At 39.7% G+C, this 57,671-nt stretch carries 55 protein-coding genes and 1 CRISPR repeat array (1 of these 56 only partly in view); of the genes, 16 read left to right on the top strand and 39 right to left on the bottom strand.

What is annotated here, in order from left to right; genetic code table 11:
* Positions 1-514: 514 nt before the first annotated feature.
* Positions 515-878: direct repeats of the CRISPR family, unit length 32 nt; unit sequence ATTTCAATCCACGCACTCATGTAGAGTGCGAC.
* Positions 879-2,173: 1,295 nt separating this feature from the next.
* Positions 2,174-2,395 carry a sigma-O factor regulator RsoA gene (rsoA, locus tag AKG37_RS17685; RefSeq protein WP_039177285.1) on the bottom strand — a complete coding sequence of 74 codons (222 nt, stop codon included), beginning with the start codon at positions 2,393-2,395 and terminating at the stop codon, positions 2,174-2,176.
* A complete protein-coding gene (locus AKG37_RS17680; protein WP_060700022.1) occupies positions 2,343-2,945 on the bottom strand; it encodes a sigma-70 family RNA polymerase sigma factor in 603 nt (200 codons plus the stop codon). The genes rsoA and AKG37_RS17680 overlap by 53 nt, the downstream gene beginning before the upstream one ends.
* Positions 2,946-3,111: 166 nt before the next feature.
* Here AKG37_RS17680 and AKG37_RS18695 point away from each other — a divergent pair, with 166 nt between their 5' ends.
* The 3 genes from AKG37_RS18695 (at position 3,112) to AKG37_RS17670 (ending at position 5,023) form a co-directional block, all read left to right on the top strand.
* Positions 3,112-3,276: a YvrJ family protein gene (locus AKG37_RS18695; protein ID WP_077233742.1), complete on the top strand. Its 165-nt coding sequence runs from the start codon at positions 3,112-3,114 to the stop codon at positions 3,274-3,276.
* A gap of 94 nt (positions 3,277-3,370) precedes the next feature.
* On the top strand, positions 3,371-4,534 hold the full coding sequence (locus AKG37_RS17675) for an oxalate decarboxylase family bicupin (protein WP_060700021.1): 1,164 nt from the start codon (positions 3,371-3,373) through the stop codon (positions 4,532-4,534).
* 69 nt (positions 4,535-4,603) lie between these two features.
* On the top strand, positions 4,604-5,023 hold the full coding sequence (locus AKG37_RS17670) for a regulatory YrvL family protein (RefSeq protein ID WP_060700020.1): 420 nt from the start codon (positions 4,604-4,606) through the stop codon (positions 5,021-5,023).
* A gap of 62 nt (positions 5,024-5,085) precedes the next feature.
* Here AKG37_RS17670 and AKG37_RS17665 read toward each other — a convergent pair whose 3' ends face one another.
* From AKG37_RS17665 to AKG37_RS17655, 3 genes are all read right to left on the bottom strand, one after another.
* Positions 5,086-7,680, bottom strand: a complete 2,595-nt coding sequence (locus AKG37_RS17665; protein ID WP_060700019.1) for a YfhO family protein — start codon at positions 7,678-7,680, stop codon at positions 5,086-5,088.
* A gap of 87 nt (positions 7,681-7,767) precedes the next feature.
* Positions 7,768-8,751: a glycosyltransferase family 2 protein gene (locus AKG37_RS17660; RefSeq protein ID WP_060700018.1), complete on the bottom strand. Its 984-nt coding sequence runs from the start codon at positions 8,749-8,751 to the stop codon at positions 7,768-7,770.
* 301 nt (positions 8,752-9,052) lie between these two features.
* Positions 9,053-9,325 carry a YfhJ family protein gene (locus AKG37_RS17655; RefSeq protein WP_060700048.1) on the bottom strand — a complete coding sequence of 91 codons (273 nt, stop codon included), beginning with the start codon at positions 9,323-9,325 and terminating at the stop codon, positions 9,053-9,055.
* A gap of 116 nt (positions 9,326-9,441) precedes the next feature.
* On the opposite strand from AKG37_RS17655, the gene AKG37_RS17650 reads away from it, so the two are divergent.
* Complete coding sequence (locus AKG37_RS17650; RefSeq protein ID WP_003217849.1) at positions 9,442-9,591, top strand: small, acid-soluble spore protein K; 150 nt, start codon at positions 9,442-9,444, stop codon at positions 9,589-9,591.
* A 25-nt stretch (positions 9,592-9,616) separates the two neighbouring features.
* The gene (locus tag AKG37_RS18690; protein WP_008360604.1) at positions 9,617-9,790 is read left to right on the top strand and encodes a YpzG family protein; all 174 of its coding nucleotides are present in this window, start codon (positions 9,617-9,619) and stop codon (positions 9,788-9,790) included.
* A gap of 105 nt (positions 9,791-9,895) precedes the next feature.
* On the opposite strand, the gene AKG37_RS17645 is transcribed toward AKG37_RS18690, so the two are convergent.
* Positions 9,896-10,210 (bottom strand): YfhH family protein, encoded by a 315-nt coding sequence (locus AKG37_RS17645; RefSeq protein WP_060700017.1) that lies wholly within the window; start codon positions 10,208-10,210, stop codon positions 9,896-9,898.
* 3 nt (positions 10,211-10,213) lie between these two features.
* Positions 10,214-11,005 (bottom strand): recombination regulator RecX, encoded by a 792-nt coding sequence (gene recX / locus AKG37_RS17640; RefSeq protein WP_060700016.1) that lies wholly within the window; start codon positions 11,003-11,005, stop codon positions 10,214-10,216.
* 94 nt (positions 11,006-11,099) lie between these two features.
* Between recX and AKG37_RS17635 the strand changes: the two genes are divergently transcribed.
* From AKG37_RS17635 to AKG37_RS17630, 3 genes are all read left to right on the top strand, one after another.
* A complete protein-coding gene (locus AKG37_RS17635) occupies positions 11,100-11,996 on the top strand; it encodes a TIGR01777 family oxidoreductase (protein ID WP_060700015.1) in 897 nt (298 codons plus the stop codon).
* Between the two features lie 52 nt (positions 11,997-12,048).
* Positions 12,049-12,159 carry a YfhE family protein gene (locus AKG37_RS18685; RefSeq protein WP_017358836.1) on the top strand — a complete coding sequence of 37 codons (111 nt, stop codon included), beginning with the start codon at positions 12,049-12,051 and terminating at the stop codon, positions 12,157-12,159.
* A 61-nt stretch (positions 12,160-12,220) separates the two neighbouring features.
* Complete coding sequence (locus AKG37_RS17630; protein WP_060700014.1) at positions 12,221-12,376, top strand: YfhD family protein; 156 nt, start codon at positions 12,221-12,223, stop codon at positions 12,374-12,376.
* 38 nt (positions 12,377-12,414) lie between these two features.
* On the opposite strand, the gene AKG37_RS17625 is transcribed toward AKG37_RS17630, so the two are convergent.
* A complete protein-coding gene (locus tag AKG37_RS17625; RefSeq protein WP_060700013.1) occupies positions 12,415-13,002 on the bottom strand; it encodes a nitroreductase family protein in 588 nt (195 codons plus the stop codon).
* A gap of 272 nt (positions 13,003-13,274) precedes the next feature.
* On the opposite strand from AKG37_RS17625, the gene AKG37_RS17620 reads away from it, so the two are divergent.
* Positions 13,275-14,531 (top strand): helix-turn-helix domain-containing protein, encoded by a 1,257-nt coding sequence (locus AKG37_RS17620; protein ID WP_060700012.1) that lies wholly within the window; start codon positions 13,275-13,277, stop codon positions 14,529-14,531.
* 36 nt (positions 14,532-14,567) lie between these two features.
* Here the strand turns inward: AKG37_RS17620 and AKG37_RS17615 are convergent, their stop codons facing one another.
* From AKG37_RS17615 to mprF, 3 genes are all read right to left on the bottom strand, one after another.
* Positions 14,568-15,035: a thiol-disulfide oxidoreductase DCC family protein gene (locus AKG37_RS17615; RefSeq protein ID WP_060700011.1), complete on the bottom strand. Its 468-nt coding sequence runs from the start codon at positions 15,033-15,035 to the stop codon at positions 14,568-14,570.
* Positions 15,036-15,372: 337 nt separating this feature from the next.
* Positions 15,373-15,921, bottom strand: a complete 549-nt coding sequence (locus tag AKG37_RS17610) for a thioredoxin family protein (RefSeq protein WP_060700010.1) — start codon at positions 15,919-15,921, stop codon at positions 15,373-15,375.
* 91 nt (positions 15,922-16,012) lie between these two features.
* Positions 16,013-18,583: a bifunctional lysylphosphatidylglycerol flippase/synthetase MprF gene (mprF, locus tag AKG37_RS17605; protein WP_060700009.1), complete on the bottom strand. Its 2,571-nt coding sequence runs from the start codon at positions 18,581-18,583 to the stop codon at positions 16,013-16,015.
* 168 nt (positions 18,584-18,751) lie between these two features.
* Here mprF and AKG37_RS17600 point away from each other — a divergent pair, with 168 nt between their 5' ends.
* Positions 18,752-19,231, top strand: coding sequence for a MarR family transcriptional regulator (locus AKG37_RS17600; RefSeq protein ID WP_008341672.1), 480 nt, complete (start codon positions 18,752-18,754; stop codon positions 19,229-19,231).
* Between the two features lie 22 nt (positions 19,232-19,253).
* Here AKG37_RS17600 and AKG37_RS17595 read toward each other — a convergent pair whose 3' ends face one another.
* From AKG37_RS17595 to AKG37_RS17570, 6 genes are all read right to left on the bottom strand, one after another.
* Complete coding sequence (locus tag AKG37_RS17595; RefSeq protein WP_060700008.1) at positions 19,254-19,541, bottom strand: hypothetical protein; 288 nt, start codon at positions 19,539-19,541, stop codon at positions 19,254-19,256.
* Positions 19,542-19,553: 12 nt separating this feature from the next.
* Positions 19,554-20,081: a YfiT family bacillithiol transferase gene (locus tag AKG37_RS17590; RefSeq protein WP_060700007.1), complete on the bottom strand. Its 528-nt coding sequence runs from the start codon at positions 20,079-20,081 to the stop codon at positions 19,554-19,556.
* Positions 20,078-21,103, bottom strand: a complete 1,026-nt coding sequence (locus tag AKG37_RS17585) for a zinc-binding alcohol dehydrogenase family protein (RefSeq protein WP_060700006.1) — start codon at positions 21,101-21,103, stop codon at positions 20,078-20,080. The genes AKG37_RS17590 and AKG37_RS17585 overlap by 4 nt, the downstream gene beginning before the upstream one ends.
* Positions 21,104-21,192: 89 nt before the next feature.
* Positions 21,193-21,696 (bottom strand): hypothetical protein, encoded by a 504-nt coding sequence (locus tag AKG37_RS17580; protein ID WP_060700005.1) that lies wholly within the window; start codon positions 21,694-21,696, stop codon positions 21,193-21,195.
* A 99-nt stretch (positions 21,697-21,795) separates the two neighbouring features.
* Positions 21,796-22,542, bottom strand: coding sequence for an anti-sigma factor (locus tag AKG37_RS17575; protein ID WP_060700004.1), 747 nt, complete (start codon positions 22,540-22,542; stop codon positions 21,796-21,798).
* Complete coding sequence (locus tag AKG37_RS17570; protein WP_060700003.1) at positions 22,539-23,105, bottom strand: RNA polymerase sigma factor; 567 nt, start codon at positions 23,103-23,105, stop codon at positions 22,539-22,541. The genes AKG37_RS17575 and AKG37_RS17570 overlap by 4 nt, the downstream gene beginning before the upstream one ends.
* 355 nt (positions 23,106-23,460) lie before the next feature.
* Between AKG37_RS17570 and AKG37_RS17565 the strand changes: the two genes are divergently transcribed.
* Positions 23,461-23,787 (top strand): YnfA family protein, encoded by a 327-nt coding sequence (locus tag AKG37_RS17565; RefSeq protein ID WP_060700002.1) that lies wholly within the window; start codon positions 23,461-23,463, stop codon positions 23,785-23,787.
* Between the two features lie 68 nt (positions 23,788-23,855).
* Here AKG37_RS17565 and AKG37_RS17560 read toward each other — a convergent pair whose 3' ends face one another.
* The 7 genes from AKG37_RS17560 to AKG37_RS17530 form a co-directional block, all read right to left on the bottom strand.
* Positions 23,856-25,571, bottom strand: coding sequence for an ABC transporter ATP-binding protein (locus tag AKG37_RS17560; RefSeq protein ID WP_060700001.1), 1,716 nt, complete (start codon positions 25,569-25,571; stop codon positions 23,856-23,858).
* A gap of 12 nt (positions 25,572-25,583) precedes the next feature.
* Entirely contained in the window at positions 25,584-26,510 is a 927-nt protein-coding gene (locus AKG37_RS17555) for an ABC transporter substrate-binding protein (protein WP_060700000.1), read from the bottom strand.
* 110 nt (positions 26,511-26,620) lie between these two features.
* Complete coding sequence (locus tag AKG37_RS17550) at positions 26,621-28,225, bottom strand: helix-turn-helix domain-containing protein (RefSeq protein ID WP_060699999.1); 1,605 nt, start codon at positions 28,223-28,225, stop codon at positions 26,621-26,623.
* 75 nt (positions 28,226-28,300) lie between these two features.
* On the bottom strand, positions 28,301-29,341 hold the full coding sequence (locus AKG37_RS17545; protein WP_060699998.1) for an NAD(P)/FAD-dependent oxidoreductase: 1,041 nt from the start codon (positions 29,339-29,341) through the stop codon (positions 28,301-28,303).
* A 153-nt stretch (positions 29,342-29,494) separates the two neighbouring features.
* Positions 29,495-30,124, bottom strand: a complete 630-nt coding sequence (locus tag AKG37_RS17540) for a rhamnogalacturonan acetylesterase (protein WP_060699997.1) — start codon at positions 30,122-30,124, stop codon at positions 29,495-29,497.
* A 151-nt stretch (positions 30,125-30,275) separates the two neighbouring features.
* A complete protein-coding gene (locus tag AKG37_RS17535; protein WP_060699996.1) occupies positions 30,276-30,740 on the bottom strand; it encodes a DUF6884 domain-containing protein in 465 nt (154 codons plus the stop codon).
* Positions 30,741-31,286, bottom strand: coding sequence for a VanZ family protein (locus AKG37_RS17530; RefSeq protein ID WP_060699995.1), 546 nt, complete (start codon positions 31,284-31,286; stop codon positions 30,741-30,743).
* A 173-nt stretch (positions 31,287-31,459) separates the two neighbouring features.
* Here AKG37_RS17530 and AKG37_RS17525 point away from each other — a divergent pair, with 173 nt between their 5' ends.
* The 3 genes from AKG37_RS17525 (at position 31,460) to AKG37_RS17515 (ending at position 32,771) form a co-directional block, all read left to right on the top strand.
* Positions 31,460-32,038, top strand: coding sequence for a TetR/AcrR family transcriptional regulator (locus AKG37_RS17525; protein ID WP_060700047.1), 579 nt, complete (start codon positions 31,460-31,462; stop codon positions 32,036-32,038).
* A gap of 72 nt (positions 32,039-32,110) precedes the next feature.
* Positions 32,111-32,455 (top strand): DMT family transporter, encoded by a 345-nt coding sequence (locus AKG37_RS17520; protein WP_060699994.1) that lies wholly within the window; start codon positions 32,111-32,113, stop codon positions 32,453-32,455.
* A gap of 1 nt (position 32,456) precedes the next feature.
* Positions 32,457-32,771, top strand: coding sequence for a DMT family transporter (locus AKG37_RS17515; protein WP_060699993.1), 315 nt, complete (start codon positions 32,457-32,459; stop codon positions 32,769-32,771).
* A gap of 54 nt (positions 32,772-32,825) precedes the next feature.
* On the opposite strand, the gene AKG37_RS17510 is transcribed toward AKG37_RS17515, so the two are convergent.
* From AKG37_RS17510 to AKG37_RS17480, 7 genes are all read right to left on the bottom strand, one after another.
* A complete protein-coding gene (locus AKG37_RS17510; RefSeq protein WP_060699992.1) occupies positions 32,826-33,113 on the bottom strand; it encodes a hypothetical protein in 288 nt (95 codons plus the stop codon).
* Between the two features lie 7 nt (positions 33,114-33,120).
* A complete protein-coding gene (locus AKG37_RS17505; RefSeq protein ID WP_160316328.1) occupies positions 33,121-33,840 on the bottom strand; it encodes a class A sortase in 720 nt (239 codons plus the stop codon).
* Between the two features lie 78 nt (positions 33,841-33,918).
* Complete coding sequence (locus AKG37_RS17500) at positions 33,919-34,977, bottom strand: WxLIP family cell surface protein (RefSeq protein WP_060699990.1); 1,059 nt, start codon at positions 34,975-34,977, stop codon at positions 33,919-33,921.
* A 46-nt stretch (positions 34,978-35,023) separates the two neighbouring features.
* Complete coding sequence (locus AKG37_RS17495; RefSeq protein ID WP_060699989.1) at positions 35,024-35,779, bottom strand: WxL domain-containing protein; 756 nt, start codon at positions 35,777-35,779, stop codon at positions 35,024-35,026.
* 6 nt (positions 35,780-35,785) lie between these two features.
* Positions 35,786-36,547 carry a WxL domain-containing protein gene (locus tag AKG37_RS17490; RefSeq protein ID WP_060699988.1) on the bottom strand — a complete coding sequence of 254 codons (762 nt, stop codon included), beginning with the start codon at positions 36,545-36,547 and terminating at the stop codon, positions 35,786-35,788.
* On the bottom strand, positions 36,528-36,947 hold the full coding sequence (locus tag AKG37_RS17485; protein WP_060699987.1) for a hypothetical protein: 420 nt from the start codon (positions 36,945-36,947) through the stop codon (positions 36,528-36,530). The genes AKG37_RS17490 and AKG37_RS17485 overlap by 20 nt, the downstream gene beginning before the upstream one ends.
* Entirely contained in the window at positions 36,940-40,704 is a 3,765-nt protein-coding gene (locus tag AKG37_RS17480) for a pectate lyase-like adhesive domain-containing protein (protein ID WP_060699986.1), read from the bottom strand. The genes AKG37_RS17485 and AKG37_RS17480 overlap by 8 nt, the downstream gene beginning before the upstream one ends.
* A gap of 350 nt (positions 40,705-41,054) precedes the next feature.
* Here AKG37_RS17480 and AKG37_RS17475 point away from each other — a divergent pair, with 350 nt between their 5' ends.
* Positions 41,055-42,557: an AcpB/EbpR/MafR family transcriptional regulator gene (locus AKG37_RS17475; protein WP_060699985.1), complete on the top strand. Its 1,503-nt coding sequence runs from the start codon at positions 41,055-41,057 to the stop codon at positions 42,555-42,557.
* A 146-nt stretch (positions 42,558-42,703) separates the two neighbouring features.
* Here the strand turns inward: AKG37_RS17475 and AKG37_RS17470 are convergent, their stop codons facing one another.
* The 4 genes from AKG37_RS17470 to AKG37_RS17450 form a co-directional block, all read right to left on the bottom strand.
* Complete coding sequence (locus AKG37_RS17470; RefSeq protein ID WP_060699984.1) at positions 42,704-43,516, bottom strand: leucine-rich repeat domain-containing protein; 813 nt, start codon at positions 43,514-43,516, stop codon at positions 42,704-42,706.
* Positions 43,517-43,922: 406 nt separating this feature from the next.
* Positions 43,923-44,249 carry a hypothetical protein gene (locus AKG37_RS17460; RefSeq protein WP_078061043.1) on the bottom strand — a complete coding sequence of 109 codons (327 nt, stop codon included), beginning with the start codon at positions 44,247-44,249 and terminating at the stop codon, positions 43,923-43,925.
* Positions 44,242-44,844 carry a class D sortase gene (locus AKG37_RS17455; protein WP_060700045.1) on the bottom strand — a complete coding sequence of 201 codons (603 nt, stop codon included), beginning with the start codon at positions 44,842-44,844 and terminating at the stop codon, positions 44,242-44,244. The genes AKG37_RS17460 and AKG37_RS17455 overlap by 8 nt, the downstream gene beginning before the upstream one ends.
* A gap of 21 nt (positions 44,845-44,865) precedes the next feature.
* A complete protein-coding gene (locus AKG37_RS17450) occupies positions 44,866-51,000 on the bottom strand; it encodes a SpaA isopeptide-forming pilin-related protein (RefSeq protein ID WP_237697845.1) in 6,135 nt (2,044 codons plus the stop codon).
* A gap of 730 nt (positions 51,001-51,730) precedes the next feature.
* Between AKG37_RS17450 and AKG37_RS17445 the strand changes: the two genes are divergently transcribed.
* Positions 51,731-53,239, top strand: coding sequence for an AcpB/EbpR/MafR family transcriptional regulator (locus tag AKG37_RS17445; RefSeq protein WP_060699981.1), 1,509 nt, complete (start codon positions 51,731-51,733; stop codon positions 53,237-53,239).
* 62 nt (positions 53,240-53,301) lie between these two features.
* Here AKG37_RS17445 and AKG37_RS17440 read toward each other — a convergent pair whose 3' ends face one another.
* From AKG37_RS17440 to thrS, 4 genes are all read right to left on the bottom strand, one after another.
* On the bottom strand, positions 53,302-53,583 hold the full coding sequence (locus tag AKG37_RS17440; protein ID WP_024425245.1) for a hypothetical protein: 282 nt from the start codon (positions 53,581-53,583) through the stop codon (positions 53,302-53,304).
* Between the two features lie 383 nt (positions 53,584-53,966).
* Positions 53,967-55,247 carry a hypothetical protein gene (locus AKG37_RS17435; RefSeq protein WP_060699980.1) on the bottom strand — a complete coding sequence of 427 codons (1,281 nt, stop codon included), beginning with the start codon at positions 55,245-55,247 and terminating at the stop codon, positions 53,967-53,969.
* Positions 55,248-55,274: 27 nt separating this feature from the next.
* The gene (locus tag AKG37_RS17430) at positions 55,275-55,844 is read right to left on the bottom strand and encodes a hypothetical protein (protein ID WP_060699979.1); all 570 of its coding nucleotides are present in this window, start codon (positions 55,842-55,844) and stop codon (positions 55,275-55,277) included.
* A 152-nt stretch (positions 55,845-55,996) separates the two neighbouring features.
* Positions 55,997-57,671, bottom strand: the 3' portion of a protein-coding gene (gene thrS, locus AKG37_RS17425) for a threonine--tRNA ligase (RefSeq protein ID WP_078061046.1). It continues 254 nt past the right edge of the window; only the last 1,675 of its 1,929 coding nucleotides appear in the window; the start codon falls outside the window, past its right edge; the stop codon is at positions 55,997-55,999.

Genomic DNA, 57,671 nt, shown 5'->3' with positions numbered 1-57,671 from the left:
GTAGAGTGCGACCTGTGTTCAACTTTCCGAACGCTCAAGCAAAACAATTTCAATCCACGCACTCATATAGAGTGCGACACCGACCGTTGTTGATATTGACGAAAACTTTAATATTTCAATCCACGCACTCATATAGAATGCGACTGCGATTTTCGCCCTAATTGTAACATTTTTTAGGAAATGATAGGCAAAATCCTCAAATTTCAATAAGAATTTTGTTTTCCCCTTCATAAAATATACATTTTTTCTCATTTTTGTCGAATAAAAAGGTGCGAATGTCCCGGGGGTTTTATGTTCACCTCACATTCGCACCGAATTTTTCTTAATCCTACTTAAATAAAAACTATTGCTCTTGAAAACATACTTATTTCACTGTTTCATCAACAGGTTTGAATTCATTTAAAAACATGTCTACTGAGCCAGAGTCATGTTTTTCACCCCTAAATCAAGCTTAATCCATACACTAATGTAAATTGCGACACATAGAAGCACCTGAGCATGGTCACACAATCATTATTTAAATTCACGCACTCATATAGAGTGCGACGTGTGGGATTACATTTCTAACCCTACAAAGCTCATATTTCAATCCACACACTCATGTAGAGTGCGACCGAAAGTATTGATGAGAAATTGCGTTCTATGACAATTTCAATCTACGCACTCATGTAGAGTGCGACGGATTTGGAAGAATACGGACAACCTTTTCGATAGATTTCAATCCACGCACTCATGTAGAGTGCGACCAGCACAAACAATATTCCTAAGTGGATTCAATTATTTCAATCCACGCACTCATGTAGAGTGCGACATACGCTATTTGTAGACTCAAACGCAAATAGTTGGATTTCAATCCACGCACTCATGTAGAGTGCGACTGCGATTTCTGCTCTAATTGTAACATTTTTTAGGAAATGATAGGCAAAATCCACAACTTTCAATAAAGAATTTTGTTTTCCCTTTCATAAAATATACATTTTTTCTCATTTTTGTCGAATGAAAAGGTGCGAATGCCCCAAGGATTTTATGTTCACCTCACATTCGCACCGAATCTTTCTTAATCCTATTTAATTAAAAACTATTACTGATGGTAATCATACTTATTTCGCTGTTTCATCAACAGCTTTGAATTCAGTTATGTTTTTCACACCTATATCAAGCGCAATGTCAATATATCTTTCAAGCTACCTTCTGACAAGAATTTTATTCCTCACACTCATATAGAGCGCGACTAAATCAGACGCAAGCTGAACTAATTTTAGATAATTTCAATCCACACACCCATATAGAGTGCGACCTTGAAACAGGCAAGAGTGACTGCGAGGTACTGCGAATTTCAATCCACATACCCATATAGAGTGCGACTGCGATTTCCGCCCTAATTGTAATATTATTTAGGGAATGATTGTAAAAATCCACAAATTCCAATATAGAATTTTGTTTTCTCCTTAGTGAAATATACATTTTTCCTTAATTTCGTCGAATAAAAAGGTGCGAATGTCCTGGGGATTTTATGTTCACCTCACATTCGCACCAAGTTTTTATTAATCCTATTTAATTAAATACTATTGCTCTAAAGGTACTTATTTCATTATTTCATCAACAACTTTGAATTCATTTAAAAACATGACTACTGAGCTAGAGTCATGTTTTTCACCCCTAAATCAAGCGCTACTGTCAACATTTCTTTCAAGCTACCTCAATCCATACACTCATGTAAAGTGCGACGTTGGTAATTAACGATAGAGAGAGACGTAAATATTTCAATTCACGCACTCTTGTAGAGTGCGACTATTTCCTGAGAAGGATATTAAATCATGGATTACATTTCAATCCACGCACTCACATAGAGTGCGACAGTCCGGGAAGTTTTTAAATCTATCGCGGCAAATGATTTCAATCCACGCACTCATATAGAGTGCGACACCTTTAATTTTTCTTATGGCCTATTAAATGAGCGATTTCAATCCACGTACTCATATAGAGTGCGACTGCGATTTCCGACATAATTATAACATTTTTTAGGGGATAATAATCAAAATCCACAAATTTCAATATAGAATTTTGTTTTCCCCTTCATAAAATATACATTTTTTCTCAATTTTGTCGAATAAAAAGGTGCGAATGTCCCGGGGATTTTATGTTCACCTGACATTCGCACCATCAGCTTCTCTTACAACTTCGTCATATATTCCACAATAAACTCCCAAAATCCAGGTCCTTCTTGGTAAATCAGCCGGTCTACTTTTTCGATGAGTTTGATATAGAGTTCTTGTTCGAGGTCTTCTCTTTCTTGATATGCCGTGTTTTGTAGTTTCTTTTTGATCATGGGTGTGAAGGTTTCAATGAGTTCTTCCATTTCTCCATTGGTCATTTTGTCTTCGTGCACGGACATCTCCCCCTGTTTCTTCTTTTAGTTTGTTGAGTGCTTTTTTGTGAATGTTTGAGATGTTTTGTCTTGTTTCGCCTAACTGATCGGCTATTTCCTTCATTGTTTGACCTTCGACATAGATTTGGGTTAGAACCATTTTTTGTTTTTCTGTGAGCTGCTGGTAGGCCTTGTACAATGTTTGATCTTGCAGATGTTCTCCTAAGTCTTGCTGGTTGAAGAGTACGACTTCATACGTATCTGTTTGTACAGGGTCTTTCACTTCTTGCGTATCAGGATGATCGAGTATGAGCGGAAAACGCTGCTGCTTCTTTTTTACTCGTTTGTCAAAGTCGACTGAAAAGATGCGTATCATTGTGGAGATATACTTGATGATGCGGATTTTCTGATAGAACTGTTTGAACTCGGAATCTAGTTTTTTGGCATTTTCCTCGTTTGGCTCTTCCATGACTTGCCGGAGCAGCTGCTCGTTTTTCGGGTTGCTTAAAAACTGCTGAATGAGCGGGTGATCAATGATTTCTTTCCATTTTGCTTTCAATAACAGCCGATAATCCATGTGCATCCTCCCCTTTGTTCCCTCTACTAGCATTAAGTGGACAAAAGTTAAAAAAAGTAAACTTCATGAAACGGGTCTAATGGTTCATTTTATCCCCCTCTGCTTTCCTTTTTCTACTTTCATACCACTTATATAGAAGACGAGCATCCGCTGGGAGGTGAGACAAATGGAGACCTTTTTTTCAGAGGAATGGCTGAAGCAGCTCGGTCAGGCTGGCTTCCCTACCATTTTGACGGTTTACTTGCTGACACGCTTTGAACGAAAGTTTGATGAATTAAGCAAGCTCATCCAACGATTAGTCGCTGCTCAAAAAAATGATGAATCAGATTGACATCTGCTTGATTCGTTTCACCTTATGAAAACGAGGGCGAAATGAAAGGCCTTTTGTCACCTCACACCATACGATGTTGAAAGGGGATTTTATCATGAGTGAAAAGCCAAATGGAATACCACAGCCGATTCGAGTAGAAAAAGGAGCAACGGTCAAAATTCCACGTAATCTCGAGCGGGACAGACAAAATCCAGATATGCTCACGCCGCCAGAAACCGATCATGGAACGGTCTCCAACCTGAAATATTCTTTTTCTGATACACACAATCGTTTAGAAAAAGGCGGCTACGCCCGTGAAGTTACGGTCCGTGAACTGCCGATCTCTAAAAGTCTTGCATCTGTTAATATGCGGCTAAAGCCTGGTGCGATTCGTGAGCTGCACTGGCATAAGGAAGCGGAATGGGCGTACATGATTTATGGGGAAGCCCGGATTACATCGGTTGATGCAGAGGGGCGCAATTTTACAGAGGATGTGACTGAGGGTGATTTGTGGTACTTCCCTTCTGGCCTGCCGCACTCTATCCAAGCACTTGAATCGGGAGCTGAATTCTTGCTTGTGTTTGATGATGGGTCATTCTCAGAAAATAGTACGTTCCAAGTAACCGATTGGCTTGCCCATACGCCAGAGGAAGTCGTGCTCAAGAACTTCGGTATGACAAAGGAGCAGTTTGACAAGCTTCCGGAGAAAGAAAAGTATATTTTCCAAAAAGGAATTCCTGGTTCCCTTGAATGTGACAAGGTAAAAACAGAGCAAGGAGAAGTCCCGAATTCCTTTAAATATGAGCTGTTAAAACAGGAGCCGATTACGTCAAGCGGCGGACAAGTGTGGATTGCGGACTCTACCAATTTCAAAGCGTCTAAAACGATTGCATCCGCTCTTGTGAAAGTTGATCCAGGTGCCATTCGCGAGCTGCACTGGCATCCAAATACGGATGAATGGCAATATTTCATTTCTGGAAAGGCACGAATGACCGTGTTTGCTTCTGATGGACATGCAAGAACCTTCAACTATCAGGCGGGAGACGTTGGATATGTCCCATTTGCGATGGGGCATTATGTAGAAAATACAGGCGACGAACCGCTTTATTTCTTAGAAATCTTTAAGAGCGATCATTATGCAGATATCTCACTTAATCAGTGGCTTGCGGTCACACCGAAACAGCTTGTTCTTGATCATTTAGATCAAGGCGAAGATTTCTTAAAACTGCTTGATACTGAAAAACATCCTGTGATCGCTGCACCTAAAAAAGAGGATTAACGTATGACTTCCTGCAAAAAGGCTGTCCTTTTTGCAGGTATCTTCATGTAAGGGAGTGTTTGTTCAACTATGCAGCAATCTGTTCACGCTTTATGGCAAGGGCTGAAATGGTTCATGGCGGCGTCGGCTGTCTGTTACATATTTTTGTTGTTTTGTGTACTGTTCTTTCATTTAACTGGTGCTTTTTATCAATCGATTTTATCGATGCTTTTATTTATGGGCATCTATGTGGTACTTGGGATATCCTTTGAGCATGTGGAGCATGTGCTTATGAGGGTTGTTAGAAAGTGCCGTTCCAAAAAACGCTCCATCGTTTTCTATGCCATTTCAATGCATCTTTTGTTTATTTGGGGTGCTGTCTATTTATCAGATGAATTGGTGGGCGGCATTTTACTGTCTACTTCTGAGGAAATTCTCTTTGCCCTAAGCCTTTGGTTGTTTCATTTTTTGTTTGATTATGCGACGTTTTCGTTTGAGAAAGAAGCTTAATGATTTGCTTCATATGATGGATATCATACTCAATCAGCCCTTGGAAGATAAAAAAACACCACTTATGATGAAAAGTGGTGTTTCTTGTGTTTTCTTCGTGCATATAGAATCGCACCGATCAAACTGACAAGTGAAATCAACGCGAGAATTCTGATATAAGGCGGATAGTAGGTTAGCACAATCTCGTTTTTGCCTTTTTCTATTGGAAAACCAATAAAGGCGTAATTGGCTTGTTCAATATCGGTTTGCTGTCCGTTTACTGTGAGCTCCCAGCCTTTTTCATATGGTACTGGCAGAACCATATAATCATCGCCGCGCTTGTTATCATATGAAATCGTAAAGCGGTTGTTTTCAAGCTTCACTTGCTGACTGCCATCATCCTGTTTTTCTTTTTCATATGCTTTCTCTAGGATGCGGTAAGGCTCTTGATACAGCTTCAATTGATCGAGCTCATACGTCCCTTTTGGTACTCGAATGGAAAGGATTTTTTCCGCAGGGACTCGAATCGTTACTTCATTAACGCCTGTTTTATAGATGGATGTATTGCTTTTTCGTGAGGTGACGTAGTTGTCAACGGATAACTGAAATCCTTCGTTCCGGTCTGTCCGCTTCACATAAAAGCTCACATACACATCCCCAGCACGGGCCATATCATCTGGCAGCGTGATATTCAGGCCGCCCGTTTCTCCATATACATCAAGCACGCCATGTTCGTATAAGGCTTGTTCCGTATGAATATTTGTATTTTTGACCCGATCAGGCGTGCGCTCAATTTCAGCGTTTCCTTTTTTGTTTAAAATCACACCTTGCAGCATTGCATGCTCTCTATCAAGTGCTGAGGCATTTTTTAAGGATTCTTCTGAATAAATCATGCTTGTTGTTCTTGCAAATGGCAGTGGCCGTGTATTTTCATACACTTTATAATGCTCGCTTTCCAATATTGGCTTAAAATAAGCTGGCGGTGAGTAAGGCATCGTATTGTCTCTCATATAATACTTTCCGTAGGTCAGGCTGTATAAATTCGCCCTGTCCCCCATTGTTGCATAACGACTGACACTTTCCCGTCCCATATCGATTTGCAGGTCATTCCAGTAGAAATTGAGCAAATGCTTATTTAATATACTTGAATACACGCTCATGCCTTGGAAGCCTTCAAATAACGGGGTATTGTTGCGCACGCCATTCATCCAATCAATCCGGGCGAGCGGATCTTTTGAGGAGCGGCTTTGAATCTGCTGAATGAGCTTCATTTGCTCATGTCCAGCATATGCCTCACTATTCAGATACGTATCTGATACGCTCTTAATATTGCTTCTTTCAGATAAGTAGCCCTGCTGATACACGCCTGCTGTCAGTAAGCTGACAACGATAAGCACACCTGAAAAGAGACGAAGGTGCTGGCGTTTTTCCGCGTGGATCAAAAGGAAAAACAAGCTGATCACAAGCAGTCCGATGCCTGTAAATACAACAACATCCATATTTCCCTTTGCTCGTTCTGATAAGATGACTGCGAGAAGAAACACGATCCAAGCGCCTAAGACCGCACGTTTTTTCCACTTCCACTCGATTTGTGAGAAATGTTTGATGGTGATGGCTACGACCGCTCCAACTGTAAAGGCAAGGATGTACTCAAATCTGTACTGCGGTGCAGAAAAACCATTAAATACGCTCGCCATCTTTGGGCTGTAGTGAAAAATGATGAGCAAAACGCTGAGCGATGTAAACATGAAAAACCACCTGTTCCGATAAAGCGGAACGAGGAACATACAAATGAGAAAAATCACAGGTAATAAATACACCCTGCTTGTAAACAGCAAATGATCATGCAGATCAAACCATGGTATGGATTGATCATATGGCGGTCTTATATTATTGAGAAAACCATAGACAGACGGGATAAAAAAGGCAGCACTGATCCCAAAGGATAACAGCGTAGAGATCGCAAGCGTCCAAAACACCTTCCACCCGTGCTCCTCACTTCGAAGCTTGATGATATATCTGAAGACAAGATACATTGCTAAAAAGATAAAATGAATATAAGCAAAGTAAAAGTTGTTGATTAGCATCAAGCTGCACGCCACAATAAACCAAGCCGGCTTACCCGTTTTGAAAATTCGTTCAACCCCAAGCACAAGCAGCGGGAGCCACATCATGCTGTCGGTGAAAAACTCCCAAAATGTTTCATGTCGAAAATACACAATAGACAATCCGTAGATTGCGGCTCCTGTCAATGCACTCAGCCTATGCTGAACCATTGAAAGAAGCACACGGTAAGCGATGAACAGAATAAGCGTCAGCTTCATCACACTCAGCCAAATGACAGCATTTGCCCAGAAATGAATGTCCGTTGACTGAATAAGATGAAGCGCATTCATCAACCAGACGACAGCAACTGTGACCATAAAAACAGTCGAGGTTGTAAAATAATACCCTAATTGCGTATATGTACCGCCGCCTAGACCGAATTGATAGGAATAAAAGAAATTCCCTTTAACGTATTCGTCGTAAAGCAGCTTTTTAAACGGTAGCATTTGTGAGATGCCGTCCCCATCTCCTGTCATGTACCGCCCTTGCATATATTCATATAAGAAAAAGGAGTGTCCCAATAAAGCGAGAATGAGGCACATTCCAATGATTATCCATCTACGTTTCATCATCTAAATCCTTTCCACAAAAGATCCACTGTTCTTTGAAACAAAACAACCCAGCAAGCGATTCGTGCTTGCCGGTTATTTGACTCCACGTTATTTAAATAACTGCGTTAACACTCGGTCTTGTTCCTTTGAGCTTGTCTCTTGTTCCATGACATTTGATTCTTGGATTAAATAATGCGGCCTCTTTTTCGTTTCATAATAAATACGGCCAATATATTCTCCAATCACGCCAAGACTAAGCAGCTGGACGCCCCCAAGGAAAAGGACAGCCGATATTAAAGTAAAATAACCCGGTACCATAATGCCCGTTCTGACAATTTGAATAAAGGTGGCTACGATGTAAATCAATGAGAGAAATAAGATCAGTATGCCAGTATAAAAACAAATTCTCAGCGGACGGTTATTAAAAGAAATGACGCCATCTATGCCGTAGTTAAATAATTTCTTCAGTGACCATTTTGTATCACCATGCTGTCTTTCTACATTTTCATAATAAATGACCTTTTCTTCAAACCCAATCCAGCAAAAAAGCCCTTTTGAAAAACGATTTCCCTCTTTCAGCTGAAGCAATGCATCAATTGCTTGGCGTGAAATTAAACGAAAATCCCCAACGCCATCACGCAAGTCCACTTCTACTACCTTGTTCATCACCTTATAATACATGGATGATAAGTAAGAACGAAGCTTGCTGTCCCCTTTACGGTTCCGTTTGGCAATGACTTGATGATAGCCTTCCTCATACCCTCTAACAAAGTCTTGAATTAAATACGTCGGGTGCTGAAGATCGGCGTCCATAATGATCGCAGCTTCCCCCTTCGCATGTTCAAGTCCTGCCAGAATAGCGGCTTCTTTCCCAAAGTTACGCGAAAAGGAAATATATTTGACCTTTGCACTTTTGCGAGAGAGCTCTCTCATGTATTGAAGTGTGTTGTCTTTGCTTCCATCATTCACAAAGATGATTTCAAAGTCATAATGAAAATCGCGAAACTCTTCCTCGAGTGCCTCAAAGATTCGTCTGATGTTTTCACCTTCATTGTAAGAAGGAATTATCACAGAGAGCAATTCCCGTTCCATATCGCACCTTCTCTTCACTTTTTTCACATAGTCTGATATGTTCATTATTCCTTTTTTGTCAGAAAACGAAACCCTTTTTTATTATCCATAAATTACATGTCTCTTTAATCGTTTTATTATATCAGAGTTTTGTTTCCAGTGATTTTCGGTAAGATGAATTTAATGTAATTTTAAGTTTAACCATTGTAAAAAGCCTGTAATTCTTATCACAGACTAGGTCATGTTTCATAAAATTGTTTGTTCATTTATATATTTTCCTATTTCTTGAAAAAGATGAGTGAAAGTGAAAAGGGCACCTTTTTTAGTGAAGTAGCCCTTTGCTCTGCCCTTGCAGATGCTCGTTTGCCTTCGATTGTTTATTTTGAAATAAATGCAGCTGCGCACCATAGCTGTCAATCCACTCTTGGACAATTCGTTCCGTCGTTTCCTGTCCCTTATACTTGTGGCCAGCCTTTGCATAGGTCGTTTCGAAATCACTCCAAAGCAGCTCTACCCATGTACGTGCTTCATCATATGTCAGCATATTGTTTTTTTCCATAAGTTGTTCTGTTAGTCGCTCAAAGTATTGTTCCATGCCTGTTCCTCCTTCATCTAGCAGAAAGTGCCTTTTTAAAAAAACTTCTTTTTTCATATACTACCCTTACGTCTTCAAAAGACGCAAATGATTTGTATTGTTTGGAGGGAATCAATATGCGTAATAAAGCAAAAGGCTTTCCAAATCAGGTAAATCACAAGTTTGAAGGCGAACCAGGCGCTACAGATGCTTATGCGTCTAAACGGCCGAATGGTGAGACGAATACACGTCCACAGGAACGTATGAGGGCATCAGGGAAACGCTAATTTTTCCAAAGGGAGTGCTTGAGATATGAGTTCAAATGGGAAATCGTATATGGCAGACTTTGTTCAATTAAGGACAACCGCTTACCCTCAACCATGGGCGAATGCAAAGCATTCTGCCTCTCAGGTCAACGGAGAAACGCAGCAAACGCAGCACGACATCGTACTTCAGAACAACGTCCGTAAACAGCGTTCGAAGTAAAGAAAAGGACTGATCTCTTAGGATCAGTCCTTTGTCTTCTTTTCAGCTTGATAGAAAACCTTTGCAGTCCTGACACCGAATGCGAGGGTTTGCTTACATGCTGAATCATTCCTTTTGCGTAAGCATTGAAATCGGCAGAGCATCTTCCTTTTTTGGAGCCGATACTCTGTATCCCCAAGCAAAAACGCCATTTAGATATTCCACGTAAAACTCTTCGTCTGTGTCTTTGATTTGATAAGTCGTTTTGGTTTGAATCAGGGCTGGATCTAATAAATAGGCTTTAGCCATATCTATTTTCCGTTCTAAAACGGCATATTCGTTTACAATGCCAAGCTGCTCAGCCTTTCGTGCTTTTTCCGAAAGGGCAGCAATCTCCTGCTTCAATTCGTATTCTGTCATCTCACTATAGCGTTTTTCCATCTGTCATTCCCCTTTGTCTAAAACGTGATCAATTGTATCGAGATCAAAGCCTTTTCTAAATAAAAATTGCTTCACTTTCATCTTCTTTTCAAACGATCCGTCATATCCTACCTTACGTTTTGCCTTCTCCAGCATATAAAGGAGCGCTTCTTCTTCCTTTTCCTCTTCTTGTCCATCATAGGCTTCTTGAAGGGCTTTATCAATGATCTCAAAGGAAAAGCCCTTTCGCTGAAGCTGCAGCTTGATGCGCTGCTCGATCTCTTTTGCAGAACGATTTTTTTCTTTTTTGACAAGCTTGAGAACCTGCTTCACAGCTTCGTCCAGCTGCAAGTCATCAGGGTATTGAGATAGCGCCTGTTCTATGATGTCATCGTCTATCCCTTTGAGCTTCAATTCTTTTTTTAGGACAGACGGCCCTTTGCTGTTCGTTTTTCGATGGGTGCTCACATATGCTTCTGCAAATTCAAGATCATTTACATACCTATAATTCTTTAATTTGTGTATAATTTCACTAATAGCAGGTGCTGGGATTTCTTTTTTCGCCAAATGATCGGTGACTTCTTTCACTGATCTCATTCGGTAGGATAAGTAATCGACGGCCTGTTGGAATCCTTTTTTTACTGAATCACCGAATTGAATCTCGATGATATCTGCTTCGTCCAGCTCTTTTCCTTTTTTCAAATCGTGCTGGACGAGCACATCTAAATCAACGCTAAAGGCGTACTTTTCATCAAGAAAAATGTTCACCCGCTCTGTATTGTTTTTCTGAGCAGAAATTTTTGTAATATAGGGCATCCTGTGATCACTCCTTTTTTCAAACAGTCAGGATGTTTCTTCTGAATCAAAATTGTGAAAGATATAGGTATGTATTTGAGAGGAGAGATGTCAATTGAATATCGCCATCACCGGGGGAACCGGTTTTATCGGCCAGCACATCACAAAAGAGCTCGCTGCTGAAGGACATCATCTATATATTTTAACAAGAAATCCAAAGGAATCCGAACAAAATCATTTACATTACGTGCAGTGGCTGACAGAAGGAGCTGCGCCAGAGGAAGAATTGCCTGCCATCGATGTTTGGATTAACCTTGCCGGAAAATCCATTTTCACACGCTGGACAGATAAGGCAAAAGAAGGCATCCTCTCCAGCCGTCTTCAATCCACACAGGAGGTCAGACGCATTATAGAGACGCAGGAATCAAAACCTTCTGTGCTGATTCAAGCAAGTGCTGTCGGAATTTATGGCACGTCTCCAACAGGAGATTTTACGGAGGAATCACCTCCTGCGGATACTGATTTCTTAAGCTATACATCCAAGCTTTGGGAAGCTGAGGGGCAAAAGATTGAAGCGCTCGGCATTCGTACGGTCTACACCCGATTTGGCGTCGTGTTAGGAGAAAAAGGGACACTGCCACTGATGGCACTGCCATATAAGCTATTTGTCGGCGGGACTATGGGCTCTGGCACACAATGGGTTTCATGGGTTCATGTCGAGGATGTGGCACATCTCATTCATTATGCCATTCAAAACGACGACATTTCAGGACCACTAAATGTCACGTCTCCGAATCCCGTTCAAATGAAGCAGCTTGGACAAACCATTGCCTCTGTCCTTCACCGTCCTCATTGGCTGAAGGTCCCATCTTTTGCGATGAAAACGGTACTTGGCGAAATGTCATTACTTGTTTTAGAAGGCCAGCGTGCTCTTCCTAAAAAGGCACTTCTATCTTCTTATGGCTTTTTGCATCCTGAACTAAAAGAAGCGATTTTGCATTCCAAGGAATAAAATTTGTCAAAAACACCCACCCTATTAGAAATGATATAAAGGGGCGATTTTGATGAAGAAAAAAGAACACCAGCCAACTTCGAAGCTGAAAAAAACCCAGGAAGTCCTGTATCAGCAGGAATTCAAAAAAGCGGAAAGAGCAGCAGAAAAAAGAAACAAATAAAATGGATATTCCACTCCAACAAGCACATAACTAAAATGATCTTGTAAAGGAGGGAAAGGCTTTGAAAAAAGACCAACACCAAAAATCCAACCATGAGCTCGCGGCACAAGAGACGGATGGCGAATATGTTGAATTTTCCAAAGAACTTGCAGATCCGAATGACATAAAAGCAATGGCACGTATGAAAGCAGCCGATCAGCGCGCCAAAAAACAATAAGTAAAAAAGCAGACCTAATTTAGCGGTCTGCTTTTCTTTTATTTGATTTCAGTAAGAAGACTTGATGCTTTCTGACGTGATTTTTCCTCAGGTACCTCTTCTGGATAACCAATATGAAGGATCGCAGCAAAACGCTCGTTTTCCTTTAACCCCATGTCTTGTTGAAAGACTTTATCGTATAAAATCCGGCCGCTCTTCCATACCATACCGATCCCTTGATCCCAAGCAAGCAGCTGCAAATTTTGAATGAGCGCACTCACAGCGGCAAAATCATCATTTCTCACCACAGGGTTTTCGTCTTCTTTTAGTACGACAAGTAAAAGCGCTGGGACTTTTGAAAAATAGTCTCTGTAATAATTGAGCTTATCTTCTTTTACATCTGGATTGTTACGCTGAAAGAAAGCAATGAAGCGCTCTACAAAAGCCGCTTTTGCTTCATCCGTCACCGCATAAAGAAAGCGCCATGGCTCAGTGATTTTGTGATTCGGTGCATAGACCGCATCCTCTAATAGCGGTTGGAGCTGCTCGATGGTCACCGGCGTTTCTTTGAATTTTCGAATCGTTCGTCTATATCTGATAGCGTCTCGAACCGATAACGCTTCTGTTTGTTGTTTGATTTCTGGCATATATGTCATCCTTTCAATCAATCTTAATTGAAATTGATTCTCATTCACATTATAAACATCATTGCGTTCAGTTGCAAATCGAGTATCCCTCCTCCCGTCTGCTAAATAGTTGTTTGACTTTTTGAAGTAATGTTACAATCATATTACGATTTAAACAAATTTTGAGAAAACAACCAAGATGATGAAATGATTTCAAGTATTACCATTTCGTCAAAGTCGGTTATTTTGTCAAAGGCTTTCAACCATGATTGGAAGGGAGGCTTCTGGATGGAATGAAAATCAATATTGGACAAATCATTAAGCTCTATCGTTATAAACAAAATATGACCCAATCTGAATTGGCAGAAGGAATTTGTTCTGTCTCTCATCTAAGTAAAATTGAAAATGGCTCAAAGGAGGCCAATCAAGATACGATCAATCTGCTGCTCGAACGGCTCGGCATCAGTCAAGAAACGCTGTCACAAAAGGCGCGGCACCTGCTGTCACTATTGGATGAATTTCAAATGAATATGTATTTCTATGCGCTTGATATGGCTGAGCAAAATGCGGAAATGATCATTCAGCATGAGGAACAGTTCTTTTCGCTAGACTTAGGCATTCAGTATCATTTGTCCTTATTTCAATTTTATTTATTAACGGACAAGCAGCCGCTTGCCTTAAAAACACACCGCGTGCTCAAAAAATTCGAAAAAACCTTTATTGAAACGGAAAAAGAAATTTTTGAATATCTAGACGGCATTCATCAGATCAAAAATGGTCAGCTTGAAGAAGGGTTAAAAAAGTTTGAAAGCTGCTTTTCCTATGCGTCAGTTGAACAGAGTGACCTGTATTATCACTATGCAAAAGCACTTGGGAACATGGGACATCTAGGTGATGCGCTTGAAGCAACACATCAAGCAATGGACTTATATAGACAAAAGAACAATTTCAAGCGGATTATTCACTGTACACTCATTCATGGCGTGATCTCACTTGAACTAAAAGCCTTTCAAACGGCGAAGAAATATTTAAAGGAAGTCATTTTGCACACGTCTCTTCATCCTGATAATTATATTAAAATGACAGCTTATTTTTATTACGGGGTGCTCTTAAAACGTAAAGGAGATTTCTCTTCAGCTGTGCCTTATTTACTAGATTCACTCAATTACTTTAATCAAGAGCAGATCGAAGACCGTTACTGTGAAACGCTGTATGAAATTGCGACATTATATGCTGAATATGACCGCAAAAAAGCACTCCCCTACATACATGAGCTGTTAAAACAGCCCCGTATTCAGCCTAACTGTTTATATATGATCAAAATCTATAAATTGATGATTGAGGAAAATCCTCTTGATTTGAAAACCTATCTGATTGAAGCAGCCCTTCCCTATTTTCAACACAGTGAGCTGCACAGTGAATATTTGTTTGCTCTTAGAACCTTGCTTGACTATTCGGGTTCTGAGCTTGATGAGCAGGCTTATAAATTCTACACAGAGAAGCTGCTTCATCATTTAGCAGCCTATCTTCCTTATTACAAAAAAGCATGACCTTCTGCCGATCGAAGGTCATGCTTTTTCTATTGTTTAAATGGTCTCTTGCTGATCTGTATCAGGATGATTCACCTGGTCGACAGAATGAATGTACCGTCTTCTTGCAAATAAATCGTACGCATGCTGTCCAAAGCCCAGCCAAATGCTGAGCACGATGAATGGGACCGTTCCCCATAAAGCAGGGATATTGCAAGCAATACGCAGCCAAGTATAGATCCCTGAATTTTTTTGATTTTTGGCTAAGGAAATAGACACGATTCGTTTTTCTGCCTTCTCTTCACTTATTTTATTCAACCTGAGGAGCTGCGAGTGCCTAAACGATTCAAAATGAATACGATTCTTCCAATCAAGTGATTTTAGCAAGTCAATCGCTTTAGCACATGAAGGACTTTGTCCGTCATAAAACACAAGCAGCCTAAGTGATTTGATGGAACGCTGTTCTCTTTTTTTCGACTCAGCAAGCTTCTTTTTTTCTTGATCGAGATAAATGATTTTTTTCATAAATTGATCGCCTGTCCTTTTCCGTCATTTGTTTTTTTAGTTCGTTCAAAGGAGATTACAACTAGATTACTATAGTTGCTGGGCCTCTTGTATTGGGAAAAAGCCAACCATCGTGCGTTATATGAGCCTTTAGATAAGGGCAAAATCAATGATTTCATGGCATATATGAGGTTTTTCAACTAAAAGTGGTTGGGAAAATCGTGGTGCTTTGCGGTTTTCTGCGGTATTTGGTAGAATTCTGCGGTTTTTCTACATCTTTATGCGGTGTTTTGTAGGTAAAACGCAAAAACAAGATAAAAAAAGACTACTTCCCATTGCGGCGAAGTAGTCTTTTGGTTTATATTTTTTCCAAAACTTCTACAATTTCTTTCTCAATATCTTTCCATAAGTATCGGTCTGTCGTATAGTGATGTGCGGCTTCTTTCGCAAATATTTGAAAAGCTTCTTCATAATCAGGTACATCTTTGTCCGGTTTTTTCTCGTCAACAAAGCGCTGAGCTTCTGCTGAGCGGGGTCCCCATTTCCCCACTTCATTCCCGTCCTGATCAATGATGACGATAATCGGAATCGATCTTGCGGTCCCGTTCGTTAAATACTGATCCATCAGGTCTAGATTCTCATCCCGAATGAAATAGCGCACATCAATGAGTGCTTCATTTGCAATACGCATGAAAATTGGTACATTGACCATCGCATCTCCGCACCAATCTGCTGTGATGACAAGCGCTCTGAGCTTTTTCTTTTGCAGCTTTTGAAGCAGCTCTTTTTCTTTTTGATGAATTGAGTATTGGTTGTACACCGTGAGTAGATTTTCTCGGTTTTTCTCCATGTTGTGTACATATGTACGTTCAGCTAATCCCTTTGTAAACCATTCATTTAATGTCATATGAACATCCCCCTTATCCCTCGATTTTACCACCATTGCTATTCCTTTGTCTAAAAAAACCTTCACCTAGTGAAAGGTGAAGGTCTTTGATTTATGGACGACTGTTTCGATTTGGGTCCATCCCGATCAGCTTGGTGACAAGCACCATTGTGACAGGCAGTGACGTATTCTTTTTATACGCTAAGTATTTCCCGCGCCATTCAGGTTTATATTTCTGCTTAAACGACCGTAACCCGCTGAAGCTGTACATATATCGGACATTGTTGAAAATGACACTCGCCAAACGCTCCGTGAGAAAGGACTGATGGAAGGTTCCCACATTCGATAAAGGTGCCATCCCCATGTTAAAGGATTTGTAGCCTTTTTCTTTCGCCCATTGAAACAGGTGGATAAACAGTGCATCCATCATTCCGTTTGGTGCGTCATGCATATGACGCATTAAATCGATGGATATCTCTCCTTCTTGATACATCGGCATCAATGATACAAAGGAAATGATCTGCCCTTGGTCATCCTTTAGAATTGCGATCGGTGCTTTTTGAAGATAGTCTTCTTGAAAGTAACCGAGCGAAAACCCTTTTTCTTTTTTCTTTCCAAGCCAGCTGTTAGAAATCTGTTTTAAGGTTGAGATCAATTCGTCTGAAAAAGGCGGTTCCAGCATGTCAAAGGTGTAGCCTTCTCGCTCAAACTTATTGGCCACAGCTCGTAAATTCGACTTTTTCTTACCGGACAGAGAAAACGTTTCTAAATCGACCATGGCTTCTTCCCCAAGCTTGAAAAAGTGAAAGCCTAAGTCATGATAGAGAGCCATCCCTTCGCGTTCGACTTGATAAAAGGCGACGCGGTAGCCTGCTTTTTCTGTCTGCTGTAAAAACTCCTCGAGTACAAGCGGATAAGACGACTTACGCCCGGATGGATCGCCAAGCACAATGACGCAGCGGCCAATTCGTCCGAACTGAAGCATCGCTTCTCCATCACTGGAGAAAAATAGTTTTTTATCGCCTAAAAAGCCAAGGTGACTGAGGGCATTTCCTCCCTTTTCCTCTAAAAACGATTTTAGTTTTTCCTCATCTGCTTCTTCTCCAATCGGAAATGCTTTTTTATTAAAAATCAATTTGCTAATGAAGAAGAACAGCGGTACACCGATGAGAGCAATTATGCTTGTCATCGTGATATGCCGTTCATTGTGAACGAGATAATCCTTACTCAAGAAATGCCCGATTTTTGTCCAAATATAGTTGCCAATGACATTATAGTTAAAGAGTACGAATAAATATCCAGCGGCAGCCGCCACAAACTGGTTCAAAGAATAAGGTGCCTGCTGCTTCACAAATTGACTTCGAAGAGAGAAAAACACAGCCATGATGACTGGCAGAATAAAGATCAAGCTCAGGTTAAACCCTTTTAACAAAGTAAAGACAAAACCACCTGCTAAAGAGATCATTGTCAGTGCGTATGATCTTTTCGTTCTTTTATACACTTCAATGGACAAGATCATTAGAATGATTCCGAACATTAAAGAAAGACCATTAAATCCTGATAACAGAAAGTGTGGAATGCTGGTAATCACACCTAATCGATCGACTGGAAGCACAACAGACGCCATAATGAGAAGGCCGCTTCCAAAGGTTAAAATCGATAGAGATCCGTACAATAAACGGATTAATAAAGCACGGTGCAAAACAATTAAGACGTTCGTTGTTTCAATGGCAGGTGCCATTCTCGGATTGCCTTCAAGACGTCTGAGCGTGGTCCCCGTTAAATCGTAAGCAGCTATACAAAGCCCTAGGATAAACGGGAAAATCGAGTACACGAAACGGTACAAGACGAGTGCCGTCAGTACCATCTCTTTATCGAACCCGATGTACTGCATGCTGAGTAAAAAGATGAGGTCAAATGAACCAAATCCACCCGGAACCATACTGATTAAACCACCGATTGACGCAATCGCAAACACGCCTAGTACAATCCGGACATCGACGTTCATTCCCATAGAAACGACAGCCATATACATGACAAGACCAGCTGCCAGCCATTCTAAAAATGATGCACCGATATAAGCATAAATCGGATGCTTCAGCCCATTTTCACCGCTCTCGATTGAGCTTTTTCGAATTGATGCCAAGACGATGTATATCGGTACTATACAGGCAAAGATAATGACAAAAGCCCATAGCCACGGCTCCTGGCTGATGATACTTTCAACAGGCAGCACCCTGACCAAGATCAAATCACTGAAAATAGATAAGCCCAAAAGGACAGAGGAAGTCAAAAGGGCAATGCCTTTTAGCAGTTTTTTCGTATCTGTTATGTATTCCTTGTAAAGAAGCGTTCTAAGCCCTGCTCCTGATAAACCGCCGAATCCAAGGACACTGTTAAAGGAATTCGCAATCCAAGAAATGCGAATCGTTTTCCAGCCGCTGATGGGCATATCAAGGCTTCTTCGCAAAATAAAATCATATAAGGACATCGATAAAACCGCGACAAGTCCAAGAAAGACAAGAATAAACAAGTCCATTCGATTCAAGCTGTCAATAATATAAAATGTTTTTTTAATGGAAAGGCCGCTCAGCTCCTGCTTGGCGACAAAAATTAGGACCAGGATAATGACAATCGGAAAAAGCATTTTTAAGATCGTCATACCCGTTTTTTTGTTCCACATGTTTTTCCCAACTTTCTAGGTTGCTTCATTTATTTCAACTGAACATTATTATACAACAAATACCACTTGATTCATGCAGTTTAACTTTCAAAAGCTTGACGAACCTTTCAATTCGAAGTAAAAATCAGTAATATAAAGAAAAGAGCCGCTTAAAGGAAGTGAACAAGCGTGGAATATAATATTCATGACACCACCGTATTAAAAGAAGAGATTCTATCTCCAGAGGAGAAAAAGACTTGGGTTCTTTATATGAAAGTGCTCACAGCTGCAGGCCTTGGAGATGTTTCTGAATGGATGAAGCTTGATATGAGTATGCCTCAAATGAAGGTACTCATGCTACTCAATAACCATGGCTCTCTCAAAGTATCCGAAATTGCTGAAAAAATGGGCGCTTCTTTGTCCAATATGACAGGTCTGCTAGACCGGTTAGAGCAGTCTAACTTTGTTGAACGGAAGCATTCAGAGCGTGACCGGAGAATCATTGTCGTAGAGCTGACAGAGGAAGCCAAAAATATTTTCAGAAGTATTTATCAAAAAGGGCACGAAAAAATCAAAAATTCCCTGCAACGGCTCAATGACGAAGAAAAAGAAAAAGTCAATGAAGGCCTTGCTATCTTAGAAAAAGCACTGCGTCCTGAACGCGGCTAACAAAGAAAAGGAAAAAAGACGGTCACTTGAGATCCGTCTTTTTTGTTTCTTCTACTTGTCGATCTGGGGTAAAAAGATATTTGCGGATGACTTCCCTGTCATCCCATAAAAGATAGGCTAAGCCGATGAGGAGAAAAAAGATGCTGATCCACGTACCGCCAGGAAGCACTTCTTCAAGAAGCTGAAATTTATTTACCTCATCATCAAAGCTCATATTAAAATAATGAATCTCAAAAAGCACGTATTTCGCTAAATAAAACAATGCCGCCAGACAGATAAACATGGCTCCGACAATTCTTCTACCAGTCATGCGTTTACTCCTTTAACTCCACTGATTTCTTTTGATTAATTCTGTGATATGGGCAAGGTGATGCTTTGAATGCCAGACGTACATTCCTGTTGCATCATATAAGGACACCGTTTGTTGATCGGCCGGGTGATAATAAGACGCGTTGAAATCTTCCTCCGACATGCCCCGCAGTAAAGTGACCCATCTGCGATGAAGGCTGCTGATCAAAGGCAGTGATAAACTGATAGATGCCTTGCTGTCAGGAAGTGAAGCAAACCCATCCTGATCATATGGACGTATGTCTGGTGTATCTTCTGTTAGTGCAAGCTTGAATCGTAAGTATGCATTTAGATGACTGTCTGCTACGTGATGAACGAGCTGACGAACGGTCCATCCTCCTTCACGATAGGGTGTATCCAGCTGAGTATCTGTCAACTGCGTAGTCACCGCTTCATACTGTTCGGGTATTGCTGCCAACTCATCCATCCATGCCTCAAGCTGTGCTTTCGTTTTTGTTTCAGCCGGTTCATATAAGCCAATCGGATATTGTAATGATGTCATACGTTCTCTCCTCTCTCAAACCCTTCCAGTACAAATTTCCCAATCATCTTCCCTTGCTCAACCGTTTGGTGTGCCTGCTTTAAATGAGCAGCATTGATCGGGCTGAGAACCTTTGTTAATGTATGCGTGATTTTTCCCTGTTCAAATAACTCGCTCGCCTCTGTCAAAAGCTCATGCTGTTTGATCATGTCTTCTGTTTCGTACATAGGACGTGTAAACATGAATTCCCATACAAACGCAGCACTTTTGTTTTTAAGCAATTGAATGTCTAGGTTGTGCTGGTTTTCGACAATGGTACAGATCGTGCCTTGCGGTTTGATAGCTTCTGCCATGCCTTTGAAATGGCCGTCTGTATCATTTAAACATAAAATGAAATCCACTTCGCCTATTCCTTTTTCCTGGAGCTGCTCAAGAAGCGGCTGATGATGATCAATGATATGATCCGCACCTAATGACTTGCACCACTCTTTTGTCTCAGATCTTGATGCAGTAGCGATCACAGTTGCCTTCGCTAATTTGGCTAGTTGAATAGCGATAGAACCAACTCCGCCTGCACCACCAATGATCAGCAAGGTTGAGCCTTCAGCATTCCGCTTCATATGCATCCGGTCAAATAAAGCCTCATAGGCCGTAATCGTTGTAAGGGGCATCGCGGCTGCTTCTGCAAAGGAGAGATTGGCAGGCTTTTTCGCTACAATACGTTCATCCACAAGCTGGTATTCACTATTTGAGCCTTGACGCGTGATATCTCCCGCATAGTACACGTGATCACCTGGCTCAAATAATGTACACGCTTCGCCCACTTCAACAACTGTACCGCTCGCATCGTAACCAAGGATTTTCAATTCTTCTTCCTTCTGATCCTTAGGTGATCTCACCTTTGTATCAACTGGATTCACTGACACAGCCTCTACCTTCACAAGTACATCCCTGCCAGACGCTTTAGGCTTTGCAACCTCCTGATCAATCAGGCTTTGCTCATGCTCGATCGGCAAATACTCCAATAGTCCAACTGCTTTCACTTGCTCGCACTCCCTTTCTCCAAGTTTCTTTCCACATTTTATCATAATTTTCTGATGTTTATGGCTGGATCAAAAGAGAGATGGCACATTTATGACCTCTTCAGAGCCTTTCGCTCCCTCGCCATGTAAGAAGGACGTGCCTTTTGCAATGAAGGAACATAAGTGAACCAGCTTTTGGATTTAAAAAACAGCTGAACGTAGTAAAACTGAATGTGCTGTAGGAAAAAGATCATCATTAGAAAAATAGCTAGAGAAAGAGTGGAAAGATCATCCCCTCCCTGAACCCATTCATTGACAAAGAAAACAACAAAACCGATCATAACCAGCTGTTCTAACCTTTGCACAATCTGGACAAAGACGTGCCCGCCTTTTGATAGGTCGCCTGACTGGTGCTTCCTCAACTTTCTCGATTTATAGAACCAAATGATACTTTCTGTTAGATAATGAATCATAAAAAGAGTGATAAGAGCGATGAATAAAGGTGATGGGGTATAAAGGACTTGCGCAACGAACGGAAACACTAAAAAATAACAGAAAACCAATCCGTGTCTGACGGATAATAGAAATAGTTCTTTTTCTATAGATGTTTTCATCTGTTTCACCTCCATTTGTACTACGTTTCATTTGCCGAAAAGTTTCCCACATCTATCAAAAAAGGATGCCCCTAAAAAGGCATCCTTCATGAATCAAACTTAAAATGCAGCACTTAAGACAACAGGACCTTGCGGAAGCTTGTTATCCTTTTTTGGTTCGAGGGTAACAGCCACGGTATCCCATGATTCGCTTGCTTCTTTTTCAGATAACGCATAGGTGACGGTTCCTTCCCCGTTGTTATCTGTTTTAAAGGCACCGGCTGGCACCGGCTGATCTCCTTTAATGAGCCACACTTGATAAACAGCAGATGAATCAAGCTGCTCCTTTAAGCCGTCAGCACTCACAACAAGCTCTTTTTTACCGTTATGCTCTATTACTGAAAAAGCACCTGTTGTTTTTGGTGATGCGGCTGATGCCAGTGATTTTGTGGCAACAACTCTGACAGGTTCTTCCGCCTGCTGTTTTCCATTCGTTAAGAAATACACATTTCCAGCTGCTGAAATGAGAAGCAGTGCAGCAACGAGCGGCAAGAGCCACTGGTTTCGTTTCTTTTGCAGCGGTTTGATTTCGTTTGGCTCAGGTGTAGCCTTAAGCTCTTTTCTATGACTATTCTTTTCTTCGACTGTCTCTTCTTCAAACACCTGAGATAAAATACGATCTTTCATCCCTGCCGGAGGTGTTTGGTCATCGGCTAGAAACGGAATGTCAGACATGAGCGATGTCAATTCTTCAAGCTCTTCTTTGCAAGCTGAGCATTGCTTAATATGCTCTTCAAATTGTGCTTTTTCTTCTCCTTGTATATGCCCGTTGAAATAATCAATTACTTGATGTTTACACTGAGTCATGCCTCTTCCTCCTTTCCTTCGCGAGACAGTTTCGATCGCAAATGCTTCAATGACAATCGAACCCTTCCCTTCACCGTTCCAATGGGGATGCCTAGCTTTTCTGCAATGCTCTTTTGTGTCATTCCTTTAAAATAGACATCTTCTATGATGGTTTGCTGTTCTTTTGACAATGTAGATACTGCTTCACGTATGTTTTGTTTTTCCTCGTTCCATTCCACTTCTTTTGATACATCTTCTTGATGATCAGCTAAATATTCAATATGCTCATCTTCCAGTGCCGTCTCGTTCCGATGCTTTCTTAGGAGATCAATGGCCGTGTTTCGTGACATCATGAATAACCATGAGGAGAATTTCCCTTTATCCGTATGGTATTCTCCTATGCCGCGCCAGAGTTTGATAAAGACTTCTTGAAGCACTTCCTCCGCAAGCTCACGGTTTCCAGTCATTTTATAAATAAACGAATATAACACACGTTCATAGCGATCATACAGCACTTCAAGCGAGGGCTTGTGACGATCATGTTTGATCTTGTGATACAGCTCAAAATCTTTCAGTGTGTCCATAGTCATCTCCTTCCTTTTTCATGAGAAAGAGCATGCGCATTCATCATGAAATCCTTCACGTATTGCTTATCACACGACTTGCTGAAATAAGCCTACCTTGTACTTTACTCTTTTTTTAAAGAGAAAAAAAGAGCAGTGAAAAAGGAAGTGTGCTCCTCATGAGAATGTACTTACTTTACGACATAAAAGACCATTTGGATCACTCATGTCACAAAAGTCAAGATTCCATGTGTGACCACTCTCTGTTCAATTGATTTTAGCAAAACCTCTTCCCTCTCTCCATTCAATTGAGGTAGAACGTATCCTTTCATCATGTCATAATAGGGTGTAAATTGGAGAACTGGAGTGTCCGTAGATGGTTGTGACGATTGTTCTTTTTTTATTAGCAGGATTGGCGGAAATTGGCGGAGGCTATCTCGTGTGGCTTTGGCTGCGTGAAACAAAGCCTGTCAGCTTCGGAATCGCTGGAAGCCTCATCTTGGTTGCATATGGCGTGATCCCTACCTTCCAGCAGTTCCCGACTTTCGGACGGGTTTATGCTGCCTATGGCGGTGTTTTTGTCATTCTTGCTGTGTTTTGGGGCTGGTGGGTCGATCGAAAAACACCTGATCTCTATGACTGGATGGGTGCTTTAATCTGTTTGGCTGGGGTCAGTGTGATGTTATTTGCACCCCGTAGTTAATTTCCTTATTTTCTACACATTAAAAAGGGCTAAAATGATTTTTAGCCCTTTGTCTTCTTTTTGAACCTTTACATTCTAAATTGTGTTTCGTATAAACGGCGGTACAGACCATCCATTTTGAGTAATTCTTCATGTTTTCCTTGCTCTTTTACGCCTTCTTTTGTAAGAACGATAATGCGGTCTGCATGCTGTATTGTCGCTAGACGATGCGCAATGATGAAGGTCGTTCGTCCTTCAGCCAACTCTTCTAGCGAGGCTTGGATATAGGACTCTGTCTCGGTATCAAGTGAAGATGTCGCTTCATCTAAAATGAATATTGGCGGATTTTTCAGGAAAAGACGTGCTATAGAGATACGCTGTTTTTGTCCTCCAGATAACATCATCCCGCGTTCACCAATGATCGTATCGAGTCCTTTTGGCAAACTATTGACTAAATCCGTCAGCTGAGCCTTCTCTACTGCCTGCCAAATTTCCTCATCAGACGCATCCAGTTTTCCGTATTGGATGTTTTCGCGTATTGTCCCATGAAATAAATAAATGTCCTGCTGTACGACACCAATTTGTGCGCGCAGTGATGCAAGTGTCATTTTTCGTGTGTCTATGCCATCAATTGTAATGCTCCCCTCCTGCCATTCATAAAAACGAGGCAGCAAATTGCAAAGCGTCGATTTCCCAGCACCAGATGGGCCGACGATGGCAATTTTCTCTCCTTGTTTGACCTCAAAATTGATGTCATGCAGCACAGGGTTGTTTGGTTCATAGTGAAAGGATACGTGATCAAACACGATATCTCCTTTTAACTGCTGGACTTCGATTGCATCCTCTTCATCCTTTTCATCTGGTGTACGGTCGATCAGTGATGCGAATCGTTTAAAGCCTGCTGCACCTTTTGGATACATTTCAATGACTGCATTGATTTGTTGAATGGGCCCTAAGAAAATACCTGTTAATAGGACGAATGAAACAAATTCACCATACGTCATATTTTTTTGCAGTACAAACCATGCACCGCACACAAGTCCAAATACTGTGACGCTCTTAATGAGTAAATGACTCACTGCTGTATGCAGTGCCATCATTTGATACGTTGTCAGTTTTGTTTTTCTAAACTCCTCGTTATGCTCGATAAAACGATCCATTTCATGTGACTCATTCCCAAATGCTTTCACCACACGAATGCCGCTAATATTGTTTTCCACGCGTGAATGGAATTGTCCGATGCTTGAAAACATTTTATCAAAAGCAGCAGACATTTTTTTCGTAAAGTAGACGGATAATCCGATTAGAAATGGAACGACAATAAATGTCAGAACGGCAAGCTGCCAGTTAATTGACAGCATGAGGCCGAACGCGCCCGTTAATGTCATGATGGCGATAAATAAATCCTCTGGGCCGTGATGTGCCATCTCTCCAATATCCATTAAATCATTGGTCATACGGGAAACGAGCTTTCCTGTTTTCTTTTGATCAAAGAAACGGAAGGACATCCTCTGTACATGAGAGAATAGCTGATTTCTCATATCGGTCTCAATATTGATCCCTAACTTATGGCCAAAATAGGTCACAACGTAATGCATGGTGGAGCTGATGACATATAAAATGAGCAGCAAACTGCCCCAGAACCAAATGGCATCCCAATCACCATTTGGCAGTAAATCATCCATCACTTTACTAATGGCTAGCGGAAAGGATAATTCGAGTAAGGCTGCCAGTACTGCACAGGAAAAATCTAATATAAACAGTCCCATATAGGGTTTATAGTATGAAAAAAAGCGTTTGAACAATTGACAGACCTCCTATTTTTTAGATAACTCTGTCAATAAATCAGCAAATTTTTCAGCTTGATTCATTACTGCAATGGGATCATAAGGCCAAAAGAATTCTGCGTCCAATTGCTTGGTGTGCTTTTTTTTGACAGCCTTTAAACTCTTCCAGATGGAATTATTTTTATCAAATGTCCCACCATTGGATTCATCAATAAATATATAATCCCCTGCATATTTCGGAAGGGTTTCATAGGAGAGTACTTCATAGCCTGTCTTACTGTTTAAAATTGTATCTTTGACCTCTTTTGGTGGATTCATTTTCAATTGTTGATATAGCGCCTGTCCGCCTCGGTAAATTCCGTTCCCATACACATACACATCATTTTTAAATGCGCCCATGATGGAGACTGTTTCATTTTCTTTTAATGCAGAATTTACTTTTTTTCGAGCTGTTTCGATTCGTTGATCAAAAGAGGCGAGAAATGCCTTTCCTTCCTCTTCTTTATTTAACACCTTAGCCAAAGTCGTGATTTCTTCATGTGCATCTTTGAATGAATTGTAAGGATATACGAGAGTTGGCGCTATTTTTTTATACACCTCATAGATCTTTTCATCCTGTACTGCTGTGATAATCAGATCTGGCTTTAAGCTAAGTGCTTTTTCAGCCGAACGTTCGTCACTGATGTCCTCAATTCCTTTAATCTTGTCCTTCAAATGTACATTCTTTAAATCTTGAGTCGTTGCACCTACAGGGTGAACATCCAATGCAATTGCACTGCCTAAATATCCATCTATGAGAATACGTTTTGGGTTTGCTGGAATTTCGATTTTTCCTTTTACAGTCTCAATGGTTTTCGTTTGCGGCTTTGTTTCTGCCGTTTTGGCTTCTTCTTTTTTGCCACAGGCTGACAATACCAGCATTAAAATGACAGCACATATCCAATATGTTTTTTTCATATGAGTATTCCTCCTTCATTTCCCTGATACAAATGAGAATAGTTATCAATTACTAGTCTCATGTATTCTATCAACCTCATACGAAGTGGTCTATGGAGGATTCTCGCAACTTACATATGGACAATTGTTGGATAGGCCGTCTTAGTCAATCGGGAGACAAATCGGTCAATCAAATGAAGTGCCCGCTCCCCTTCATCGAATCGTAATTCCTCTAGCTTTAGTGGGTAGAAGGTTCCGTTTTTCACAGCGGACAATTGACGGAGAACATCGCTTTCCTCCAGCCGCTTATCCATTTGTTCATACCACCCATGTTGAACCCCTACAATAAAAAACATGTGATCCGCCTCGTATTCTCTTAACCTCTCTAAAGGAATAACTGTATGTTGATTCGGGAGAAGAACTTCTTCTTGAATCGCCTTTGGGGGCTTTAAGCCAAGCGTTTCATACAGATAGAAAGCACCTCTAGCCTGATAGGACCACATATACACTTTGTCATGCCCTCTCATTTCATAAATCGCCACTGTCTCTTCTTTTTCCCTAAAGGAAGATAGATCATTTCTTGCCTTTTGACTCAGATGTTCGAAGCGTTTCACCCAATCATCAGCCTCTTTCTCTCTTCCTAACAGGCGCCCTGTAGATAAGACCTCTTGAACAGCAGGACCACGGCCATATGGCAGAACAAGTACAGGGGCAATCCGCTCCAGGCGCTTGATCAGCGCAGGCTTTGAATAAAAATAATTTGGAATAATGATTAAATCTAGTTGAAGTGATTTGAATACATCATCAGGCGTGTGTTCATCTATGATCAACGAACCAGCCAGCTGATCTTTGAGTATATCTGAATGGTGAAAGGTTTCTTGGTCGATGCAGACCGGCCGAATGCCTAGCGCAACCAATGATCCGACAAATTGAAATGCAGCAATCCGCTCTGGTCTTCGAACGTTGCGGAACTGACTAGGGGACCTTCCTGTCTTCTGCTTGAATATCCTGCTGAAGTATAAACTGTCGGTATAGCCTACTTGCCGCGCAATCATTTGAATTTGATCATCTGTTTGCAGAAGACGTTTTTTTGCTTCGTCTATTCGAATTTGTGCAAGATAGTCAGTCACACTCAATCCCATACTTTGTTTGAAAAAGGTCGAAAAATAACTCTCATGAAACCCCATTTTATAAGCTAAGTCTCTTCTCGTTAGCTTTTGCTTATAATGCTTCGCCATATACTGCAAAATCATTTCAATAGAATAATGCACCTTTTCGGTGTATGGCTTGGATTGATGGTGAAAAATGTGCATGATGTCCTCCAGCCATTTCACCTGTTCTTGGGCGCTTTGACTCATCTTCATTTCTTTGATGTAAGAAAAAAGCATGACAGAGCCTTTAACCACCTCTCCATTATCTGGGAGATCGTCATGATTCACCTTATAGACCAATTCATTTTGCGCATCATGTGCCAGAGTGTATTGGTCAAATGTGACAGTATGCATAGTCACCTGCTCGTTGGATAAAGAATGGAGCATGACGTTTATATTTGAACGGATCAATATACTGTCATTTTCGTTTAACTGATATTGCAATCCTTCCATTTCTATTCTCACAGGTCCATCGCTTGTCAAGAACATAGGTGAAGATGTCTGCCAAGAGATCGTTTGATTCACAGAAAGAGATCGTTCTCTGCTTTCTTTCATGCGCAAAATGGTATGAGTACGGGTTGTCACTTCCTTCTTCCTCCTTCCATATGAAAAAAGTGCTGCCCACCATGGCAGCACTTCATTGGTTGAACTGGATGTTCATTAACGAGCTCCAGCTGTTTGTAATTCTTTGTTTTTCTCCTTAAAGCGTTCATTATGAGAAGACACGTATGCCACTTTTTCAGCTTCTGGTTCGATGTAAAGCTTTGCGCTATTGAGTGCATTTACTCCGTCAACAAACGTACCTGCAATTAAGCGAACCTTGCTTTTATGTGTACACAAGTCGCCTACCGCATAAACACCCGGTAAATTGGTTTCCATTTTTTCATTAACCTCGATCAGTCCCCATTCACCTTGCTTGAGACCCCATTCTGATAGAACGCTTAAATCGCCTTTCATCCCGTGATTGACGATAACAGCGTCTGTTTCCAATCGTTCCTTTTCACCAGTCTCTATGTTTTGAATGGTAACAGCATCAATTTTGTCTCCTTGACCATGAAGCTCCGTCAGTTCATGCGGTGTTAAAATTCGTTTGCAAGTTGCCTTCATGTTGGCGACGTTTTTCTCATGTCCTCCAAACATGTCACGTCGATGCACGACGGTGACACTTTCAGCAATCGGAACAAGGGCATTTGCCCAGTCAACCGCTGAGTCGCCGCCTCCAGAAATCACAACCCGCTTCCCTGCAAATGTCTTGAGTTCCTGTACTGTGTAATAAAGGTTTGTCACTTCATAGCGGTCTGCATGCTCGATTTCAAGTTTCCGCTGAACTGGAATGCCGTGACCCATCGCTAATATAAGGGTCTTTGTCAAATGGCGATCACCATTTTCAGACGTCAGCAGGATATGATTATGCTCATCTCGCTCGAATGACGTGATTTTTTGATTCAGTGCAATTTCTGGTTCAAACGTTTTCGCCTGCGTTTCCAGCTGCTGAATCAGCTGTTCTCCTCTTGTTGGCGGTAAACCGCCTACATCCCAAATGACTTTTTCCGGATACAGAAGGATTTTTCCACCAAGGCTTTCGTTGTACTCAAGTACCTTAGTCTTTAAGTCCCGCATCCCACTATAAAAGGCGGTATACATTCCTGCTGGACCGCCGCCGATAATGGTGACGTCAAACAATTCAAGCTGATCTGTCATTTGAGTCCCTCCAGTGTTTCATCGATTGATCTATTTATTAGTGATATTGATTCTCATTATCATATATACCTATTGTAGTCTACTCTGGTGAAGGGAATCAATAGCTTTCTGCAAAAAAAGAACAGGACGAGCGCTCACTCGTCCTGTCATCCATCACACAATGGTTAAACCAAGGTCTTTTAATTCAAGAGAAACAAGTCTTGCAATCGCATCTGCACCTTCTTTTGTAAAATGCGTGCGATCCTCAATGCCTGTTGACAGCATAAAGTAAGAGGTCGTTTTCTCTATGCCGGAAACTTGATAAAACTGAAGACTTACAGTATTTAAATCAACGAGTAGAACCTCTTCTTCATCGGCTAGTTCTTTCATAGCGGCACAGTAATCAGGGAAATCATTGATAAATTCTCCGTCTTTTTCATGAAAACGTCCGACTGGAGTGAGTAAAAGTGGTGTTGCCCCTTTTGCTCTTGCTCCATGAATATATTGAGACAGGTAGCTTTTATACGTCGTGAAAGGATCTGTATGCCGCTCAGGCTTCTCCTTTGAAGCATCATTGTGTCCCATTTGTGTGAAAAGCCAATCTCCTGGCTGAATGTCAGCCAATATGTCATCAAGGCGTCCTTCTTCAATGAAAGTTTTTGAGCTTCTTCCACCAATGGCACGGTTGTCGACGTTAACGCCGTTCGCTGTATAGCGGTGTAAAAACTCTCCCCATCCTCCTTGAACAGGACGATCTGGATAAGATGAAACGGTTGAATCACCAGCTAAATAGATGGTTGTCATGTTCATACGCCTCCTTTTTCATTGAGCCACTTTACCCGAGCGATACGGATATCCTAGTGACTGCTGAAAAAATATGGAACAATCAGCATCGCTACTTCAATTATTCTCTTTTTCATGGTCAAAACCCTTCTTATCGGTAGATGTGAATGGTTTAAATATGCGGCGGAAGTTCTATTTTTGTCTCGACTGCTTGCTTTAAAGCCTGAAGCATGTAGCCAATTCCTTTATATGGAGCCAGCGGATAAATCGCTTTTTGATGAGGATGTAATAAAGGGTCGATCACCTTTCGATATTTCTTCCCGCCTAGCACCACCAGTTCATCATATGCGAGAAGATTTTTTTCATGAAATTGCTGGCTCAGTTCTTCTCGTGTCATCTGTTCAGCATGCGGTGTACCAAAAGCAACATCATAATTTTCATGTATGATATCATCTGCCTTTAAGAATCCGTGCTTCGCTGATAAGATCAGCCAGTCTGAAAAAAAAGTTTTAGCATAGCTTTTTGTACGCTGATGCAAGGGACTTAAATAAACAAGTTTCGCCGGCTGACTTCCTGCCTCTGGATTGACGTCCCAAATTTTCTTCGCGCCACATGGAATGATACAAACTCGCTTCACTCAGGTTTTCTCCTTCCTTTTTCGATAGATCTGATAGACGATACAGCCTAACACTGTGCCAAGTGTATTTAGGAGAATATCATCAATATCGCTGCTTCTTGTAATCATACCAGATTGCGAGAACATCCATTGGAGCATTTCGATCATTGTTGACAGGAAAAAGCCACTAAGAATTGCCTTTTGCCAGCGCATCGTCCGAAAGACTTGGTAAAGAAAAAAACCGAGTGGGACAAATAACAATATGTTGCCTGCCAAATTTAAAAAGACGAGATTTGGATAACCGTGATGGTAGGCGTGTAGATTTTGATAAATGGATTGCAAAGGCATGAGGTTGACACTCACCTGATCCCTTGGGGCGGAAAAACGATTTGGGAAGACCGTCAAATATAATAAAACATTCGTATATATAAATAGACTGGCAAGAACCAACTCTGTTCGTAAATAGATAAAACGTTTGTGCTTCTTTGCCTGTCTGTATCTCATATGTAAATATAGCGGGACGAGCAGGAGGAAATAAACAATGGAAAACATAGCACTGGATGTCATACAAAGAGCTGCCCCTTTCTCACATGATGCTTGACCATATTTACAGCTTATTCAAGCTTTCTCCCATCTATTCATCACTTATTCTCACAATGAATGAAGGGAACATCATATTGACAAATCGTCATTTTTTCGATAAACTGACTGACATTCAGTCATTTAAGGTCGGTGATCATGTGTCAAAACGAGAAAAGATTATGCTTGCTGCGATTGATGCGTTTAAAGAAAAAGGCATTGAAAAGACGACCATTTCGGATATTGTGAAAGCAGCAGGAGTAGCGCAAGGAACGTTTTATTTATATTTTCCTTCAAAGCTTTCCGTCATGCCTGCGATCGCTGAACATCTGATCGCACAGATGGTGCCTGCGATTGAAAAGGAATTAACTCAGCATGCGGATGTCCTTGATCAAGCAGATGCGCTTGTTGAATTCATCTTCTCTTTTACAAGGCAATACCGTGATGTCCTTGCTCTAACCTATTCAGGCTTAGCCGCCACAGAGCATTTAAAGGAATGGGAAGATATTTATGAGCCGATCTACAAATGGGTTGCTGCTTTTCTAGAAAAAGCAAAGCAAGATAAACGAGTCCGTGCGAATTTGAACTGTCATTACGCGGCGAAATTCATTATCGGTTTACTCGAATCGTCTGCTGAGCAAATGTACTTATTTACGGAAACAGATACAGAAGAGGTTCTGATTCAAAAGCGAGAGGTGAAGCAATTTCTTCTTTACGCACTTGGCATAGAGACACCTTAACTTAGTACAGCACTTGCTGTACGCTCTTTTTGGCTTCAAAATGACGAATCGTCAGTTTTAGGAGGAAATCGCATGAAAAAAAGCTGGATGTATGTTGCACTCACTTGTTTATTCGAATTACTTTGGGTGTTTGGTTTAAATAGAGCAGATGCGTTGTGGGAGTGGGCCATCATTATCTGCCTGATCCCCGTTGATTTTTATTTTTTAATGAAGGCCTGCGAAAAGCTGCCGACAGGGACCGTGTACGCCGTGTTTGCCGGTGTTGGAACAATTGGGACATCTTTGATGGATTATGCGCTGTTCGGCGGTTCATTTTCATTAGAAAAGCTCTTATTTATGGGCATTTTAATCCTTGGAATTATTGGACTGAAAGTGTCTGATGGAGCTGCGCATGAACAGAAAGGAGAAGCGGTTTAATATGGGTTGGTTTTTTGTATTGTTAGCCTCTGCCTGCGAAATTGGCGGCACCATTGGCCTCAATATGTTCAGTAAGAAAAAACAAATCACGACAGGTATACTTTTTGTCGGCGGGTTTGCCTTGTCCTTTGTGTTTTTATATGCCTCGTTCTCTTCCGTCCAAGTGTCCGTCGCTTATACGGTCTGGATCGGGCTTGGAACGGCGGGCTCTGTCTTGTTTAATATGATTTTATTTAAAGAGCCGAAAAACATGATTCGTATTCTGAGCCTGCTGCTGATTGTGATTGGTGTGGTTGGGCTGAAGCTGTTTGCGTGATGTGTGAAATAAAAGAGGCTGTGGGTTCGTCCACAGCCTTTTGATTCCTTAAATTCAATGATACACCACTTCTTCTTGTAACATTTCAATAGCGTAAGGAACACACTCATTATTATCTAGAAGTAAATAAATCACAATTGGATTTTGTTTGTTACTATTTTTTTGGATAAACAAAACACAAACAAATGATTCAATGTCTTTTGGCAATTTCTCTTTAATAAAAGGATGCAGCTTTGATGATATTCTTAGTACCTCTTTATCTACTAACCACTCATCATGACGAAGAGCAGGATAATATTCGTTGATAAAATGTTGAAAAATATCAATATCATTTGAACACAAACCTCATTCAGCTCCTTTTATACAGGAAATAACTAAGGATTAAAAAGGCAAACATCAGCATAAAGACTAGTAAGAGGATTTGATTGTCTGCTAGCGTTTCTTTCATTTGAAACTTGGTTTCTTCTTGTTTAAATTCTTCATTCGTCACCTTGGAATGCTTCACTAGCTTCGCTGTAACCATTAAACGATGTGTCGTTGTAGTTGGAAGGTCACAGGTGATTAAGGTTAACCGAGCATCTGCCGTCTCTTGTATCACATCAATTTGAGATTCATCTATGGTACTGATGTCTGTGACTTCATAAGTAAATACTTGTTCCTTATTTGTTATTTTGATCTTGTCCTGTTTCTTTAGTTTTAAAAGTGGACCAAACAAGAGATCTTCATCTCTCATATGATGGCCAACTAAAGGATAATTTCCTTTTCCCATTTGCTGATCTTCTCTCATAGTCGCTGCACCTGCGAGCAGGTTAGATTGATTGACTCCTTTAAGGATTGGCAATGTGACTTGGAGGCGCTCAATTTCTAATTGACCGATGACAGCACTCTTCTTCACTTGATTGCCATACTTCATAACATCTAACAGTGATGGCGTTTCGACTGCTTCAAAATGATAGGAAGCTTTTTTCTGCATGTTTACTTTCAACTGCTTAGCAGAAAAATGATTGATATGAAACATCAACACATTCTTGCTGATCAAAAGATTTTTTATTTTTGGTGCATTGATCAACGTGATACCTGCTATTACAAGAACAATCATAGTAAAAATAATGAAATGATCTTGCCACTTCTTGACTCTCATCTTCCGCTACGCATGAAAGGACGACTGATTCTCTTCATCAGAGTGTATATTACGTTTTCTCTTTTTTCGAATAAATAATAGCAGAATCCCAAGAGCAATCATGATGAGACCAATTCCAAGAACAACATACATCCAGGTGTAATCTGTCTCAATCGTGACATCTTTTTGATTTAGTTCTTTTGCAATTTCCGCATCTATTGTAAAGTCCTTCGTCCAATGCCATGTTTTATTCATCGACTGCGCCGTCATATCGAGTGTATATGTCCCTGCCTGCAATTTCTGTCCATTTAATGGAACTGGAAAGCGGAAGTGTGAATTCGGTGCCATTTGCATGTCTTTCTTATCTGCTTGATAAAGTACCTCACGACTCCCTTTTTCCATAATCTTTGCCTTCACACTCATTTTGTTCACATACATCGGTTTAACATTTTGAATCTCTGCTTGAATGACATTGCGTGCATTCAGCTGACTTGGCTCAATCTTGTTTAATTGCAATTTTGGTATAATCTTTGTGCTGTTCCCACTTAGCAAAATGGCAACGACATATGAATACTTATTTTCAATTGACAGGCTAGCTTCTTTTTTGTTTTCCTTCGGCTCTTTTTCTTTTTCTTGAAGTGTAATCCCTCCAGCTAACCATCCATCAAAACGCTTCTCAGGTGCAGTTAAATGTAGTGATAATATTTTTTTCCCTTTTGCAGGAATGGTCACATCTTTATTCGTTTTAATTAAATTTTCCATTTTATATTTCAATGTCGAATCTTTTTTTTCTTCTGTTTTCCCATATTCTACTACACCATTTACATTTGTCGTGGCTGTATGCACCTGCGGCTCTATTACAATTTGCCGATTGGTGTCATTTCTCAATAAAATTTGTAGTGTTTGTTTTTGTGAAGGTTTGACTTTTAAATCAAAATAAGATTTTGATTGATCTATTTGGTTGCGTGGGATGACGGTTGTAACAGAAAAATTAAGTTCTGACGCCTTTACTTGTTTCATTTGTGAGACATCTATGATGGTGAACAAAAACACTATCATGCATACGATTTTCAAAATTGATTTCATCTCAAGTGCACTTCTTTCTTTGGTTGATAAAAATACACAGAACAACTTATAATTGACCTGTGTTATCGTTAGCTGGGACATCGGTCAATGTCCATGTGAATGACGTTTTATAAGCTTCTGCCAGCTTTGTCGTGGAACCTGGAACTTCTAGCGAAATGCTTTCACTTTTTGTCTCGTCTGTTCCAAAGGCATAGACATATGTGCCCGCTCCCTCACCATTTCCAGCACTCACCACTTGCTCAGCTGCACCAGTACCATCCGGCGTGAGGCTGAATGTGTCTTTCAATTGGGATGGCTTTGGTGAAGTAGAAATTGTATTGATTTGAGCTTGTTTAAATGTAATCTTTGCGCCTGTTAGTTCATGTCCCGATGTGGAAACAAATTGTCCATTTTGTTTTACTTGAAGAGACCATCCCGTTTCTGTTCCTCGGTTATCCGTGACTTGAACATAGTTCGGTCCCTCTGATCCTCCAGTAAACGCTTGGGCTTTTGCATCATACACTTCATTTTTAGTTGAAATTTTGTTTTCACCAAAATGAAGAGAAGACGCATAATCAATACTCAGAGGCCCTGCTGTCTCTGGGTTTGGTCCACTCGGATTTGTCGGGTCAATTGGTGTAACAGGATTCTCTGGATCTGGATTGCTTGGATCCACAGGTGGCGTGACATCTTGACTTGGTACAAAATTGACCACCGCATCAGAATCATATGTTTGGCCTTCCGCAAAAACAGGGTGGCTATTCAGTAGGATTCCACTGAATATAGCCACTGTGATAACAACAACAAATCTATTTTTTTTCATCTCTTTTTATTCATTTCCTGGAATATCAGATAATGTCCAAGTGAGCTCTGTTTTATATTTCACTGCATCCTTAGGTGTTTTCCCAGGAACAGTCAGTGTGACGGCTTTATTTTTTTGTAAGCTTTCTCCGTTCACATCTACCGTCTCAACAGTTCCAAAACGATCAACCCATGTTCCTGCACCTGCTCCAGTTTTCGCAGACATGACATTAGATACTGCTCCACTTGGATCAAGAGTAATATCTGAAGTAGTTGGTTCTGCAATAGCTTCTGCGTTACTTACTGCTTGTCCCGATACCAGCTTAATTTCTGCACCAGTGAGCTCCTTGTTCTGTGTCGCATCATTTGAGAGCTGCCCTTCCTGCTTAACTGTTAAAGTCCAGCCTGCGTTACTTCCACGCTGATCTGAAATTTGAACATAGTTTGGGACACTTCTGCCATCTTCTAACCCTTGAGCATTTGCAAAATAAGTTTCGTCTTTATTTGTAATTTTATTTTTTCCAAAGTCTAAGCTAGATGCAAAATCTATACTTAGTGGTCCTGCTGTCCCTGAATTAGGGCCATTTGGATTTGTCGGATCGACCGGCATTACTGGATTGTTTGGATCTGGATTCGTTGGATCGATTGGGGATGTAGGCTCTGGGTTTACCACAAACTCTACAACACCGTTTGATTTGTATTCCCCACCGTCTGCAGCAAGGGCAGTTGTTGTACCAGTTGTAAATAATAAAAGTGCTGCTGTGATTGAACTAGCTTTCAAATATTTCATGTTCATTTCTCCTTTTTTGTTTTGATACTTTGAAAATCATCAAAAATATGATCGAGATAAAGATGAATCCCCATCCAACGACGAGATAAATAGACTCTGTTTTGTCTCCCGCTTTTGGTAATACTGGGTTGGCTGGATTGGCTCCATTGGCCTGATTATCTTGATTGGATCGATTGCTCTGAGGTGCTTTCTCTCCCTGCTGATCCGTTTGGTTGTGCTGATCTTTAGACTGTTCCTTTCCATTTTCCGGTTCATATGTCCCGTAGAAATCCACTTGTCCATTTGATTTATAACTTTGATCTGCTGCATAAATGGTGTGAGAACTTAAACCAAATGTGAAGCACACGATAAATATCACAATGACGAATCTACCTTTAGACAATAACCATCTATTATCCATTTCCCGGAACATCCTGTAATGTCCATTCAATGATTCCGCTGTAGTTTGTACTTCGTGCTTCACCGGCTTTAATGTCAAGTAAAAGTCCTGCCTTGACTCCTTCCCATTCAGACGAGATATTCAGTGGATTATGATCCACGCTCTTGTGCCGATAAATGATCACATCACTCGCACCTAATACTTGGTCTTGTTCAGCTTGTCGATAAACTAGTGCACTTGGCAATGTATCTCCATTACTGCTTTGTAACGTTTTCAGCATACGCGCTGTCACTTGCCACTCTGATTTCACTTTTCTTGTGTCCTGTACAGCTAAATCATCATCTTGATGAACAAGAGGATATCTTTCATTCTTTGGCGAAATTTTTAATTGTTCACCAAAAGAGAGCATTTTAGGAGCCGATACGAAATCTAATATCCCCAAAATCTCACCCCCTGGATTCTCCACTTCATTTGATTCGACTGTGATTGTTTTCAATTCTTTCTCTGGATCAATTGGTCCGAGTGTAAATTCAGCTTCTTGCGGTATTTCTCCTGTAGCTGAAGCTTTATTTTTAATCGTCTGCTCTACTGCGCTTTCGTTCACCTTTGCTTGAAACACCACATTTATTTCTTCTTGTGATGACAGGTTGCCAAGCTCAATCTGAAGCTTTTTCGTTCCTTCATCATAAGAAAACTGAGAGGAATTGATCGCTTCTCCATTTACCTGGATAGAAGATGGAATGAAATCTAATCCCTTACTTAATACATCTTCTAATATGACTTTTTTCCATTCTGTTTGAACATCTGCTGATTTGTTGTTCTTCACATTTAATGTATAGGTAAGGATAGAACCAACTCTTGTCACTTGATTCTCATTATTGACAGATACAGACTTGGTGACAGTGTTTTCATCTGGCAGAACATCCTTCACCTGAAAACGGGCTGCTTTTTTAAATGTTGTATCATGATATTGTAAGTCTTCTGCTGGATTGGTATTGCCCTGACTGCTGTTAGTAGATGGCGGGTTTTTGATATTTGCTGCTTCTCTCGCTTCATCTGTTAAAAATACTTGGACATCATCATTCTTCTGTAAATAGGCCGGTAAATCGAACTGCCAATCTCCTTGGTCGTTTACCTTCGCGCTGCCTTTGATGGAAGAGCCATTTACCTTGACCGTTACAGTTGCTCTAGGTTCACCAGTTCCAGAAATTTGTTTTGTTGCATTCGTTATATTGTTGGCATTCGTTATGACAGCCGAATTTGGAGGTGTCACATCAACGACTGTTGTTTTTGATACCTTCAGGTCGTCTGGTTGACTCAGTCTTGCTTGCGGTGAGGTGGGATCTTCCTTTCCTCGCCACGCACTGATCACTTCAACCTGATCACCTGCATGTAACAGCTGCTGATCTGGAAGATCAATTTTAAATAAACCTGCCCGCTCTGCATCTCCATAAACACTCAGACGATTTTCACTTCCATAAGTTTTACCAATCAGTTCATACTTTGTACCATCAACTTTCGTCACTTCCACTTTGACATATGCTTCATTTGTCCAAGCATCACGACTATCTGAATTTCCAACTGGTACAGAGACATGACCATAGATGGAATGATCTGCATTTGTTGGTATCCTTAGATCATCAACGATCGCCCTAGCATTATTCCCACTCATTCGAGAATATAAAGTTGCCCCATTTACACCATAAGAACTAGATGACGTATTAAATTCATTTTGTATATTTGTAGAGACAATTGTTGAGAAATTCGAACCGCCTAATTGATAATCAAAGTTAGACCAATGCCTGGATGGATCCCCATTCAAATTACTCCCTTTTGGCCATACAGCAAGATCTGAATTTGTTGATGTAAAGCTTGAGCTGCTATTAAGTTGAAAAATAGATCCTCCGCCACTTCGATTATTTCTAAAATCATAGAATTTTGAGGCATCTACTTTGACAGTCGCATGTCCAGCATTAAATATGCCATTATTCATACCGCTTGTTCGGCCTTCTGCTATGAAAGTCGTTCCTCGGCCGGCTTCAATGCTGCCTCTGTAACTTTCCATATCAATAGCAGGACCATTGTCCGCTTGAATATTCATGATAGAGTCTTCATCTTGAAGGTCAAAGATGGCATCATTTCCAGCGGTGAATAGGATGCCTTGATTTGCTGCATCGCTTCCGCCATTTTCAGGTGAGCCATTACCAGCATTTTTAATACTGACCTTTCCACCGCTCCTCACAATAAATTTGTTATTGTCGCCGTACATTCGAACTGCCGGCGCATTACCACCAGTTTTATTGATATTGATTTCTGCATGATCTGTTACATTAAAGGTCATATTACCTGATAACCGAAACCTTAATGTGGCACCTAAATTATTGGCATTAGCATCAGAACGTAAGTTTAACTTTGAGTTACCACTGACATTAAAAACGCCGCCACTACTATTCATTAACATTGCGGTTGTCCGTTTACTGTGTACATTGATTTCAGCATGGTCTGTGATATTTATGACAGCACCGTCACCAACCAATGAAATAAGTGCCCCGTCATCTCCGGTTCGGTTTGAATTTCCTTCTACTTTTAGCAAGGTGTTTTGACCAGTTACATGAAAATCTGTTTTGGCGTTCATCTGCATAGCCACATCATTTTCGCTATAAAAGGAAACTTGAGATCCTTCACTGATTTGGACAGTAGAACCATCTATGTCAGTGTAATACAACACATTTGAACCATATGCATTCAAAACGGCTCCATTCTTTATAATGAAATGCTTTGCAATAAACGCTGTATTTGTTGTGTTATAGGTGTTTTGCCCGCCATCAAATTGAATTGTCCCCTGCGGAAGATCGGCCAGTCCTGAAGTCGATCCATCTACACTTTCAACGTTTTGAAAAACAACCTTCCAGCCGGCACCATTGCTAATAATCGTTGATGTCAAAATAGGGATAATACCCGTTTTTTTGACCTTTACATTTTTCATTGTGAATGTAGCATCTGATACTTGTCCTAATGTCAAAGCACTTAGTGTCCCAAAATCAATCGTATGACCATTGCCGTTAATTGTAATGTCCCTTCGGTAAGTGCCTAAGCTGATACCAAAACCTTTGGAAATACTTTTGCTAAGCGAAATCACATGTACAGCTGGATCATCGAGGGCTTGTATAAATTCACTCCAGCTTGAAACGATCGTTCCTGCATCCTCTGATTCTGTCGATAACGCTTTAAGCGTTGAATTTTGCACCATTTGTTGTTTAATTGGTGCCAGCTTTGTTCCCTCATTTATTTTGAGTTCAGCTGTCTCTTCTTTTTTCTTCTCGACGTTAATCACCAAAGGGGGTGATTGATACATTGTATTTTCTATTACTGCTTCAGCCGTTAAGCTGTAAGTTGAGGCTTTACTCAATTTAAAAGCCATGAAGACTTTCCCTAGGGCTTTCTCTTCTCCTTCGCCTTTTAAGGAGGAAATTGTCACTGTAGATGAAGAAGCGTCCCAATTAAATTGGACATGTTCATTCCTTTTATCCTCTTTCATTTGTTGAAGTGAAATGAATAAACCATCAGGTATTTTCACTTGAATCTTTTGATATATTGGATGAAGGATGTCCAATGTTGTATCAAATGAATCCCCTTCATTGAGCTGAACTGAATCACTCCCCCATGAAAGGTCCCCTTTATTCGAATCTTCACCAACAGCTGCTGCTGAGGGTATTAACTTCTGGGTGAATATCATGATGATGATCATAAAAATGCTAATAGCCTTACGTTTATTCACTCCATCCTCTCCTTTGTATTCTCAAAAGTGCCGACTAGAAAAGTTTATTACCTAGCACCTTTCATTTATCATAGTTTAGTTTTGTTTGTTCATTTTTTTTTTTTTGTCAAAATTGAATGCAAAATTCCACGCAATTTATTATAATAAATCAACATTTCTCCACAATTGGTTAAACACGACACACATAAAAGCGATTTTACACCTCATTTCCGTCCAAATTTTGCTGTTTTTATTTTAAAAACTGCTGCATTCTTTTTATTTTTTAAAACAAATTTGATGCGATAAAACAATACATTTATTCAAATTTCAATTCTGATTCTGATGGAATTTGTTGGAGGAGCTTTATTTTTATGAAATTAATAGATTCTAAGTCTAAGAGAATGATCAGCATTTTAAAATTACTCGTTTCCCAAAACAAATGGTGGACGATTCAGGAATTTGTCGATCTCGAAATTGGATCTTTCCGTGCCATACAACATGATTTGGAAATCATGAAAAGTTATTTAACTGATGATCATGAACCACTTTTACAATTTCAGCTAAGGAAAGGAATCAGCATTCGATTTTCTCAGCGGCTTCAAGTTGATGACTACATCAGGCAAATCTTGCTTGAAAATACAACCATTCAATTAATGACTGGCATTATATTTGAACCTCCGAAGCCATTTGTAGATTGGATGAATGATTTAAATGTTAGTCGATCGACTTTATATTCAGCGATTAAAAAAATTAATGAGGAATTAAAAGAGTATGAAATAGAATTGAGGTCCGATACGATGCAATTTCATGGAAACGAAAAAGAGATTCGACGGTTTTTCGTCGAATTCTCCTTTGAAATCTATGGAAATCATTACTGGCCATTTTTGCGAATTGAAAAACAATCTGTCTCCGCTTTTCTTTCAAAACTTTGTGAACTTTTTCATGTCAACTTACCAGAAATAACGATCAATAAATATTATTTTTGGATAGCCATTATTATTCAACGTTTAAAAGAAAATCAAACGATTCATCCTGTTAACTATTCAGCTCATTTGAAACCAATATCATCAGAATATAAAAAAATATGGGAATTGCTTCAGGACTGCTACCATGCTTTATATGAAGAATTCTTCAAGCAATTTAAGATAAAGATTCCCCATCCAGAATTAACTTATTTTCTAATCTTTATTCCAATGGTGGGAAACTTCAAATCCATTTACACTATCCAAGAAAATGTTAATTTATTGTACCTTTATTTTCCTGATCTTTATAATAGAATTCAATGTTTTATACAACAATTAGATAACATATATTCTCAAAAAGTTGGCAATCGTCAAGAGCTTACTCTCCAATTAATGCAATTTTACTTAAGTACAAAGGAATTAAAAGGTGATGGTGAATTCATCTTTAAAACAAAAAGAAAACTTTTGGAACAGGTTAAGCTCCGCCTGCCCTATTTTTATAAACGAATGACTCAGTTGATTCAGTTATTGAATGCAGATGATCTTCTAGCATCTTTTGTAAATAATCAAGATAGTCTCATCTGCCTTATTACCTCAAACTGGAGAGGACTATACTCATTAGAATTACAGAGAAAACCTGCTGTCAATATGTTAATCACTTCTTCATTAGGAAATAATCATACATTGTTGATCGCTGATTTAATGAGAGAACATATACCACATCATCTTCAAATCATTACGAATTACGACCAATCATTAGATGAACAGTTTTTATTAGACCAGCAAATTGATTTGATTATCACCGATATTGGATTACCTAAAGACGTGAATTTACCGATCATCAAGATCAGTGCTTTTCCTACACAAAAAGAATTTGAATGTATCAACAATTTAATCATGGAACTGTTCTGATCATGGCTATGGATGAAGTTGTTTGCGTGATTGAATAACAAAAGGAAAGGACCATTCGGTTTTGAAGTAGAAAATATTATTATGGTACTAGCCATTAAATGAGCAATAGAAAAAGCAATGGAATTGATTTTCCATTGCTTTTTAAGTTAATTTATATACTTTTCTTGGTACGCTTTAAATTGTTCTTCGTATTTTTGCAACTTTGCCCCATCAACTTTTGAATTTAATTTCGGTTTTCGTTTTCCAATCACCATCACATCTTTATCGACAATAGGACTTGATAAAAAGATGTATGGTGCAAAACGATCACACTTAGTATTTGGGAGGGTTACGGATAACCTGGCATATTCTTCTGTCGGGAATTGGTTCGAAATTTCAAGTTCCTTGAGTCCCTCTAATTCCGATATTGGCTCTAAAGACTCATCCTTCACTTTTATATTTGATAAGCACAGATATTTTAAATTCTTGAGGTATCTTAAAGGTTGAAGAGTATGTAAATTTAATGAATTCCAAACCCCGCCTGACAATTGCAGCAATTCTAAACCAGTGTTTTTTTGCAAAGGGGCTATGTCATTCAACTTTGAAAAATCTGTTATGGATAAAGATTTTAATAACGTGTTTTTTGATAAATCCCATAAACTTTGTGCCTTTGTATTCCATTCAAGTGCCAATACCTCAACATCTTTAAGAGAACTTATGATTGATAAATCTTCTACTCTCAGTTCATGCACAAAGAGCATTTTTGGATTAACTAAACTCAAGATCGTAGTGAATTCCTTTTGGTCCACTTTGTAAATCCACAATTTCGTCAGGTTAGAAAAAGATTTCAACCTTTCAATGTTTATTGTTTTCCCTGTAATTAACAACTCAGTGGAATTTTCATCTACATCGGCTAAATCATGAACAACTTCTGGTCGTTTATCATGACGAAAAATATATTGGGGGTCTTCTTTTAGCATGCTTTTACCTCCACACCTATAATTAAGAAATATCTAAATAAATTTTATCAGTATTTTGGAGTCAACACATGATTATCTTTAGTACTTTCTAATATTTCTTCTGAAGAAACAGGGGAAGGGATAAAAACTAGATGATCTACTTTGGTCGTCAATATTACCTCTGTTTTCAATCCAATTTTTATCATCTTAAATATGGAGCAGTCATTGGAGACTATCTGCTAGGCAGCGGACTTCTATCAATTGATATGCTAATTTTAGTAGATAATAAAGTTAGTAAAACGCCTATATATAAACAAATAAAAGAACTCTAATTCGTATACGAATTAGAGTCCTCATGATATGACTGATTTTATTTTTCTACCTTAAAACCGAACCCGTTAATCAAAGCCCCTTTTTTATTTCTCGTTTAATGGGTATCTTGCTGCTCAAGCAATAAATCCATTGCGAAAATCGATTCGCCTTTCTCATCCAATAGAAAATACACAATCAAAGGCTCTCCAAAAGCTGCTGTCTGCTGCGTGAACAAAACACATGTGAATTTTTCAATACCAACTGGCAGCTTTCTTTTTAATAAAGGGTGAAGAATAGGTGAAACCCGAATTGTATCTACATCAACATCCCAACGTTCGTTTTTTAAAGTTGGATATTGCTCTGATAACAATTGGTGTAACATGCCGGTCGTGAGCGCTGCTTTTCCATCGCATCCATCATTTATTATGTTGGTGTTATACATCCGATGGCTGCTCACTCTTTGAAGCGTTGATTCGTATTCCTTTTAAGACAAAGCGTTTCTGACCATCAAGTGTACAAGTGATCAATGTCAGTTCATTTTTCCCGCGATCCTTTAATACATCCACATCCGTCGGTTCTATCGTAGCAGAGCTGACAATTTTATATTCGTATGTTTCAGCTTGATGATGTAAGACGACTTTTTCTCCTTTAGGTACCTCTGGCAGCTGCCGGAAAAGCCGGTCGCCTCTATACCCTCTATGGCCTGCAATCGTGAAATTTCCTTCACCTGGCATTTGATGAGATTTGATTTGAGTCAGTGCAATGCCTAAATTTTCTTTTGATGTAACAGGAAGCACTTTTTCGTTTAAATCAATTGACGGGATCTCTAGTTCCATCACATCTCGCAGGTCTTCTTCTGACACAGTTAAATGTGGAATAGAAGAAAGGACATCACTTTCATTTTCTTCAATCAACTTTAATGCCTGTTCCATTGCTGCTGTCTCTTGAGAAGTTCGCCACTCATATAGAAAAGGAACGGAGATGAGCATCAGCCCCGTGACCACCAAAAAGCTACCTAATAAGGTTCTTTTTTTCATCAATACACTCGTTCCTTCCTTTTACTGAATGGTTCTTCTTCTGACAACAAGAAGAACAGTTCCAGAAGCTACTAGTAAAATCCCTGCATACATCAAGTAACGCAACCATTCTTCACCAGTCTTTGGCAGCTCACCGTTTGAGTCATGGGGCGGATGTTGATCCCCTTGATCTGAGGCTGGAGGATTCGTATGGTCTTCTTCATTCTTCACTGGTGCATTTTTCACAATCATTGTCTTGATCTCCACTTCGCCCATTTGAATCGTAAAAGCGAGCGGTTTCTTTAAAGCTACATAACCATCTGGTGCTTTCGTCTCTGTGAGTAGATACTCTCCAGGTTTAAGCCCTTTGACAATGGCTTCTCCGTCTTTTCCTGTTGTCACAGATTTTATGGCTTTCCCGGCTTTTGTACGAATGTCAAAGGCTGCCCCTTTTAAGGTTTTATCTGTCTGCTGGTCTACCTTTATGATACGCAGACTTCCTAAGATCAAGTGATTCTTCGCTGTTAATTGAAGCGGCTTCTGCTGATTTTTCTCAATTGTGAACAGGATCGGCTTATTATCCAATTGATAGCCGTGAGGTGCTTTCGTTTCAACGAATTGATATTCTCCCGGTTTTAGATCGTTGATGTGAAGCTTTCCTTTTTGGTCCGTTACAAGTGATGTCTTCAACGTTTTTCCTTCTTTACTCAGAAGAGCAAACTCTGCATGTTCCAGCAGATGTCCCTCATCATTGATTTTGGTCAGTTCCACTGCTCCCGGCGTCAGTTTGTTGATCATTTCTACTTTTGCTGGTTTGTCTTGACCTAAACGAATCGTAAATGAGATAGGTGTCTGATCCAATTCATAGCCGGCAATGCTTGCTGTTTCGACAAATCGATAGGTTCCTGGCTTCAGTTGATCGACTGTCAGTTGACCGTTTTTGTTTGTCTTTAAGTCTTTCTGAATACGCTGATCATGCTCATCCATCAGATCGAAGGTCACCCCAGCGAGCAACTGACCATCCTCTCCTTTTTTCTGAAGCTTCACAGCACTTGTCGTCCGAATATTTTCTTTAGTCACTTTCACCAGTTGATTTGGGTTGAAATCAATCTTAAAGTCTACTGGTTCTGCATCTAGTTTATGTCCAAAAGGAGCCTTCGTTTCAACCAATTGGTAAGCGCCTGGTTTCAAATCGTTGACAGTGATGATGCCTTTCTCGTTTGTTGTTAAACCTGACATCAATTCTTTGCCATCGTCATTGAAAAGTGTAAATTCTGCGCCTTTCAATCTTTCTTTTTCTTCTCCTATTTTTGTGAGTTCTACAGAACCTTTCTTGAGCTGATTGATTGCCTCCACTTGAATCAATTCTTTTTGACCTAATTCAACTTGAAAAACAAGTGGTTTCGTACTCAATTCATAGCCTTCAAGACTCTTTCTTTCAACAAATTGATAGGTTCCAGGTTTTAGCCCTGTGAAGGTGATCTTTCCATCCTGATTGGTTGTGATTCCTTCTCCTCCTGCCACTATCTTTCCTTTATCATTAGATAGATCAAAGACAACCCCTTCTAATGAATTCCCATCTTCGCCTTTTTTGTGCAACAGCACTCCGCCTGTTTTGCGGCTATTTTCTTTTGTCACACTGACCAGCTTCTCAGGGTTAAATGGAATAGCAAAAGTGACAGGTGTTTCGTCAAGCTCGTGACCGAATGGCGCCTTCGTTTCAACAAACTGATAGGTTCCAGGCTTCAGATCGTTGACGATGATCTTCCCGTTCTGATCAGTGACGAGACCTGTTTTCATCTCCTTTCCATTTGCATCTACAAGCTTGAATTCTGCTCCTTCAAGCACATCATCCTTTTCACCGAGCTTCGTGAGCTGGACAGATCCAGTTTTAAGATCATTGATCACTTTGATTTCTGCCGGTTTTTTTTGTGCGATTTCGATGGTAAAAGGATAAGATTTATTTTTCTTTTGGTAACCATCAATACTCTCTGTCTCCACGAGCTGATATTTGCCCGGTTTGAGGTTATCAACCAAAAGCTTCCCATCTTCATCTGTTGTCAAATCTTTACGCACGACTTGGTCATTTTGATCCAAGACTTCAAATCGAACACCTTGAAGCTTCTTGCCATCTTCCCCTTCTTTTATCACTTCTAATGCACTTGTTTCATATAGGTTCTTTTTCGAAATGATGACCGGTTCCTTTGGTTCAAGTGGTACGTCAAATGTGATCGGCGTTTCATCTAATACATAACCATCGGGTGCTTTTGTTTCAATGAGCTGATACGTACCCGGTCTTAGTTCGTTTATCGTGATCTTGCCATTTTCTCCTGTGACAAGTGACCTTTGCAGCTCTTGCCCGTCTTTATCTAAGAGCTTGAATTGTGCACCTTCTAGTCTCTCTCCGCCTTCGCCTATTTTGCTCAATTCTGCTGAGCCTTTGATGATGTCATTTACTGCAGTTACAATTGTTGTTTCTGTTTGATTTTCTTTAATGGTGAACGGCCATTTGTGCTGATTTAATTGATAGCCTTTCGGTGCGTTTGTCTCAACAAAATAATAGGAACCTGGCTCAAGATGTTTGAAAAGAATTTCTCCTTTTTCATCCGTTTTCAAATCGGTTTGGACGGTATCTCCAGATTCATTTTTCAGTTCAAATTCGGCATTCTCTAATGCTGCATCCGTCTCTTTGTCCTTTTTCGTTAACTTGACATGCTGGCGGATTTCTTGGTTCTGCACCGTTATGCTATTTCCTGTTTTCGCTTGATCTCCAGATTCGTAAGGCTGATCAATCGTTACATTGATCGGTTCCTTGGTTTTCATATAACCATCAGGTGCTTTCTCTTCTGTCACGATATAGTCACCATATAAGAGACGATCAAATCGAATAGATCCTTCTTCAGCTGTTGTCTTTGTACCAATGACGATGCCGCTCGCAGCATCTGTAAGTGAGAAACTTGCTCCTTTTAGCGCTTTTCCAGTACTCGCATCAACCTTTTTAACGGTTAAAGCACCAATCGCTCCTGTGCCGTCCCCCATGCCAGCGGTGCGTTTGACCACAATTGAGGCTTCGGATTCCTTTTTGATTTCTTTTACATTTTCACCTCTAAACGTTACTTCGTTTTGAAGTGTACTTCCCACCTTATCTAAAATGAGAGATTGATATTCCAAAATATATGGTCTTGTGATTTCATCTTTAAATTTGATTTGAAAAGAATCTGGATCGAATTCAAGGTCTAACTCATAATCTTTCCCTTTTTCCAGTTCTTTTTCTTTTGTCACTTGCCCCTTTTCATCTATTGTCGTCGAATAGAGATGAAACGAGTTTTCTATTATCGCTTGGTTATTGCTTGGGTGATCTATAATCGTCGCATCTTGAACCGTTGATTGACCAAAATTAATATTCACTTTCCAATCAATAACTTTCCCTTGTTGATTTCCTGATTTGCTCGTGTATTTCCCTCCATTTGGAATGGACACCACAGCATTTACATCTGATTCTTTTGTCTGTCCATCATAAAGGGTCGCTTTATTTTCGTAGGTTTTCTGTACTAAATCCATTCCTTCAACACTTGTTTGATACGTGATTTTGTAAGGGGAATCAATGGCTTTTTTGAAAATGACTTCGAAGCCTGTTTCTCCCTTTTCATTTTCAAGGAATTTGATGTCATAATATTCTTTCGCTAATACCTCTTTTTCTTCTGCTCCATTTTCTCCGCCTTGTAAATCAAGTGAATAGACGGTGATTGAATCTTTAAGCAAACGCTGGTTTCCTTGAATGAAATCCTCGATTCTCGCCTCTTCTAGCTGTTTCAAATTATAGTTCACACCGATATTCCATGTGATCTCTTTTTTCTTTGCATCATAAGTTCCGTTCTTAAAACCATTTGACTGCGTATATGTGTCAGGCGTGAAGACAGATTGATTTTCCTTCGTCAAATCCTTGCCATCTTCATTTACCCATTCAAGCTTTACATGATTACGCAGATTCTTTTGGTCTTTATCTGCTCTTTTTTCATAATCAAAAGCCGTTGTATATGTGACGGTATGTTCTGTTTTTATTTCTTTCGTAAATTGAATATCAAAACCATTTTCATGTTCAACTATTAGGTAATCTGTGCCTTCTTCAAGCACTGAATTGCCTGTCGTCACTTTTAAACTATCTTTTTGCAGCGTCAATCCTTCGTTTGTAAACGTATCTTTTAATATCAAATTGTTCATCGTTTGTTGATCTTTGTTGAAGGTGATACGCCATGGAATGGTCTTGTTCTTGTAATTCGGTGTTCCGTGATTTTTCGTTAGGATTTGCTGGTCAATTCTTTGCTTCGCTTGTTTGCTCTCTTTTCCAGCTGTCACCGTATTGATGATCTCTTCAGCTTCAAAAATCCGCTCGGTTGCTTTTGTTTGATAGGTGATGAGATAAGCTGATTGAATATCTTGATTGAATTGCAAGGTAAACCCGTTTTGTTCATCCTTTTTTTGAGGTTGAACTACATAATTTTCAAACGCTTTTGACCCTGCTTCGTTGCCATTTTGATCAATTGTGACTTCTTTGACTTGAATTGAATCAGATATCAGCGCCTGTGTGCCGTTAAAGAAGTCTTCTAACAAAGCGTCCTTTTGAGCCAGCGTTTTTTCGTTATAGTTATACCGAATTTCCCAGGTAATCGTTTGTGTGACTGGATCGTAATGCGCGGCTTTTTTATTTAAAGGACTGCCTCTTGTCACATTCACTGTGCCTTCTGCTGAACTGATCACTTTATCACCGGAAACAAGGGACGCTTTATTACGAAATGCAGACTGATCTTGATTTGTAATGTCCGTTTCATACATTAAACGGTAAGCTAGATGCACGTCATCTTTAAATTCAATCGTGAAATCTTGACCATCTGCTGTTTGACCGATTGTGTAGTGGTTTTCGTCAAGCAGCTGACCAAGCGATGTTTCCCCATTTAGCTTTGTATCAACACGATAAAGCTTGATTGAATCTTTTTTCAATGCCTGACCTTCTTGAATCGGATCTAATAGCTTCGCTTGTTTCACATCGTCTAAGTCCATATTAAAATCTACTGTCCATTGAATGGTTTCAGCATTGTAAGATCGATTTGGTTCTCCCTTTTTAGAGACGTTTGGACCATTTGGAATGTATTGAATCGGAATGGATACCGTATCCTTGCCTTCAATCGGGGTAATGATGACTTCTTTTTCTTCAGTGATGACTGTTTGTTGATCTAATTGCGTCCAAACTTGAATTGTTCCATGAATATTTGAATATTGTTTGATAAAATCTGTGAACTCGATGGAGGCATTTCCGCTCTCATCTACAGAGAAATAACCAATGGTTGCCTGATTAAATTTCATCTCGAGACGATCGATTTTTTCGTAAATCACTAATTCCTCTGGAACCTTGAAATGGAATTCATCCCCGCCATTATAGCTATGCCCGTTCGGGATGGCCCACACATAGTTAATGGAAATCAGCGAATTGATATCTGGCTTATCAACTGAATTCCCTTCCTGATCTTCAAAAATTAATTGTGCATCAGTGAGGATATTTTCTTGGATCATCTTGTGTTGTGAAACACTTTGCAGTCCTAAACGCTCAGATACGTTCACCTTGTTTTTTAGCAGCTCATCCTCTTTGTTTTCTTTTGATTGAACAATTTCTTGCCTTTTAGCTGCTTTATCTTTCTCCGGTGATTTTGAGTCATCTTTTAAGTGTTCTTCTTTATGCTCGTTTTGCTTTGTATTCTCTTTTTGCTCAGCTATACTACTAACTTCTATGTCTATAGATCCTTCTAAATTTGGATCAAGTTCAACCTCTTCTTTAAATGTGATCGTCACTTCATTTAGTTTAGAAACGGTATACTCGCCAACTTGTATTTGATTGACAGTAATCGGTTCCTTTTGCTCCTTCTCTACTTGGATTGTGGAAGGAAGAGAAAGAACATAAGGATGATCCCGTTTTAGCTCTATCCCTTTTATTGACCAATGGACAGTGGCTTTTCTTATCAGCTGGTCTTCCATGTGTGATAACTTGTTTCCTTCGACATCTGCAAACTCAATATTTCTATAAATGTCTTCTTGAATTTCTTTTGCTTCTGCCCCTGTAAAAGGCAAAATTCCTAAAATACTAGACTGTATGACTAACACAATCATGAGAGTCAGTGACAACATCCTTTTCAATACATTCACCCTTTTCTAAAATCAGTTTTCAATAAATACCAAAAAAATCATTTGTATTGTCTTGTGGAATCACTCCGTTTCTATTCACATATTTTCTAAGAATGGCATCTTAAGACCCTATAAACTCAATGAGATGATCATGAATAAACATGAAGGAAAATGATGGATAATGGATAAAGTAACTGAATAGGGGTCTATAGAAATGGGGAATAGTGAGAGGAACAATGAAAAGTACAAGAAATGAAGTTTCTATTTATACGAATAAACAAAAAACTATGTGTATATGTTTATATCAGCATATACACACATAAGGTTCGTTCATATGAAACGAGTATGTATCATATATGGTATGTATGGTAAGACAGTTCAGCATCAGATAGATCGCATTCCTCTCTACTCCCATCCATATGGTAATCAAAAATCCCTTGCTTTTTATTCTTACATTTACCGTTTAGACAGCAAAAAAATAAACAAAATATCTAAAATGATCCATTTATGTGGGATTTATGACTTATTTACAACCTTTTAAAAGAAAAAAATGGCGAATCAGCTAATAATATTTGTTTCCGTCTAATTTTTTTCTCATTTATCATCAAAAGCGAAGACAAAACAAATTAGCGTAAACATTACAATCATTTCATGCCTATTTTGAGGAGCACATGTTCTTTATCTGAACTTAACAATATAAGGAGGCAGACAAAAGAAAGGAGTTAATGGTTGGATGGACCTCATTGATAACAAATCAAAGAGATGGATAAACATTTTAAAACTGCTTGTATCAAAAAATAAGTGGTGGACTCTTCAAGAGATATCAGATGAAAAGATTGGCTCGGTTCGTGCCATTCAAAGTGATTTAGAACAAATGAAATCGTTCCAAACAGAGAATGGAGAGCCGTTAATTCGCATAAAGCCAAGACAGGGCATATCCATTTGTTATACCCAGACGATACGAGTGGACTACTATATCAAAGAAATTTTAAAAGATACGATTGAAATTCGATTAATTGATGGCATTTTCTTCGAAGAAAATATGACGTTCTATGAATGGATGGACACGCTTAATATCAGCAGGTCCACGTTGTATAACACCATTCATAAAATCAATTCCATTCTTACATCCTATGACATTGAATTACGCCCAGACAGCATGCAGTTCCATGGGAATGAGAAGGAGATCCGGCAATTCTTTGTTGAGTTTTTGTTTGAAGTGTATGGAAGCCGGCTTTGGCCATTTAATGAGATTCAAAAGCAAGACGCTGTTGACTTATTACAGGAATTATTTCAGGTGATTGAAGTCAATGTTCCAGATATCGCTATTGATAAATACTGTTTGTGGCTCGGTGTTTCCATTCACCGAATAAGAAAAAATTTCACGATAAGACGCAACTATACATATTCAATGAATGAAGAAAAACAGACAGCTGCAGGTAAAAGTATCTATGGTCAAATTAAAGCATGGGAAAAACACATTGGCCGAATGACGAAAAATATATTTGATATTACACTGGATCATCACGAGTTTGTCTTTTTACTATTGATTGAGCCAGCTATTGGTCATTTTAAATCAATTGAATCTGTTGAAGAAAAATTGATGTTCTTTCAATCACATACACCACGCCTCTTTGATGCGATTCAAAAATTTATCAATCAATTGGAGTTGATTTTTCATCAAGAGGTGGCTAATCGCAAGGTACTGACACTCCTTCTTCTCCAATATTATGTGTATTCTAATGAAATTACCGGGAGAGATGGTTTCCTTTTCAAAAAGAAATCGCGTTATTTATCAGAGGTCAAAAAACAGCTTCCTTACTTCTATTCGAGAATTACCCATATCATTCAGGAGTTAAAAACAGATGATATACTCGCTTCTTTTGTAAAAAATGAGCGAGAATTAATCCGTATCATTACGTCTAACTGGAGGGGTCTAGTTCATTTGGAAATGGAGCGGAGAAACGTGTTGAACATTTTTGTCATTTCAACATTAGGCTATAATCATAGTTTGTTTATTGCAGATTTAATTAAATTAAGCTTGCCTCCTCTCATTCACATTTTCACAAGTCCTGAAAATACATTAAATGCTTTGACAATGGATCGTCTTGGAATTGATATGATTGTGACAGATACTGAGCTTCCTCATCAATTCGGACGATCTACACTGTTGATCAACTCTTTTCCAACTAAAAAAGAATTGGACAACTTGCACCGGCGAATCGTTGATATAAACGACTGATTTTCACTAAAAAAAGCTGTTGAGAAACCTCTCATCAGCTTTTTCTTCTTTTGGCTTCTGGATTAATGAAGCGCTATTTGTTCATTCATCAAATCAATGGCATAGAGCGATTGCTCATATTCATCTAATAGAAGGTATACTTTGAGCGGTGCAGCAGTTTGATCTGTTTGCTGCGTAAATAGGACACAAGTGAATTTTTCGATCCCCTCTGGCAGCTTGCTTTTCAGAAATGGATGAAGAATAGGAGAGATTCGAAGGGTATCAACATCTTTCAGCCAAAGCTCATCTTGTAACGCAGGATAATGGTCAACCAAAAACTGACGAAACACTTCCAATGTACTCAAGGTAGATATCCTCACTTTCTTCTATCATGGCTTCAAACTTACCTAAAAACAAACATGTTCAACTCATCCTATGATCTAAAGACCACCTATTTCTGCATACTACTAGAGACACGATTTCGTTTTCTTAGAAAACCATTTTAGATCCACTGTACTGTCTTGAATGTTTAATTTGTATGACGTTTACTTTATCTCAATCTCTAATGACAACCGATGGACCTATGATCATATTCTTATCTTTTTCTTTCGTGAAGAAACGGCAACTTCCTGCTACAAAATTCCATTTTTCTTCAAAAAAATAGGTGAATGAGACAAAAAAGAACAGCTTCTCACTGTTCTTGAAGAAGTTGTTGATGAAGGCTTCCTATTTTAAAAAGAGTGTCATCTTAAAGGTCTTTCAATGAAATGACTTCGCCACTCACTGCATCAACACCATAATGACAGTCAAGCTTTCCACATAAAACGTATTGTTTTTGCGCTGCGTCATAGACATAAATGGGTGTCAGCTCGAGGCGTTCTCTCAATGTTTCAAAGGCTTCTTTCTTTGATATGTTGATTTCACTAGCCGCTTGAGATGGATTGAGTATCCCGCATACTTGAAACATCTCTTTTTTATCTATGTAATTAATGGCTTCAAAAGAGCTGGCATCAATGAAGACCTTGATCTTATCCATGAATCCACAGCCTTCTGGATCATTCGTTTTTAATATTGCATGGATGTAGCCATGGTCACGGTGGAGTGTTTTTAGCACCCACTTCCCTGTATCCTTTGAATATTTTTGCGCCAAAAAGGTGCGAACCGCTTTGATACACTCAGCTTGCTCTTCTTTTGAGATCGGGAATGTATCTGGTGAAGGCTCCAGTGAGAAGGCTTGTTCAGCAGTAATGTCCTCGTTTATATCGATTTCCTTTTTTTCAAAGGCTTTGTTTAACGGTTCATTCCACTCCATCACCTGATTCATATGTAAACAATGCGTTTCTTCACGCCCAATTTCAAACGGTAATGTTCCTGTCCCATCGTTTTTCACATAGATTTCTTCTAACGCATAAATAGAGCGAATTCGATTCTGCTCGAAGGATGGCCAATCAAATCGCTGCACTTGCTGCTCGGCTAAATTCTCGACCTTATCAATGGAGAGCACATATTCTTCAGCTCTTAGGAGGTTTTTTGCCATAAATGACCCATGATGTGTAAAGTAAATGAGCTGCCCATGTTCGTCCCATTTCACCTCGATTCTGCCGGAAGGCGTCACTGTTACATCATCCACTTTTTCTTCAAAAATAAGCTCTCCTATTTCCTCCTGATGCATGTGAAAATGCTCGCCATAGATCAACCCTGTTTCTTGTTCAATCCATTGAATGACATGAGCTGGATAAGGGCTTTTAAATGTAATACCATTTTGCGCATAGGTTTTGTCCATGACAAAAATAACCGATTCAACCTTGCCTGTATTCAAATTCACGTCAATCACAGCTGTGCCGTCTGGGTTTAGATCGTCGTCCCCAGTTTCAGCTTCATGAGAGGGAAACCATTCCATATTCAATGTATAAACCGTTTCATTGAACATATTGACGTAACGATGAAAACTGTGTCTTTTTAGATGGTACAAATCTAAACCAAATTTCATCCTTGTCTGATCGATCAGTTGTTGGATGTTTGCATTCATTTATTTCACCTCCAAAATGATTCAGTCCTATGGAAGAACAAAGATGACGATAAAGCCGAAGACGACGATCGCTGTTAATAATCCTAAAACCATTGACACCATGTTTGTTTTCTTTGTAAAGCCTTTTAATTCATGCTCTTCAGTCGACCGGTCGATTTTTCTAAAGCGAAAAAGCATGCTTAAATTAATAAGGGCTAGCGTTACAAATAATAAGAATATTAAAAGCATAGGTTGTATGTTTAAGAATGGATTCGTTACATCTTGGAAGCTGAATGACTGAAGGAACATCAGACCACTTAATACTACTCTTGAAATATTTTCTGCCTTCTTTTCTTTCTCCCACTCTTCCCCCAATTTTTCTTTTTCATAAATGGCTATCTGCTCGAAAAGGGGAATGAAAGACTTTGTTGATCCTTTTTTAATAAAACCATAAATACTTAGAAAGAGCATAATAATTCCTAAACAAAGAAAGAAATGTGTAAATCGAATGTCAGACATTTGAATCAAGATAAAAAAAGCGACGATTATGATGCCGGCTATTAAATTAGAAACGACTATTTGCTTTGACCTCATCTTTTTTAATGCAGCTTGTTCCATGTAATACTCCTCCTCGTTTCAAATGTTTCTGTTAAGCGCTCTATCTCTATTACGATTTTATTGAAAAAATGTTTCAATATTTCCCCTTTCCATTGCAGAAATGGAAAGACGCCCATCATTCAATGGACGTCTCACCCTTCGTAATGAATTCATCACAGCATGTCTTGAGCCACTTTTCTGTCTTTTATTTGCTCAGCTGCCATGTGTTTAAAGTCCTCAATCGACAGCTGCTTTGAAGTCTTTGCTCCGTGCTGTCTGATATTTAGTGTGTTGTCTTGCATTTCTGTATCGCCAATGACAGCGATATAAGGGATTTTTTGCATTTGTGCTTCTCTCATTTTATAGCCAAGTTTTTCATCACGCTCATCGATTTTTGCTCTTATTCCGATACTTCTTAATTGCTGCTGCACCTCCAAGCAGTGATCAAGGTGAACAGTTGAGACAGGGATGATTTGTACTTGCACTGGTGCCAGCCATAACGGGAAGGCGCCGGCAAAATGCTCGATGAGTATGCCAAGAAAACGATCAAGAGAACCAAAAATGGCACTGTGAATGACAACTGGTCGTACCTTTTCATTCTTTTCATTGATATATGTTAAATCGAATTTCTCAGGCATTTGAAAATCAAGCTGAATTGTGGCGCATTGATGGCTCCGCTTTAGTGCATCTTTAATATGAAAATCGATCTTCGGGCCATAAAATGCCCCATCTCCTTCATTTAGCTGATAGTCAATCTTTAGCTGATCAAGCACATTTTTTAGCGCTGATTCAGATATATCCCAAATGGCATCATCCCCTAATGCCTTTTCTGGACGAGTGGAAAGCTCGACTGAATACTCAAACCCAAATGTCCGATACACATGATCAACTAATTGGAAAATCCGTTTGATTTCAGCTTCGATTTGATCTTCTCTTAAAAAAATATGGGCATCGTCTTGGCAAAATGTTCTGACCCTGAACAATCCATTTAATGCTCCGCTGAATTCATGACGATGCACCTGACCAAACTCAGCCATTCTGATTGGAAGGTCTCTGTATGAATACAAGCTGTTTTTGAACATAAGCATGTGCCCTGGACAGTTCATAGGTTTTAAAGCAAAGCTTGTATGGTCTACTTCTGAAAAATACATATTTTCATGATAATGATCCCAGTGCCCTGACTTTTCCCAAAGCTCTTGGTTCATCATAAACGGTGTACTCACTTCTTCGTATTGCGCTTTGCCTCGCACTTCTCTTGAAAAAGCCATTAATTCATTTCGAACAAGCTGACCTTTTGGTAAATAAAACGGCATGCCTGGCGCTTCTTCTGAAAACATAAAGAGGGATAACTGTTTCCCTAATTTCCGGTGATCACGTTTATTTGCTTCTTCCATGAAATGAAGGTAATCAGCTAGATGTTTTGGGTGTTGAAATGCCACACCATACACTCTCTGCATCACATCCTGATTGCTATCTCCCCGCCAATAAGCCCCTGCAACACGTGTGAGTTTAAAGGCTTTTAAATACCCTGTAGAAGGTAAATGGGGACCACGGCACAAATCGATAAATTCTCCTTGCTGATAAACCGTGATGGCTTCTTCGGAGGGCAGACCTTTTAAAATATCCATTTTATATGGATCATGTGCAAACAGCGCTTCCGCTTCTTTGTAAGAGACCTCCATTCTTTGGATGGGATGATTCTCGTTAATGATTTGTTCCATCTCTTTTTCAATCACCGCCAAATCCTCTACGCTCAACGTTTGATTGAGCTTCATATCATAGTAAAATCCATTTTCGATGACTGGTCCTATACCTAGTGTGACATGGTCATATAACCTTTTCACAGCC

Source organism: Bacillus australimaris (assembly GCF_001307105.1).
GTDB classification, from domain to species: domain Bacteria; phylum Bacillota; class Bacilli; order Bacillales; family Bacillaceae; genus Bacillus; species Bacillus australimaris.
The sequence above is the reverse complement of the archived record's forward strand: the minus strand, read 5'-3'. Positions and strand labels throughout refer to the sequence as shown.

Coding starts and splice junctions, on each gene's coding strand:
- rsoA (WP_039177285.1), bottom strand. CDS start 2,395: ATGTCCGTGCACGAAGACAAAATGACCAATGGAGAAATGGAAGAACTC.
- AKG37_RS17680 (WP_060700022.1), bottom strand. CDS start 2,945: ATGGATTATCGGCTGTTATTGAAAGCAAAATGGAAAGAAATCATTGAT.
- AKG37_RS18695 (WP_077233742.1), top strand. CDS start 3,112: ATGGAGACCTTTTTTTCAGAGGAATGGCTGAAGCAGCTCGGTCAGGCT.
- AKG37_RS17675 (WP_060700021.1), top strand. CDS start 3,371: ATGAGTGAAAAGCCAAATGGAATACCACAGCCGATTCGAGTAGAAAAA.
- AKG37_RS17670 (WP_060700020.1), top strand. CDS start 4,604: ATGCAGCAATCTGTTCACGCTTTATGGCAAGGGCTGAAATGGTTCATG.
- AKG37_RS17665 (WP_060700019.1), bottom strand. CDS start 7,680: ATGATGAAACGTAGATGGATAATCATTGGAATGTGCCTCATTCTCGCT.
- AKG37_RS17660 (WP_060700018.1), bottom strand. CDS start 8,751: ATGGAACGGGAATTGCTCTCTGTGATAATTCCTTCTTACAATGAAGGT.
- AKG37_RS17655 (WP_060700048.1), bottom strand. CDS start 9,325: ATGGAACAATACTTTGAGCGACTAACAGAACAACTTATGGAAAAAAAC.
- AKG37_RS17650 (WP_003217849.1), top strand. CDS start 9,442: ATGCGTAATAAAGCAAAAGGCTTTCCAAATCAGGTAAATCACAAGTTT.
- AKG37_RS18690 (WP_008360604.1), top strand. CDS start 9,617: ATGAGTTCAAATGGGAAATCGTATATGGCAGACTTTGTTCAATTAAGG.
- AKG37_RS17645 (WP_060700017.1), bottom strand. CDS start 10,210: ATGGAAAAACGCTATAGTGAGATGACAGAATACGAATTGAAGCAGGAG.
- recX (WP_060700016.1), bottom strand. CDS start 11,005: ATGCCCTATATTACAAAAATTTCTGCTCAGAAAAACAATACAGAGCGG.
- AKG37_RS18685 (WP_017358836.1), top strand. CDS start 12,049: ATGAAGAAAAAAGAACACCAGCCAACTTCGAAGCTGAAAAAAACCCAG.
- AKG37_RS17625 (WP_060700013.1), bottom strand. CDS start 13,002: ATGCCAGAAATCAAACAACAAACAGAAGCGTTATCGGTTCGAGACGCT.
- AKG37_RS17620 (WP_060700012.1), top strand. CDS start 13,275: ATGAAAATCAATATTGGACAAATCATTAAGCTCTATCGTTATAAACAA.
- AKG37_RS17615 (WP_060700011.1), bottom strand. CDS start 15,035: ATGAAAAAAATCATTTATCTCGATCAAGAAAAAAAGAAGCTTGCTGAG.
- AKG37_RS17610 (WP_060700010.1), bottom strand. CDS start 15,921: ATGACATTAAATGAATGGTTTACAAAGGGATTAGCTGAACGTACATAT.
- mprF (WP_060700009.1), bottom strand. CDS start 18,583: ATGTGGAACAAAAAAACGGGTATGACGATCTTAAAAATGCTTTTTCCG.
- AKG37_RS17595 (WP_060700008.1), bottom strand. CDS start 19,541: ATGACTGGTAGAAGAATTGTCGGAGCCATGTTTATCTGTCTGGCGGCA.
- AKG37_RS17590 (WP_060700007.1), bottom strand. CDS start 20,081: ATGACATCATTACAATATCCGATTGGCTTATATGAACCGGCTGAAACA.
- AKG37_RS17580 (WP_060700005.1), bottom strand. CDS start 21,696: ATGAAAACATCTATAGAAAAAGAACTATTTCTATTATCCGTCAGACAC.
- AKG37_RS17575 (WP_060700004.1), bottom strand. CDS start 22,542: ATGACTCAGTGTAAACATCAAGTAATTGATTATTTCAACGGGCATATA.
- AKG37_RS17570 (WP_060700003.1), bottom strand. CDS start 23,105: ATGGACACACTGAAAGATTTTGAGCTGTATCACAAGATCAAACATGAT.
- AKG37_RS17565 (WP_060700002.1), top strand. CDS start 23,461: ATGGTTGTGACGATTGTTCTTTTTTTATTAGCAGGATTGGCGGAAATT.
- AKG37_RS17555 (WP_060700000.1), bottom strand. CDS start 26,510: ATGAAAAAAACATATTGGATATGTGCTGTCATTTTAATGCTGGTATTG.
- AKG37_RS17545 (WP_060699998.1), bottom strand. CDS start 29,341: ATGACAGATCAGCTTGAATTGTTTGACGTCACCATTATCGGCGGCGGT.
- AKG37_RS17540 (WP_060699997.1), bottom strand. CDS start 30,124: ATGACAACCATCTATTTAGCTGGTGATTCAACCGTTTCATCTTATCCA.
- AKG37_RS17530 (WP_060699995.1), bottom strand. CDS start 31,286: ATGACATCCAGTGCTATGTTTTCCATTGTTTATTTCCTCCTGCTCGTC.
- AKG37_RS17520 (WP_060699994.1), top strand. CDS start 32,111: ATGAAAAAAAGCTGGATGTATGTTGCACTCACTTGTTTATTCGAATTA.
- AKG37_RS17515 (WP_060699993.1), top strand. CDS start 32,457: ATGGGTTGGTTTTTTGTATTGTTAGCCTCTGCCTGCGAAATTGGCGGC.
- AKG37_RS17500 (WP_060699990.1), bottom strand. CDS start 34,977: ATGAAATCAATTTTGAAAATCGTATGCATGATAGTGTTTTTGTTCACC.
- AKG37_RS17495 (WP_060699989.1), bottom strand. CDS start 35,779: ATGAAAAAAAATAGATTTGTTGTTGTTATCACAGTGGCTATATTCAGT.
- AKG37_RS17490 (WP_060699988.1), bottom strand. CDS start 36,547: ATGAAATATTTGAAAGCTAGTTCAATCACAGCAGCACTTTTATTATTT.
- AKG37_RS17485 (WP_060699987.1), bottom strand. CDS start 36,947: ATGGATAATAGATGGTTATTGTCTAAAGGTAGATTCGTCATTGTGATA.
- AKG37_RS17475 (WP_060699985.1), top strand. CDS start 41,055: ATGAAATTAATAGATTCTAAGTCTAAGAGAATGATCAGCATTTTAAAA.
- AKG37_RS17470 (WP_060699984.1), bottom strand. CDS start 43,516: ATGCTAAAAGAAGACCCCCAATATATTTTTCGTCATGATAAACGACCA.
- AKG37_RS17460 (WP_078061043.1), bottom strand. CDS start 44,249: ATGTATAACACCAACATAATAAATGATGGATGCGATGGAAAAGCAGCG.
- AKG37_RS17455 (WP_060700045.1), bottom strand. CDS start 44,844: ATGAAAAAAAGAACCTTATTAGGTAGCTTTTTGGTGGTCACGGGGCTG.
- AKG37_RS17450 (WP_237697845.1), bottom strand. CDS start 51,000: ATGTTGTCACTGACTCTCATGATTGTGTTAGTCATACAGTCTAGTATT.
- AKG37_RS17445 (WP_060699981.1), top strand. CDS start 51,731: ATGGACCTCATTGATAACAAATCAAAGAGATGGATAAACATTTTAAAA.
- AKG37_RS17435 (WP_060699980.1), bottom strand. CDS start 55,247: ATGAATGCAAACATCCAACAACTGATCGATCAGACAAGGATGAAATTT.
- AKG37_RS17430 (WP_060699979.1), bottom strand. CDS start 55,844: ATGGAACAAGCTGCATTAAAAAAGATGAGGTCAAAGCAAATAGTCGTT.